The 56,988-nt window shown below is 69.9% G+C and carries 52 protein-coding genes and 1 pseudogene (1 of these 53 only partly in view); 29 read left to right on the top strand and 24 right to left on the bottom strand.

Annotated features, from left to right (window positions below; translation table 11 throughout):
* Both AB0I53_RS25770 and AB0I53_RS25765 read right to left on the bottom strand, forming a co-directional pair.
* Positions 1–1,059, bottom strand: the 5' portion of a protein-coding gene (locus AB0I53_RS25770) for an MFS transporter (protein ID WP_358607874.1). 306 nt of this gene lie to the left of the window's left edge; the window shows 1,059 of its 1,365 coding nt (coding positions 1–1,059); the start codon lies at positions 1,057–1,059; its stop codon lies off the left edge, out of view.
* Positions 1,060–1,271: 212 nt separating this feature from the next.
* Positions 1,272–2,060: a DeoR/GlpR family DNA-binding transcription regulator gene (locus AB0I53_RS25765; protein WP_358607871.1), complete on the bottom strand. Its 789-nt coding sequence runs from the start codon at positions 2,058–2,060 to the stop codon at positions 1,272–1,274.
* 133 nt (positions 2,061–2,193) lie between these two features.
* Between AB0I53_RS25765 and AB0I53_RS25760 the strand changes: the two genes are divergently transcribed.
* From AB0I53_RS25760 to AB0I53_RS25735, 6 genes are read left to right on the top strand one after another with little or no spacing between them, the layout of a single operon-like run.
* Positions 2,194–2,892 (top strand): HAD family phosphatase, encoded by a 699-nt coding sequence (locus tag AB0I53_RS25760; protein WP_358607868.1) that lies wholly within the window; start codon positions 2,194–2,196, stop codon positions 2,890–2,892.
* Positions 2,893–2,940: 48 nt separating this feature from the next.
* Entirely contained in the window at positions 2,941–3,999 is a 1,059-nt protein-coding gene (locus AB0I53_RS25755; protein ID WP_358607865.1) for a 2-hydroxyacid dehydrogenase, read from the top strand.
* Entirely contained in the window at positions 3,996–5,459 is a 1,464-nt protein-coding gene (locus AB0I53_RS25750; RefSeq protein WP_358607862.1) for an FGGY-family carbohydrate kinase, read from the top strand. Before AB0I53_RS25755 ends, AB0I53_RS25750 begins: the two co-directional genes overlap by 4 nt.
* Positions 5,460–5,489: 30 nt before the next feature.
* Positions 5,490–7,253 carry a dihydroxyacetone kinase family protein gene (locus AB0I53_RS25745; RefSeq protein WP_358607859.1) on the top strand — a complete coding sequence of 588 codons (1,764 nt, stop codon included), beginning with the start codon at positions 5,490–5,492 and terminating at the stop codon, positions 7,251–7,253.
* The gene (locus tag AB0I53_RS25740; RefSeq protein ID WP_358607856.1) at positions 7,250–7,741 is read left to right on the top strand and encodes a ribose-5-phosphate isomerase; all 492 of its coding nucleotides are present in this window, start codon (positions 7,250–7,252) and stop codon (positions 7,739–7,741) included. The genes AB0I53_RS25745 and AB0I53_RS25740 overlap by 4 nt, the downstream gene beginning before the upstream one ends.
* Before the next feature lie 12 nt (positions 7,742–7,753).
* Positions 7,754–8,395, top strand: coding sequence for a class II aldolase/adducin family protein (locus AB0I53_RS25735; RefSeq protein WP_358607853.1), 642 nt, complete (start codon positions 7,754–7,756; stop codon positions 8,393–8,395).
* Positions 8,396–8,444: 49 nt separating this feature from the next.
* Here the strand turns inward: AB0I53_RS25735 and AB0I53_RS25730 are convergent, their stop codons facing one another.
* The 5 genes from AB0I53_RS25730 to AB0I53_RS25710 all read right to left on the bottom strand — a co-directional run bounded on the left by AB0I53_RS25730 (position 8,445) and on the right by AB0I53_RS25710 (position 14,560).
* Entirely contained in the window at positions 8,445–9,368 is a 924-nt protein-coding gene (locus tag AB0I53_RS25730) for an RNA polymerase sigma-70 factor (protein WP_358607850.1), read from the bottom strand.
* A 29-nt stretch (positions 9,369–9,397) separates the two neighbouring features.
* Positions 9,398–9,871, bottom strand: a complete 474-nt coding sequence (locus AB0I53_RS25725) for a carboxymuconolactone decarboxylase family protein (RefSeq protein WP_358607847.1) — start codon at positions 9,869–9,871, stop codon at positions 9,398–9,400.
* Between the two features lie 117 nt (positions 9,872–9,988).
* The gene (locus tag AB0I53_RS25720; RefSeq protein WP_358607844.1) at positions 9,989–11,335 is read right to left on the bottom strand and encodes a DUF222 domain-containing protein; all 1,347 of its coding nucleotides are present in this window, start codon (positions 11,333–11,335) and stop codon (positions 9,989–9,991) included.
* Between the two features lie 871 nt (positions 11,336–12,206).
* Entirely contained in the window at positions 12,207–13,406 is a 1,200-nt protein-coding gene (locus tag AB0I53_RS25715) for a M14 family zinc carboxypeptidase (RefSeq protein ID WP_358607841.1), read from the bottom strand.
* A gap of 296 nt (positions 13,407–13,702) precedes the next feature.
* Positions 13,703–14,560 carry a MurR/RpiR family transcriptional regulator gene (locus tag AB0I53_RS25710; protein ID WP_358607838.1) on the bottom strand — a complete coding sequence of 286 codons (858 nt, stop codon included), beginning with the start codon at positions 14,558–14,560 and terminating at the stop codon, positions 13,703–13,705.
* Positions 14,561–14,674: 114 nt separating this feature from the next.
* Here AB0I53_RS25710 and AB0I53_RS25705 point away from each other — a divergent pair, with 114 nt between their 5' ends.
* The 3 genes from AB0I53_RS25705 to AB0I53_RS25695 all read left to right on the top strand — a co-directional run bounded on the left by AB0I53_RS25705 (position 14,675) and on the right by AB0I53_RS25695 (position 18,603).
* The gene (locus AB0I53_RS25705; RefSeq protein ID WP_358607835.1) at positions 14,675–16,096 is read left to right on the top strand and encodes an MFS transporter; all 1,422 of its coding nucleotides are present in this window, start codon (positions 14,675–14,677) and stop codon (positions 16,094–16,096) included.
* Positions 16,093–17,265, top strand: a complete 1,173-nt coding sequence (locus AB0I53_RS25700) for an amidohydrolase family protein (RefSeq protein WP_358607832.1) — start codon at positions 16,093–16,095, stop codon at positions 17,263–17,265. Before AB0I53_RS25705 ends, AB0I53_RS25700 begins: the two co-directional genes overlap by 4 nt.
* Positions 17,266–17,334: 69 nt before the next feature.
* The gene (locus tag AB0I53_RS25695) at positions 17,335–18,603 is read left to right on the top strand and encodes a GNAT family N-acetyltransferase (RefSeq protein ID WP_358607829.1); all 1,269 of its coding nucleotides are present in this window, start codon (positions 17,335–17,337) and stop codon (positions 18,601–18,603) included.
* A 22-nt stretch (positions 18,604–18,625) separates the two neighbouring features.
* Here the strand turns inward: AB0I53_RS25695 and AB0I53_RS25690 are convergent, their stop codons facing one another.
* From AB0I53_RS25690 to AB0I53_RS25670, 5 genes are all read right to left on the bottom strand, one after another.
* Positions 18,626–18,829: a hypothetical protein gene (locus AB0I53_RS25690; protein WP_358607826.1), complete on the bottom strand. Its 204-nt coding sequence runs from the start codon at positions 18,827–18,829 to the stop codon at positions 18,626–18,628.
* 86 nt (positions 18,830–18,915) lie between these two features.
* Positions 18,916–19,494, bottom strand: coding sequence for an isopentenyl-diphosphate Delta-isomerase (gene idi, locus AB0I53_RS25685; protein ID WP_358607824.1), 579 nt, complete (start codon positions 19,492–19,494; stop codon positions 18,916–18,918).
* A gap of 103 nt (positions 19,495–19,597) precedes the next feature.
* Positions 19,598–20,584, bottom strand: a complete 987-nt coding sequence (locus AB0I53_RS25680) for a zinc-binding dehydrogenase (protein ID WP_358607821.1) — start codon at positions 20,582–20,584, stop codon at positions 19,598–19,600.
* 95 nt (positions 20,585–20,679) lie between these two features.
* Positions 20,680–21,432: an IclR family transcriptional regulator gene (locus AB0I53_RS25675; RefSeq protein WP_358607818.1), complete on the bottom strand. Its 753-nt coding sequence runs from the start codon at positions 21,430–21,432 to the stop codon at positions 20,680–20,682.
* Between the two features lie 314 nt (positions 21,433–21,746).
* Positions 21,747–22,754, bottom strand: a complete 1,008-nt coding sequence (locus AB0I53_RS25670) for a DUF4073 domain-containing protein (RefSeq protein WP_358607815.1) — start codon at positions 22,752–22,754, stop codon at positions 21,747–21,749.
* 244 nt (positions 22,755–22,998) lie between these two features.
* Here AB0I53_RS25670 and AB0I53_RS25665 point away from each other — a divergent pair, with 244 nt between their 5' ends.
* Positions 22,999–23,967: a M28 family metallopeptidase gene (locus AB0I53_RS25665; protein WP_358607813.1), complete on the top strand. Its 969-nt coding sequence runs from the start codon at positions 22,999–23,001 to the stop codon at positions 23,965–23,967.
* 56 nt (positions 23,968–24,023) lie between these two features.
* Here the strand turns inward: AB0I53_RS25665 and eutH are convergent, their stop codons facing one another.
* The 5 genes from eutH to AB0I53_RS25640 all read right to left on the bottom strand — a co-directional run bounded on the left by eutH (position 24,024) and on the right by AB0I53_RS25640 (position 30,259).
* The gene (gene eutH / locus AB0I53_RS25660; protein WP_358607811.1) at positions 24,024–25,229 is read right to left on the bottom strand and encodes an ethanolamine utilization protein EutH; all 1,206 of its coding nucleotides are present in this window, start codon (positions 25,227–25,229) and stop codon (positions 24,024–24,026) included.
* 18 nt (positions 25,230–25,247) lie between these two features.
* Entirely contained in the window at positions 25,248–26,513 is a 1,266-nt protein-coding gene (locus tag AB0I53_RS25655; protein WP_358607809.1) for a D-arabinono-1,4-lactone oxidase, read from the bottom strand.
* A gap of 166 nt (positions 26,514–26,679) precedes the next feature.
* Positions 26,680–27,969 carry a M20/M25/M40 family metallo-hydrolase gene (locus tag AB0I53_RS25650; RefSeq protein WP_358607806.1) on the bottom strand — a complete coding sequence of 430 codons (1,290 nt, stop codon included), beginning with the start codon at positions 27,967–27,969 and terminating at the stop codon, positions 26,680–26,682.
* Complete coding sequence (locus tag AB0I53_RS25645) at positions 27,966–29,306, bottom strand: cytosine permease (RefSeq protein WP_358607803.1); 1,341 nt, start codon at positions 29,304–29,306, stop codon at positions 27,966–27,968. Before AB0I53_RS25645 ends, AB0I53_RS25650 begins: the two co-directional genes overlap by 4 nt.
* The gene (locus AB0I53_RS25640) at positions 29,306–30,259 is read right to left on the bottom strand and encodes a DUF1177 domain-containing protein (RefSeq protein WP_358607800.1); all 954 of its coding nucleotides are present in this window, start codon (positions 30,257–30,259) and stop codon (positions 29,306–29,308) included. The genes AB0I53_RS25645 and AB0I53_RS25640 overlap by 1 nt, the downstream gene beginning before the upstream one ends.
* Before the next feature lie 281 nt (positions 30,260–30,540).
* Here AB0I53_RS25640 and AB0I53_RS25635 point away from each other — a divergent pair, with 281 nt between their 5' ends.
* From AB0I53_RS25635 to AB0I53_RS25585, 11 genes are all read left to right on the top strand, one after another.
* On the top strand, positions 30,541–31,134 hold the full coding sequence (locus AB0I53_RS25635; protein ID WP_358607797.1) for an XRE family transcriptional regulator: 594 nt from the start codon (positions 30,541–30,543) through the stop codon (positions 31,132–31,134).
* A 68-nt stretch (positions 31,135–31,202) separates the two neighbouring features.
* A complete protein-coding gene (locus AB0I53_RS25630) occupies positions 31,203–32,381 on the top strand; it encodes an FAD-dependent oxidoreductase (RefSeq protein ID WP_358607794.1) in 1,179 nt (392 codons plus the stop codon).
* Positions 32,382–32,392: 11 nt separating this feature from the next.
* Positions 32,393–32,707 carry a (2Fe-2S)-binding protein gene (locus AB0I53_RS25625; RefSeq protein ID WP_358607953.1) on the top strand — a complete coding sequence of 105 codons (315 nt, stop codon included), beginning with the start codon at positions 32,393–32,395 and terminating at the stop codon, positions 32,705–32,707.
* Positions 32,704–34,110, top strand: a complete 1,407-nt coding sequence (locus AB0I53_RS25620) for an FAD/NAD(P)-binding oxidoreductase (RefSeq protein ID WP_358607791.1) — start codon at positions 32,704–32,706, stop codon at positions 34,108–34,110. Before AB0I53_RS25625 ends, AB0I53_RS25620 begins: the two co-directional genes overlap by 4 nt.
* Complete coding sequence (locus AB0I53_RS25615) at positions 34,107–35,027, top strand: dihydrodipicolinate synthase family protein (protein WP_358607788.1); 921 nt, start codon at positions 34,107–34,109, stop codon at positions 35,025–35,027. Before AB0I53_RS25620 ends, AB0I53_RS25615 begins: the two co-directional genes overlap by 4 nt.
* Positions 35,027–36,028 (top strand): proline racemase family protein, encoded by a 1,002-nt coding sequence (locus AB0I53_RS25610; protein ID WP_358607785.1) that lies wholly within the window; start codon positions 35,027–35,029, stop codon positions 36,026–36,028. Before AB0I53_RS25615 ends, AB0I53_RS25610 begins: the two co-directional genes overlap by 1 nt.
* A gap of 79 nt (positions 36,029–36,107) precedes the next feature.
* Entirely contained in the window at positions 36,108–37,529 is a 1,422-nt protein-coding gene (locus tag AB0I53_RS25605; RefSeq protein ID WP_358607782.1) for an amino acid permease, read from the top strand.
* Between the two features lie 20 nt (positions 37,530–37,549).
* Positions 37,550–38,083, top strand: coding sequence for a GNAT family N-acetyltransferase (locus AB0I53_RS25600; protein ID WP_358607779.1), 534 nt, complete (start codon positions 37,550–37,552; stop codon positions 38,081–38,083).
* A gap of 22 nt (positions 38,084–38,105) precedes the next feature.
* Entirely contained in the window at positions 38,106–38,876 is a 771-nt protein-coding gene (locus AB0I53_RS25595; protein ID WP_358607777.1) for a hypothetical protein, read from the top strand.
* 973 nt (positions 38,877–39,849) lie between these two features.
* Entirely contained in the window at positions 39,850–40,743 is an 894-nt protein-coding gene (locus tag AB0I53_RS25590; RefSeq protein ID WP_358607774.1) for a helix-turn-helix transcriptional regulator, read from the top strand.
* On the top strand, positions 40,740–40,916 hold the full coding sequence (locus AB0I53_RS25585) for a DUF397 domain-containing protein (RefSeq protein WP_358607771.1): 177 nt from the start codon (positions 40,740–40,742) through the stop codon (positions 40,914–40,916). Before AB0I53_RS25590 ends, AB0I53_RS25585 begins: the two co-directional genes overlap by 4 nt.
* A gap of 49 nt (positions 40,917–40,965) precedes the next feature.
* On the opposite strand, the gene AB0I53_RS25580 is transcribed toward AB0I53_RS25585, so the two are convergent.
* Complete coding sequence (locus tag AB0I53_RS25580) at positions 40,966–41,802, bottom strand: helix-turn-helix transcriptional regulator (protein WP_358607768.1); 837 nt, start codon at positions 41,800–41,802, stop codon at positions 40,966–40,968.
* Between the two features lie 94 nt (positions 41,803–41,896).
* On the opposite strand from AB0I53_RS25580, the gene AB0I53_RS25575 reads away from it, so the two are divergent.
* Together AB0I53_RS25575 and AB0I53_RS25570 are read left to right on the top strand one after the other, a co-directional pair.
* Positions 41,897–43,324, top strand: coding sequence for an MFS transporter (locus tag AB0I53_RS25575; protein WP_358607765.1), 1,428 nt, complete (start codon positions 41,897–41,899; stop codon positions 43,322–43,324).
* 267 nt (positions 43,325–43,591) lie between these two features.
* Entirely contained in the window at positions 43,592–44,389 is a 798-nt protein-coding gene (locus AB0I53_RS25570; protein ID WP_358607762.1) for an SGNH/GDSL hydrolase family protein, read from the top strand.
* 240 nt (positions 44,390–44,629) lie between these two features.
* Here AB0I53_RS25570 and AB0I53_RS25565 read toward each other — a convergent pair.
* Positions 44,630–45,274: pseudogene (locus tag AB0I53_RS25565) on the bottom strand (right-handed parallel beta-helix repeat-containing protein); the annotation flags it as partial.
* 71 nt (positions 45,275–45,345) lie between these two features.
* Positions 45,346–46,077, bottom strand: coding sequence for a Mut7-C RNAse domain-containing protein (locus tag AB0I53_RS25560; protein WP_358607760.1), 732 nt, complete (start codon positions 46,075–46,077; stop codon positions 45,346–45,348).
* Between the two features lie 188 nt (positions 46,078–46,265).
* On the opposite strand from AB0I53_RS25560, the gene AB0I53_RS25555 reads away from it, so the two are divergent.
* The 3 genes from AB0I53_RS25555 to AB0I53_RS25545 all read left to right on the top strand — a co-directional run bounded on the left by AB0I53_RS25555 (position 46,266) and on the right by AB0I53_RS25545 (position 49,218).
* Positions 46,266–47,588: an amidohydrolase family protein gene (locus AB0I53_RS25555; protein ID WP_358607757.1), complete on the top strand. Its 1,323-nt coding sequence runs from the start codon at positions 46,266–46,268 to the stop codon at positions 47,586–47,588.
* A gap of 81 nt (positions 47,589–47,669) precedes the next feature.
* Positions 47,670–48,029: a VOC family protein gene (locus AB0I53_RS25550; RefSeq protein WP_358607754.1), complete on the top strand. Its 360-nt coding sequence runs from the start codon at positions 47,670–47,672 to the stop codon at positions 48,027–48,029.
* A gap of 196 nt (positions 48,030–48,225) precedes the next feature.
* A complete protein-coding gene (locus tag AB0I53_RS25545; protein ID WP_358607751.1) occupies positions 48,226–49,218 on the top strand; it encodes a hypothetical protein in 993 nt (330 codons plus the stop codon).
* A gap of 142 nt (positions 49,219–49,360) precedes the next feature.
* On the opposite strand, the gene AB0I53_RS25540 is transcribed toward AB0I53_RS25545, so the two are convergent.
* From AB0I53_RS25540 to hpaD, 4 genes are all read right to left on the bottom strand, one after another.
* Positions 49,361–50,503 (bottom strand): cation:proton antiporter, encoded by a 1,143-nt coding sequence (locus AB0I53_RS25540; protein ID WP_358607748.1) that lies wholly within the window; start codon positions 50,501–50,503, stop codon positions 49,361–49,363.
* 6 nt (positions 50,504–50,509) lie between these two features.
* The gene (locus AB0I53_RS25535) at positions 50,510–50,989 is read right to left on the bottom strand and encodes a cation:proton antiporter regulatory subunit (RefSeq protein ID WP_358607745.1); all 480 of its coding nucleotides are present in this window, start codon (positions 50,987–50,989) and stop codon (positions 50,510–50,512) included.
* Positions 50,990–51,028: 39 nt separating this feature from the next.
* The gene (locus AB0I53_RS25530; RefSeq protein ID WP_358607742.1) at positions 51,029–52,324 is read right to left on the bottom strand and encodes an MFS transporter; all 1,296 of its coding nucleotides are present in this window, start codon (positions 52,322–52,324) and stop codon (positions 51,029–51,031) included.
* Between the two features lie 339 nt (positions 52,325–52,663).
* Positions 52,664–53,689 carry a 3,4-dihydroxyphenylacetate 2,3-dioxygenase gene (hpaD, locus tag AB0I53_RS25525; protein WP_358607739.1) on the bottom strand — a complete coding sequence of 342 codons (1,026 nt, stop codon included), beginning with the start codon at positions 53,687–53,689 and terminating at the stop codon, positions 52,664–52,666.
* Positions 53,690–53,887: 198 nt separating this feature from the next.
* On the opposite strand from hpaD, the gene AB0I53_RS25520 reads away from it, so the two are divergent.
* From AB0I53_RS25520 to dapA, 3 genes are all read left to right on the top strand, one after another.
* Positions 53,888–55,300, top strand: coding sequence for a fumarylacetoacetate hydrolase family protein (locus tag AB0I53_RS25520; RefSeq protein ID WP_358607736.1), 1,413 nt, complete (start codon positions 53,888–53,890; stop codon positions 55,298–55,300).
* Positions 55,297–55,983, top strand: coding sequence for a GntR family transcriptional regulator (locus tag AB0I53_RS25515; protein WP_358607733.1), 687 nt, complete (start codon positions 55,297–55,299; stop codon positions 55,981–55,983). The genes AB0I53_RS25520 and AB0I53_RS25515 overlap by 4 nt, the downstream gene beginning before the upstream one ends.
* On the top strand, positions 55,983–56,988 hold a 1,006-nt coding region (dapA, locus tag AB0I53_RS25510), incomplete at its 3' end, for a 4-hydroxy-tetrahydrodipicolinate synthase (protein WP_358607730.1). The genes AB0I53_RS25515 and dapA, both read left to right, overlap by 1 nt.

The following is a 56,988-nucleotide window of genomic DNA, read 5'->3' as shown; positions in this document are numbered from 1 at the left end:
GTAGACGACGCCGAAGGTGGCGGTCACCGCGAAGCTCTGGGTGGACACCGCGGTGAAGTACCACAGCGGAGTCGCGATGGCGCAGCCCACGCAGCCGAACCAGGTGATCGTGCGGCGCCAGCCGAAGCGGTCGCCGAACACGCCGAAGAACAGGTTCGCGGCGATGTTCGCGCCGTAGCTGATCGACGCGAGCGTGGCCAGCTGCGGGGCGGTGAGGAAGCCGCCGCCCGGCGTGGCCGGGCCGAGCACGAACGGGAACATCGCGAAGAAGCCGTACTGCGGCGCGGTGTTGACGATGCGGATCAGGCCGCCGGCCAGGGTGCGGCGGTCGCGCCAGAGGATGTCCACGCCCTCGCCCAGCCGCTTGAGGCTGCGCGGGTTGGCGACCGTCTCGTCGGCGATCGGCTTGAGGCCGTGCTCCTCGCGGACGGCGAAGCTACCGATGAGCACACCGACGAGCACCACCACCAGCGACAGCACCAGCGTGCCGTGCTGGCTCAGGCCGAACACGCCGATGGAGACCGCGGCCAACGCCGCGCCCAGGGTCGGCAGACCACCGGTGAAGGCGAACCAGAACCACCCGGCGACCGATCCGCGCATCTTGGTGGGGCTGGCGATCTGCGCCCACACCAGGAACGCGAACGCGAACAGCGGGTAGGCGAAGCCGCGGATGCCGTAGGTGGCCACGATGAACGCCGCGTTGTGCGACGGCAGCGCCACGAACAGGAACAGCGCCTCGAACACCACCCACCAGGCGCCACCGAGCCACATCACCCGGCGCGGGCCCCAGATCGAGGAGAGCGTCCCGGAGAACCACGCGGCGATCATGGCCGCGACGCCGTAGAGGGTGACCGTGGCGAACGCCGCGGTCGCGCCGGGCAGTCCGCCGCCCTCGGGTTGCTGCAGGTAGTCCGAGAGGAAGGTGGTCTCCACGCCGTCGCCGATCATGAAGATCAGCACGGCGATGAAGCCCCAGAACAGCTGCCTGGGGATACCGATGCGGTCGAGTCTGCTGGCCGGCCGCAACGGCTCGGCGTCCGCAGAGGTCTGTTGGGACATCACTGTCTCCAAGGAATCGGAACTTCCCGGTGGTGCGCGGCTAGGACGCGCCCCCGGTCGACGGGTGCTGGCTATCATGCACCTTGTTCAGTTTAACGCGCAAGACGTTAATTTAAACGATATTTGCGGTCGCGCTGCGTAGCGGTGCGGGTAGCGGAACCTCAGACGTCGCCTCGCGAGGACAGCCCCGAATGGCTGTACCGCTGGTCTGCTCACTCCACCGGCGACAGGCGGACGTCGGTCTGCTCGCGCATCTCCTCGACGAGCGCGGTGTCCAGCTCGCCCGCCAGCAGCACGTGGTCGAAGGCGTGCACCGGCGCGAACTGGTGCAGCGCCGAGCGGGCCACCTTGCTGGCGTCCATCATCAGCACCTTGGTCGTCGCGCTGGCCAGCATCGCCCGCTTGACCAGCACGATCTCCTGCTCCTGGTGGTAGGTCAGCCGCGCGTTCATCGCCGAGGTGGACAGGAACACGATGTCCACCGAGAAGGTGCTGATCATCTCCTGGCAGGGCAGGCCCAGGTAGGAGTCGTGGGTGCGGGAATACTCGCCGCCCAGGCCGATCAGCCGGATGTCTGGCACGTCGCGCAGCGCCTCCTGCACCTGCCGGTAGTTGCTGACCACGGTCAGCGGGCCGACCTCGGGCAGCAGCCTGGCCAGCGCGAGTGCGGTGGTCGAGTCGTCCAGCATCACCGACATGCCGGGCGTGATGAACTGCAGCGCGTCCTTGGCCAGCGCTTCCTTCTCGGTCGTGTGGGTGTGCAGCCGGAAGTCCGAGCTGCTCTCGAACACCGTGGACGGCTGGGCGGACACGCCGCCGTGGTACTTGCGCAGCAGGCCCCGGGTGACCAGGTCGTCGAGGTCGCGGTGCACCGTCATCAGGCTGACGCCGGTGAGCTCGGACAGTTCCGCGGCGCTGGCGAATCCCTGCGCGACCACATGGTCGATGATCTTCTGCTGCCGCAGGAGTCGGGCGGACTGCTTCTTCGGTGCGGACGACATGCGGCCATCTTGCCCCGTGGTGCGCGGCAGGTGTCGCCGGACGCCGCCGAACTCGCAGAAGTATCACTATGCGGGTGACAGTTAACGTCAATCATGTTAATTTGGCCGTGTCAGTGTTTGGCGGGAGGTAAAGATGACCCAGTCCGAAGAGCCGAACGGCACCCACCGCGCGGTCGTGTTCGACATGGACGGCGTCCTGGTCGAGAGCGAACACCTGTGGGAGCGGATGTGGGCCAAGTTCGCCGCCGCTCGCGGCAAGACCTGGACGGTGGAGCAGACCCGGCAGGTGCAGGGCATGAGCGCCCCCGAGTGGTCGGCGTTCCTGGCCGACTTCAGCGCGGCCAGCGAGTCCGCAGCGGAGACCGAGCGCGTCGTCGTCGACGACATGATCGCCGCGCTCGACGGCGGTGAGATCGAGCTGCTGCCCGGCGCCGAGAAGATGGTCACCGAGGTCGCCGCGCGCGCCCCGATCGCGCTCGCCTCGTCCGCGCCGCGCCGGCTCATCGACGCGGTCCTGGACCGCCACGGGCTGATCAAGCACTTCACGGCGACGGTCTCCAGCGCCGAGGTGCCCAAGGGCAAGCCCAGCCCCGACGTGTACCTCTCCGCCGCGGAGAAGCTCGGCCAGGAGTCGCAGCACTGCCTGGCGGTCGAGGACTCCAGCAACGGGTTGCGCGCCGCGGCCGCAGCGGGGATGACTGTGGTGGCCATTCCCAACTCCGACTACCCGCCCGCAGAAGACGCCCTGGCCAAGGCCACCTACATCGCCACCGACCTGGACGACGTCCGGTCGCGCCTGGTGAGCGGGCTGCCCGAACCGGTCGGCAGCTGACGACCGTGGCAGCCCAGCCCACCGAAAGCAAGAGACAAAGGAGTCCTCATGACCAGCGTTCTGGCCGCAGGTGACCACTTCGTCGCTCCCGAGGTGTTCGTCGACGCCCTGCGCAACAGCGCCGGCGCGCACGACCTGCAGTTCAGCACCCTGAAGCTGCCGTGGCCGATCGAGCCGTTCGGCCCGGTGGGCAACGTCCACGAGGCCAGCGGCACCGAGCAGCAGCTGCTGGACGCGCTGGGCGGCGTCGAGATCGTCGCCACCCAGATGGCGCCGTTCACCGCGGACGTGCTGGCCAACAGCCCGCAGCTGAAGTTCGTCGGCGTCTGCCGCGGCGGCCCGGTGAACGTGGACCTGCAGGCCGCCACCGACAACGGCGTGATCGTCAGCTACGCGCCCGGCCGCAACGCCGCCGCAGCCGCCGAGTTCGCTGTCGGCCTGACCCTCGCCGCGCTGCGCCGCATCCCCGGCTCGGACGCCGAGCTCAAGGCGGGTAACTGGCGCGGCGACTACTACGCCTACGAGAACGCCGGAATCGAGCTGGAAGGCTCGACCGTCGGCCTGGTCGGCTACGGCGCGATCGGCAAGATCGTGGCCCGGGTGCTGAAGGCCTTCGGCGCGCACGTGCTGGTGTCCGACCCGTTCGTCAAGGCCGAGGACGCCGCCAGCGACGGCGTCGAGCTCGTCGAGCTGGAGGCGCTGCTGCGGCGCAGCTCCGTGGTCAGCCTGCACGCGCGGCTCACCCCGGAGACCAAGAACCTGCTCAACGCCGACAACCTCAAGCTGCTGCCGGAAGGCGCGGTGCTGATCAACTCCGCGCGCGGCGGGCTGCTCGACTACGCGCCGCTGCCGGAGCTGCTGAAGTCCGGCCACCTCGGCGCCCTGGCGGTGGACGTCTACGACATCGAACCGCCGCCGCGTGACTGGCCGCTGTTCGACGCGCCGAACGTCATCACCACGCCGCACCTGGCCGGTGCGACCCGGCAGACCGCGCACCGCGCCGCCCAGATCGTCGCCGGCGAGATCGCCCGGTTCCTCAACGGCGAGCGGCCGCGCTTCGTCGCCAACCCGGACGTGCTGGCCAAGTTCGAAGGCCTGCGGCCATGATCGTCGGGGTCGATGTCGGCACGTCGGTGACCAAGGCGTCGCTGATCAACCGCGACGGCACGGCGCTGGTCACGCACAGCAAGCGCAGCACGCTGCAGCGGCAGTCCGGTGGCCGGGTCGAGCAGGACCTCGAAGAGGTCATCGGCTCGGTCATCCAGGTGGTGCGCGAGGTCGCGGCCGCGGCAGAGCAGGTCGGCGAGCCGATCGAGGCGCTGGCCATCACCGGGCAGGGCGACGGGCTGTGGCTGCGCGACCACCAGGGGCAGCAGGTCGGCCCGGCCATCTCGTGGCTGGACGCACGCGCCGCGAACGTGCTGGACCGCTGGGAGAAGTCCGGCGTGCAGCGGAAGGTCTACGGGCTGACCGGGTCGGGGATGTTCCCCGGCTCGGCCGGGCCGCTGCTGGCGCACCTGGCCGAACACGCCCCGGAGCGGCTGGAGCGCGCCGCGGTCGCCGGGTACTGCGTGGACGCGATCGTGCAGCGCTTCACCGGCGAGATCACGGTGGACGCCTCCGACGCGTCGCTGCCGTTCCTGGACGTGCCGACCCGCAGCTATTCGCAGGAAGCGCTGCAGGCCTGCGGCATCGACGAGTACCGGCGGCTGCTGGCCGAACCGGCCCCGCCGAACAAGCTGTTCGCGCTGGACGGCAAGAGCGCCAAGGAACTGGGGCTGCCCGCCGGGCTGCCGGTGTCGGCAGGCCCGTTCGACCTGCCCGCCTGCGCGTTCGGCTCCGGCGTCAGCAACGTCGGCGACGGCAGCCTGGTCATCGGCACGACCCTGGGCTGCCAGGTGCTGCGCGACGAGGTCGCCATCGACCCGGACGGCGAGGTCGCGGGCATGTGGCTGGCGACGCCGCTGCCGGGCCGGTACCTGCGGGTGATGCCCGCGATGGTCGGCACCGCCAACCTGGACTGGGTGCTGAGCATGGTCGGCGCCGGCGTGGACCAGCTGGAAACGTTGCTGGGCAACAGCAAACCCGGTGCCGGCGGGGTGTCGGCGCTGTCGTTCCTGTCCAGCTCCGGCGAACGCGCCCCGTTCGTCGAACCGCACGCCCGCGGCCAGTTCACTGGGCTGTCGCTGGAAACCACGCAGTCCGACCTGGTGCGCGCGATGTGCGAGGCGGTGGCCTACGCGGCGCGGCACAACCTGGAGACCGCGGGCCTGACCGGCGAGGTCTCGGCGTGCGGTGGCGGCGCGCGATCGGCGGCGTGGAGCCAGATCTTCGCCGACGTGCTGGGCCGGCCGCTGCACGTGCCCTACGAGGAAGGCGTCGGCGCGCGTGGCGCGGCGATGACCGCGTGGGACTCGCTGGGCGAGCCGGTGGACCGGGCCAAGTGGGCCGCGGCGCGGCGCACCGTGGTGCCGCACCCGAGCGCCGTGGCGTTCTACGAGCGCGGCTACCGCGAATACCTGGAATCGATCGACCGCGCCCGCCCGCTGTGGGGCGCGACCTCCTGACCTGCAAGACATGGCGCTGAGGAGCAGCAGATGACGCGCTTGTACGACGACCCAGCGTCGTTCACCGAGGACATGGTGACCGGTTTCGTGGCGGCGCACCCCGAATACGTCCGGCAGGTGCCGGGCGGCGTGGTGCGGGCGAAACGCGCGCGGCAGGGCAAGGTCGCCGTGGTCACCGGCGGCGGCTCCGGGCACTACCCGGCGTTCTGCGGCGTGGTCGGGCCGGGCTTCGCCGACGGCTCGGTCATCGGCAACATCTTCACCTCGCCGTCGGCCGACGACGCCTACTCGGTGGGCCGAGCGGTCGACCGCGGTGCCGGGGTGGTGTTCTCGTTCGGCAACTACGCCGGCGACAACATGAACTTCGGGCTGGCGGTGGAACGCCTGGAACGCGACGGGATCCGCGCGCACAACGTGGTGGTGACCGACGACGTGGCCAGCGCCCCGGCGGCGGAGCAGACCAAGCGCCGCGGCGTGGTCGGCGACTTCGTGGTGTTCAAGGTCGCCTCGGCGGCCGCGGAGGAGGGCTACTCCTTCGACGAGGTGGTGCGGGTCGCCGAGCACGCGAACGCGCGCACCCGCAGTCTCGGCGTGGCCTTCGACGGCTGCACGCTGCCCGGCCAGGACCAGCCGCTGTTCGAGGTGCCCGAGGGCCGGATGGGGCTCGGGCTCGGCATCCACGGCGAGCCCGGCGTCTCCGAGCGCGACCTGCCTTCGGCGTCGGAGCTGGCGAAGATCCTCGTCGACGGCCTGCTCGCGGAGGCCCCGGAGACCGGTGCGGCGAAGCCGCGGGTGACGGCGATCCTCAACGGGCTCGGCGCCACCAAGTACGAGGAACTGTTCGTGGTCTGGGGCACCGTTTCCCGGCTGCTGGCCGAGGCGGGCGTGGAGGTCGTCGCGCCCGAGGTGGGCGAGCTGGTGACCAGCCTGGACATGGCCGGTTGCTCGCTGACGCTGACCTGGCTGGACCCGGAACTGGAGCGGCTGTGGCAGGCCCCGGCGGACACTCCCGCCTACCGCAAGGGAAACGTCGTGCTCGCCGAGGCAGATGAGTCCGATGTGGACGAAGAGCTGCCGGCGGCGCCGGAGAAGGTGGCGGTGGTGGCCCCGCCGGAGGGCCAGGCGACGGCGGCGGTCGTGGTGAAGGCCCTGCACGAGGTGGCGGACCTGCTGCACGGCAAGGAAGAAGAACTCGGCCGGCTCGACGCGATCGCAGGCGACGGCGACCACGGCCGCGGCATGACGCGCGGCAGCGCGGCAGCGGTGGCGGCCGCCGACGAGGCCGTGGCGCAGGGCGTCGGCCCGGCCGCGGTGCTGGTCGCTGCGGGCGACGCGTGGGCGGCGAAGGCCGGAGGAACCTCTGGCGTGTTGTGGGGCGCGGGGCTGCGGTCGTTCGGCGACCTGCTGCCGGACCACCGCGCGGCGATGGCCAACGACCTGACCGCGGGAGCCTCGGCGGCACTCGCGGCGGTGCAGCGCCTCGGCCGGGCGGAGCTCGGCGACAAGACGCTGGTCGACGCGCTGGTGCCGTTCGTGGAAGCGCTGCGCGCAGCCGTCGAGGCGGGTGCGACCGGCACCGAGGCTTGGCAGCAGGCCGCGGAGGTCGCGACGAAGGCCGCCGAGAGCACCGCGGAGCTTCGGCCCCGCACCGGGCGCGCGAGGCCGTTGGCCGAGCGCAGCGTCGGAACCCCGGACCCGGGCGCGACGTCGCTGGCGCTTGCGCTCACCCGGATCGGGACGGTACTGGCCGGCAGTGATGGGCTCGCCGGGAACGGGAAGGATGGCGAGAAGTGACTGAGCAGGCGCCGCTGCGCATCGTGGTCGGCTCCGACGACGCGGGGCTGCAGTACAAGGAAGCGCTGAAGAAGGACCTGGAGAACGATCCCCGGGTGGCAGGCGTGGTGGACGTGGGCGTCGGCTCGGACGAGCACACCGCCTACCCGCACGTGGCCGTCAACGCGGCCCGCCTGGTCGCCGAAGGCGAAGCGGACCGCGCGCTGCTGGTGTGCGGCACCGGACTCGGCGTGGCGATCAGCGCGAACAAGGTGCCGGGCATCCGGGCCGTCACCGCGCACGACAGCTACTCGGTGGAGCGGTCGGTGCTCAGCAACAACGCCCAGGTGCTGTGCTTCGGCCAGCGCGTGGTCGGGTTGGAGCTGGCCCGGAAGCTGGCGTCGGAGTGGCTGGAGTACCGGTTCGACGAGTCCTCGGCGTCGGCGGAGAAGGTCGCCGCGATCAAGGGCTACGAGTCGGCGTCGGAATCCTCCGGCGCCACCTGCTGAACGAGGGATGAAGTGAGCAGTTCACGATTGGCCGAGCAACGGCGCGAGGTCATCGAGATCGCCCGGCGGATGATGTCGGACCGACTGGTGGTCGGCACGTCCGGCAACGTGTCGGTCCGCAGCGGTGATCTGGTGGCGGTGACACCGTCCGGCGTCGACTACGACAAGCTGACGGTGGCCGACATCCCGCTGGTGGACCTCACGGGCAAGGTGGTGGAGGGCGATCTCAAGCCGACTTCGGAACTACCGATGCACCTCACCGCCTACCAGCGGCACGACGCCGGGGCAGTGGTGCACACGCATTCGCTGAACGCGACGGCGTTGTCGTTGCTGCGCAACGATGTTCCGGCGGTGCACTACCAGCTCGCGGACTTCGGCGGTGCCGTGCAGGTGGCGGAGTACGCCACCTTCGGCAGCGACCGGCTGGCCGAGACGATGTCCAAGGCCCTGGAAGGACGCACCGGCTGCATCCTCCGGAACCACGGAACGGTCACCATCGGAGCGAGCCTGTCGCAGGCCTACAACAGGGCGCGGCAGCTGGAGTGGCTGTGCGAACTCTGGCTGACCGCAAGCCGAGTCGGCGAGCCGAGCCTGCTCAGCGACGCGGAACTCGCGCGCTGCGCGGAACTGTTCGCAGGCTACGGCCAGAAGTAGCACCGAGCTCGATGTCGCGGGCCGTACTTGTGTGCGGCCCGCGACGTCGTCAGCTCCGCTGCCGACGGGCCTGCTTCACCTCGCGGTCGACGGCCCAGGCGTCGCCGACCGGCCCGATGTGGCCGAGCTTGTCGGGATTGATCACCATGCGGATCGTCTGGATCTGCCCACCAAGCGCATCGAGCGCCATGGTGTGCAGGATCTTGCCGTCCCGGTCGCGGAAGATGGCGCCGGGGTGGCCGTTGACCTCGTGCGGCTCGAACGTCACGTCGATCCGGATCAGCCACGGGAAGACCGCGCCCAGCATCCGGGCCACGTTCTCGGCGCCGATGACGGCCTTGGCCAGCTGCGGGGCCTTGCCGCCGCCGTCGCCGACCAGCTGCACATCGGCGGCCAGCAGATTCTGCAGCCCGCCCACATCGCCATCCTTCAGCGCGTCGAAGAACCGCGTCGCCAGCTCCTGCCGCTCCTGCCGGTCCGCTGCGAATCGCGGCCGCCCGGCCTCCATGTGCCGCCGCGCCCGCACCAGCAGCTGCCGGCACGCCGCCTCCGACCGCCCCACCGCGGCGGCGATCTCGTCGAACCCGAAGGCGAACACCTCCCGCAGCACGAACACCGCCCGTTCCAGCGGGCTGAGCCGCTCCAACAACAGCAGCGCCGCCATCGACACCGAGTCGGCCAACTCCACCGCCCGGCCCGGATCCTGATACGGATCGCTCAGCAGTGGCTCGGGAAGCCACGGGCCGACGTACTCCTCCCGCCGCACCCGCGCGGATCGCAGCACATCGATCGAGATCCGTGTGACCGCGGCAGAGAGAAAGGCCTTGGTCGATGCGGGCAGGGTCGCCGAGCCGTCAAAGCGCAGCCACGTCTCCTGCACCGCATCCTCGGCCTCACCCACACTGCCCAGAATCCGATAGGCAATCGAGAACAGCAGCGGCCGCAGCTCCTCGAACTCCTCGACCTTGCTCACGTCGACTCTCCTTCCTTTGACGCCTTCGTTCAGTGGAATTGCCCGGGCTCGTAGTTGCCGGCCGGCTGCTGGGTGATGATGTTCAGCCGGTTCACCATGTTCATGAAGGAGATCATGATCGTCAGGGTGGTGAGCTGCTCCTCGTCGTAGTGCTTGGCGGCGTGCGCCCACACCTCGTCGCTGACCCCACCGGCCGCATCCGCGACCCGGGTCCCTTCTTCCGCCAGCTCCAACGCGGCACGCTCGGCGTCGGTGAAGACCGTGGCCTCCCGCCACGCCGCGACCAGGTTCAGCCGAACCGAGGTTTCGCCGGCAGCGGCGGCATCCTTGGTGTGCATGTCGATGCAGACGGCGCAGCCGTTGATCTGACTCACGCGCAGCGCCACCAGCTCCTGCGTCGCGGCCGGCAGCGACGCGTCCTTGAGCGCCTTGCCCGCCGACATGAAGTACTTGAGTGCCTTTCCAGCGATCGGGCTGGCGAAGTAGTTCAGTCGCGCGTCCATGGTGTGCTCCTCGTGGTTGTCAGTGGCTACACCTCCCGAGACGGGATAGCTCGACTCCCTGTGACATGGACGAATGTGACCTGCGTCTCCCTGTCGTCCCTGCTTCGCATTCGGGCGTCACGATTCGCCCGCCGGGTCCCGTGGTGTGGGGATGAGGTCCCGGAGGTGTTCGCGGTGCCGGGTGGGTAGTGCTGTGCCGCCTGGTCTGGGTGTTCGTCTGGGGTCCACTGTGGGCGGTGGGATGAACTCGGGTCGCCCGTCGCGCATGGTGATGTTCCATCGTTGGTTGTGGAGTGTGCGGTGGTGGTGTCCGCAGAGCATGACCATGTTGTTCAGGTTGGTTGCGCCGCCGTCGGCCCAGTGTTGGATGTGGTGTGCTTCGGGTGTTCCCGGCGGCCGATCACATCCGGGGAACGCACACATCCCGTCTCTGCGTAGTAGTGCGGCGCGGATGTGGGTGGGTGCGGTTCGCTTGGCTCGGCCCACATCCAGGGGCAGGCTGTCGCCGTCGAGGACGATCGGCAGGATTTCGGCGTCACACGCGATCCGCCGCGCGTTCTGGGCGGTGATGGCGCGTTCGGTGTTCAACGTGCCGGGCATGCCGTGCTCGTTGACGAACCCGAGACCTCGTTTGAGGTCGTCGAAGTCGATCGCGATGGTCATCTGCGGCCGCTGCCCACCGGCGCGCGGCATCCCGTCATGATCCAGCGCCAGATCCAGCAACGCGGCGAATCCGTCGGCATTCCGCTGCCCGACGGTGCGGGGATCTTTCTCGCCGTCGATTTCGGGGCGGGGTGCGGCGAGGGGCTCGATCAACGCGGCGAACTTCGCGCCGGTTTCGCGGTCGAGGCGGGCTTTGATGACGGTCATCCCATCTCGCGCGGTCGCGTAGTGGAGTTCTCGTGCCTCGTGCTGGGTTTCCTCGTCGTCGTAGGCGCCGTCTTGGTCGAGGAGGTAGCGGATGCGTTCGGCGAGTTTCTCCAGCTCCTTCGGCGACATCGTGCGCGCGTAACCCGCGAGAGTCGCTTCGGCCTCGCTGACTTGGTGGCAGCGGGCGTATTCGGGCAACCGGCGGATTCCGTTGACGATGACGCGGGCGTGTTCCAGCCCGATCGCACCTTCGGCTAGAGCGGCGGCGGTGTCGGGCAGGTCGGCGGGCATCGCCTCGCCGTACATGGTGTGCCGGTCTTCGACGTTGTGGGCGACGGTAACCCGAGCTTTGGCGTCACTGGGATCGATGTTGAGCAGTCCCTGCAGCCACACCTGTACGGACCGGAATCCCTCCTCGTGCAGGCCCCGGTGGTGGGCTTCGGCGATGTACTGCAGCTGCTCCCACATCAGCACCCGCATCTCTTGTTCCAAGCTTTGGATGCGGGCGGTGAGTTCGGTATCGGAGCATGACACCACCAACTGTGAGGGCATCGCCTCCGCGGTCGAGTCCTGGGCATTCACCAACGGTGTCATGCCACAATTATCCCTGACTCGAACACGCGTTCGCACGTTTTTTAAGGTCGCTTGATCAGGTGAAACACCCACCACCGGCCACGAAAACCCTGCCACGGCAACGCAGACGCCAGCATGCCGAACCCGCGACGACCCCATCGTTGGCCGCGATCGGCCGCTGCGCCGTGGCTCGTGCGTACTTTGATCCGCTATAGCGATCCAAAGTACGCACGACCCACCCCCGAACCTGACGCGATCACCGCTGGTCGAAGCGCCCCCGATGAATGGCCGCCCCACAACGACTCCGGCAACCCGCCAAAGAAAGCCGACCACGAACCAAACTCTGCGACGGATCAACTCGAAACCGAACCGCCACCGGCCCCAGCCGAGCCGGAAACCGCCGCCCCGCAAGGCAAGACGCCGATGTGCCAGATCACACCGGGCCATCCCCGCGATAGAAAGCCGAACCGGGGCTGCGGGCCGGATGTCAAGCCGTTTACCCCCGAAGGGGCGGCCGCAAGGCCGGGCTTGACCTCCGGCACGCAGCCCCCACTCTCCACCCATCGCGGGGATGGCCCACCCGAAACGGAACCTCTAAAGGTCCCAACCCCGAGCAAAACCCAAACCAAACAACGAAACCCCAACCACGAAAGGCAACAAACCCCCAATAGCCTGAGCCCTGCTGAAGACCTGAGCCCTGCTGAAGACCTGAGCCCTGCTGAAGACCTGAGCCCTGCTGAAGACCTGAGTCCTGCTGAAGACCTGAGTCCTGCTGAAGGCCCGAGTCCTGCTGAAGGCCCGAGCCCTGCTGAAACCCCCAACCCCGCTGAAACCCCCAAACCCCAAACCCCGGGCTCCACCTGAAGCCCGGGGCTCAAGACTGATCAACGGGTCAGTCGGAGCTGGTGTCCCAACCATAATCCGGCAACCCGAAGAACTCCCCGCCGTCAAGCCGGTCAACGTCCCCGGAAGCCATGGAGCCGATCAACGACTCAACCCCGGTGCGAACGGACTGGATCAACATCCCATGCTGCTTCTGCCCAAGATCGTCCTGCTGCCCACGAACTTCGAACAGCACGGTCGCAGACCCGTTCAGGGCGAAGGCCGACCGGCCCTGCCCGGCGTATTCCCGAGAGTCGGGATGGAAGTACCGACCCACGCCGGCCAGAGGTGACTGGGAGCCGTAGGAGCTCTGGATCCCGCGAGCCACGGCGAGCGCGTAACGCCGAGACTTGTCCTGGTCGAGAAGCGGATACTCGGCCTGGTAAGCAGCTCCGTCGTTGACGCCCAGAGGCGGGTAGTCCAGCGAAACGGAGATGAGCTTCCCGTCCTGAGGCCCACCGGTGGTCCGCTCACACGGCCCCATGTGGTGCAAGTCGACCACGGCATCGACGGCGCCGAACTCGTTGCGCAGAGCGACGTAGGTGTCCCGGATGGCCCGTGATTCCGGCGAGAGGAAGAAGCCGGCACCGGCCTGCTCGCCGGGCAGGTCGCCGGGCTGCGGCACGTAGTCGAGGCGAGGGTTGAAGTCCCGGTTCAGGTCGAAGCCGGGCAGGTCTATCCCGTCGCCGTTGAGGCCGTGGTACCAGGCGCGCGGCGCGCCCGCGAGCTGCGGGTAGTCGGCGACGACCTGGTCCCAGGGCACGACGTTCATGCGCCGGTTGAGCTCGCCGCCGTCCGGGTTGACCATCGGCAGCGCGACCAGCGTGACGGCGGACAGCAGCTGCTGGGTCGCCGCGTCGTTGCTCGTCCCGAGGTCGCGCAGGATGCCGATCAGCGCCTCGGTTCCGGTCCGCTCGTTGCCGTGGATGGCGCTCTGCACCATCAGGACTCGCTTGCCGGTGCCTACCCGCGCCGCCCACAGTTCACGGCCTTGTTTGCTGGTGCCGATCTGCTGCACCGCAACGCGTCCCTTGGAGCTGCTCTCGATGCTGCGCAGCGTGCGGCCGAGTTCGGCGTGGTCGGTCCAGCCGTTCCACTGCGGGTCGTCGGACGTCTTGCAAGAGCCCTGCCCAGGGCCTTCTGGCGGTGCGGAGTTCGCGGGTGCGGCGATGCCGATGACGGCCATGGAGGTGGCTGCGGCGAGAGCCATCGAGGCTCGCCAACGCGGAATTCGAAACACAGTTGCACATCTCCGTTCGCGAGTTGCAACCTGTTCCGACGGCCCGGAGGGACACCGGTGCCCGGGCACGTCGTTCGAGGAGGGGAGCCGGTTGCGGTGGGGAGTTCGCCGCGTCCGGTGTGGACATCGGGTGGTGCGCGTCAGGCGGTTCGGCCGATGTCCGTGATCACAGCTCGGCACTCTATGAATCCGTCACCCGCGAGTCAATTGCGGAGAACGAACATTTCGCGGCGTTAGCAGGCGATCAACACTTGTTCTTGTGCTCACTACCTTGACTCCTCGGAGAACAGCCGCAGTCCGCGCCAGACGGAGTCCACTCGCTGGGCGGCTTCGCGGCTGCCCTCGGGGTCTCCGGCGGCCAGTTCCGCCACCAGCCCGTACGCGACGCTGGTCGCCGCGGTCATGGACTGGAGGTTCGCGACGCCTTCGGTCGGGACGACGAGCACGTGGTCGGCGGCGTTCGCGGCGGGGGCCTGGACGGTGTCGGTGATGACGCACGTCGTGGCCCCGGCGGTTCGCGCCAGTTGGATCGCGTCGACGGTTTCCCGGTAGTGCTGCCAGAAGCTCCACGCAACCAGGCAGTCCTGGCGGTTGAGCGAGGCGAGGGCGTTGGCGAGGTGGGGCCCGCCGCGATCCTCGTGGGCGACGGGCAGGCCGCGGCTGGCCGCCAGCATCGCGAACGCGGACGCGGCGACGCCGTGGGTGCCGGAGGCGACGACGAGCGTTCGCCGCGCTCCCCGGATGGCCGCGACGACGGCGCGGGCGGCGGTGAAGTCGAAGGAGTGCTCCAGGGATCGGAGGTTCTCGGCGTCGCGGGCGAATGCCGAGGCCAGCATGCTCCCGTCGCCGGGCGAGGCCGGCTGCTCGTAGCGGTGCGCGAGGTAGACGCCGCGCAGATCCGCCTGGAGTTGTGGCCATCCGGGGTAGCCGAGCGCTTGCGCGAAGCGGACCACCGTTGCGCCGTTGACTTCGGCGCGGTCCGCGACTTCGGCCGCGGTGGCGTAGGAGCAGTACGTCGGCTGCGTGGTGAGCACGTCGCGGACTCGCGCCGCCTTGGGGCCCAGGCGCGTTTCCGAGATCAGCTCGTCGAGCCACTGCGCGACGTTGGCACCTTCACCGGTCATGTGCCTCATTCTGCCCTGATGCACAAGATCATGCATTGAGGGTTGTTTGCACATATGCATGCAGTTATGGTTCCAACGCATCGAGGTCCAGTGGGGACCTCCGGAGGAGGTGCCATGCCGACCGGCTCCCCGGCAACAGGTCCTGCGCTGCTGGCTCGTCTCGAACGACTTCCCGTCGCCCGTCCGCACTTCCGTCTGATGCTCATGGGCGGCCTGGGCATCGCCTTCGACGGCATGGACGGCTCGCTGGTGTCCTACGTTCTCCCGGCGGTCACTCCGCTGTGGGGGCTCGCGCCGTGGCAGACCGGGCTGCTCGGCAGTTCGCTGCTGATCGGGATCATGATCGGCGCGCTGTCGGCCGGGCTGGCCGGCGACGCGATCGGCCGACGGCGGATCATGATGTACGCGCTGGCCGTGTACTGCGTCGCCACCGTCGCGGCGGCCTTCGCGCCGAACTGGGGTTTCTTCTTCGTCGCCAGGCTGATCGCGGGTATCGGGGTGGGTGCCGAGGCCGCGATCATCCCGGCGTTCATGTCGGAGTTCGTGCCCGGCCGGATCCGCGGCCTGTTCGTCGGCTCGATCGCCGGGTTCTTCTCGCTCGGCTACATCGCGGCGGCGCTGCTGGGCACCTTCTTCGTCCCGGCGTTCCCGGACGGCTGGCGGGTGGCGCAGCTGGTCACCGCCGCGCCGCTGCTGATGCTGCTGTGGTGGCGCCGCGCGTTGCCCGAATCGCCGCGCTGGCTCATCGATCAGGGCCGCCTGGGCGAGGCCGAAACCGTTGTCGCGCAACTGGAAACGCGGGTCGAGCGGGCCACCGGCAAGCCGCTGCCGCCGGTCGAGGAGCAGGCCGCGCCGGAGCCGGTGCAGGCCTCGGCGCCCGGTGGTGCGGGGCAGCGCATCGCCGGGTTGTGGCGGGGCGGGATGGCGCGGCGCACCGCCGTGCTGTGGCTGCTGTGGATCAGCCTCACCTTCGCCTACTACGGGTTCTTCACCTGGATCCCGTCGCTGCTGGTGCAGCAGGGCATGACGATGTCGAAGAGCTTCACCTACGCGCTGCTGATCACCATCGCCCAGGTGCCGGGCTACTACTCGGCGGCGTACCTGAGCGAGCGGCTGGACCGCAAGCGCACCATCGCCGGCTACCTCATCGGCGGTGCGATCGCCGCCTTCCTGCTGTCGCAGGGCAGCGCCGACGCCCAGGTGCTGATCTTCGGCGCGCTGCTGTCGTTCTTCATGAACGGCACCTACGCGGCGCTGTACGCCTACACCCCGGAGGTGTACCCGACGAGCATGCGGGCGACCGGCACCGGCACGGCGTCGGCGTTCGGCCGCATCGGCGGCATCGTCGCGCCGATCATCATCGGCGTGCTCTACGCGTCGATCGGGTTCGGCGGCGTCTTCACGATGGTGACCGGCGCGCTCGTGGCGGGCGCGCTGGGCGTGCTGGTGTTCGGCGTCAGCACCAGCGGCCGCACGTTGGAGGAATTGACCGGGGCCGCCGCGCGCGGCCGACAGGAGAAGGAGATTCAGGCGTGACCTCGCGAATCGTGTTCCGCAACGCGACGGTGCTGGAGCCCCGCGCCGGCGAGTTGCTGCCGGACCGGTCGGTGGTGGTCGCCGACGGCCGGATCGTCGAGGTCACCGACGAGCCGGTGCGCGCGGCGGAGGCGATCGACGTGCGCGGACGGGTGCTGATGCCCGGTCTGATCGATTCGCACGTCCACGCCACCCAGGCGAGCGCGGACTTCGCCGAGCTGAAGTCGTGGTCGCCGTACTACGCCGCAGCGCGGGTCGGCCAGGTGCTGGATCAGATGCTGATGCGCGGCTTCACCACGGTCCGCGACATGGGCGGCGCCGATCACGGCGTGGCCCGCGCCGTGGCGGAGGGCCTGTTCCGCGGGCCGCGCGTGCTGTTCGGTGGCCCGATCATCGCGCCCACCGGCGGGCACGGCCTGACCCGGATCTGCGACGGCGAGATCGAGCTGCGGCGGGCGATCCGCGAGCAGATGGCGCTCGGCGCGCACCACATCAAGCTGACCGTCAGCGGCGGCGTGGTGTCCTCGATGCGGATCGACGCCCTCGGATATTCCGAACCGGAGATCCTGGCGGCGGTCGACGAGGCGAACCTGGCGCACCGCTACGTGGCGGGGCACGCCTACACGGCCGAGGCGGTGAACCGCGCGCTGCGCTGTGGCGTGCGCACCATCGAGCACGGCAACCTGATGGACGAGTCGAGCGTCGAGCTTTTCCAGCAGCACCAAGCGTTCTACGTGCCGACGCTGGCCACCTACCACGCGCTGACGCGGGACGACGCGCCGCGCGCGTTGCCGGAGGAGAACAGGCGGAAGCTGCACGACGTGATCGACGCGGGGCTGCACGCCCTGGAGCTGGCCGACCGGGCCGGGCTGAAGATCGGTTACGGCACGGATCTGCACGGCGAGCTGCACGACTACCAGCTCTCCGAGTTCGGCCTGCGCGCCCAGGTGCAGCGGCCTGCGGAGATCGTCCGCGCGGCCACGGTCACCGGTGCCGAGATCGCCGGGATGGTCGGCCAGATCGGCGAGATCGTGCCGGGAGCCTTCGCCGACCTGCTGGTCGTCGACGGCAACCCGCTGGAGGACATCGGCGTGCTCACCGATCCCGAGCGCCGCCTGCCGTTGATCATGCGCGACGGCGTGCTGGTGAAAAACGGCCTCGCGATGTGACATCCGTCCGTTAACCGTGCCGTCATGCCAGGTCAAGCGCCTGCAATACGGCGCGGGAAGCATGGTGGCATGACTTCCCGACAGCATCGCCACGCACGCGGGGACTGGACCCGCGAACTCATCGAGCTGGCCGCGTTGTTCCTGGCGGCGGGGGCGGCGAACCTGTTCGCGACCGGGGCGCAGGACCGCGGGGCGCTGGTGCTGCTGTCCGTCGGCGCCGTCCTGCTGGTGATGGCCACCGGGCGGTGGTGGTGGCGTCGGCAGCAGGTGCCCGCGGCGCCCGAAGTGCGGGTTCCGGAGGTCGTGAGCGTGCAGCAGACGCTGTGGCGGCTGCGCGCGTCGGTGACCGACACGCCGGGCCGGCTGGCGCACCTGGCCGGTGGGCTGGCCGCGCTTGGCGCGGACATCCGGACCATGCAGGTCCACCCCGTCGCCGGCGGAGTGGTCGACGAGGTGCTGCTGCACGTGCCGTCGCGGGTGAGCGGCCGGGAACTGGTCGCCGCGGTCGAGGCCGCCGGAGGCCGGGACGTGACCGCGGTGCGGGCGGACGTGCGCGAGCTCGACGACGTGCCGACCCGGGCCACGAACCTGGCGATCGACCTGGTCAACGGCCGCACCGAGCTGGTCCGGGCGCTGCGCGCGCTGCTCGGGCAGGTGGCGGTCCGGTGGCAGGAGGAGGCCGGTTCGTCCAGCGGCGGCGCGATGTGCCTGGCGGATCCGGGTGGCGGGGTGCTGGTGCTGGAGCGGCCCGGCGGCGCGTTCACGCCGGCGGAGTTCGCGCGGGCGCGGGCGATGGTCGAGCTGGCCGACAGCTGCCGGGCGCGGGTGCGGCCGTTCTCGGATGTCGCGCGCGCCGCGAGCGGGGCGGAGCTGACGATCCGGCCGGCGGACCGCGCGGACGTGGAACTGGTTTCCGCGTTCCACGAGCGTTGTTCCAGCGCGGCCCGCTACCGGCGCTACTTCAGCCCCGGCCCGGGACTGGGGGAGCGCGGCCTGCTGCGCCTGCTGACCCCGGCGCTGGGCCGGTCGCTGCTGGCGCTGGCGCCGGACGGCGAGGTGATCGGCATGGGAAACCTGATGTACGACGGCGATTCCGGCGAGCTGGCGCTGCTGGTCCGGGACGACTGGCAGCGGCAGGGCGTCGGCACGGCCCTGGCGCGGAAGCTGGTCGAGCAGGCCGAGGAACTCGGGATCGGCACGCTCACCGCGCAGACCCACGTCGACAACACCGCGATCGCGCGGACGCTGCGCGGCGCAGGCCTGAAGCTGATCGGTGCGCCGGAACCGGGCGAGTGGAGCTGGTCGCGGGAGCTGCGGCCGGCGGCGTCTGCCACCTGACCGCGGCTCCCGCGTCCAAGGGTCAGCCGAGCTTCTCGGCGATCAGCGGCACGACGGTGTCGAGGGTGTGCGGGATGCTGAGCACGGTGTTGTGCGCCAGCGCGATGCCGGTTTCCTCGAACGGGACCGTGATGACGTGGCCGCGTTTGGTCACTTCCAGCGTCTGGAACAGCGGATCAGACGCCAGCCGCTGCTCGCCGCCGCCCTGGTCGATGACCACCAGCACGGTTGAACATGGACCTACCCCATCTCCGGCCAAGTTAGCCTTGGCTAAACTTAACCGGAGATGGGGAAATGTCCGCAATGTGGGGGTCAGCTCACGTGGGCGGCGGGCGGCAGACCCGCTGGCGAACCCTTGGGCCACTGGGCCGGTTCCGGGCCCAGCTCGGTCAGCTGGCGGACCTGCAGCGAGCACCACGGCGACACCTCGGACTCGCCGGCGAGCACCGCGGAGCTGAACTCCTTCCAGTTCACCCAACGGGTTTCGGCGACCTCGTCCGGGTTCGGCTCCGGCGTGCTGCCGGTGAAGGCGACGAACACCGGGCACTTCTCGTTCTCCACCACGCCGTTGGGCATCGTGGCGCGGTACTGGAAGCCTGGCAGCACCAGCTCCAGGCCGTGCACGGTGAGCCCGAGTTCTTCGCCGAGCCGCCGGGTGATCGCGGCCTTCATGTCCTCCGCGGGCGCGGGATGGCCGCAGCAGGTGTTGGTCCACACGCTCGGGAAGGTGCGCTTGTGGTGCGCCCGCTGCGTCAGCAGGAACTCGCCCCTGTCGTTGAACACGTAGCAGGAGAAGGCCAGGTGCAGTGGTGTGTCGCGATGGTGGACGGTCGCCTTGTCCTCGACTCCGATCGCGTGACCGGATTCGTCGAGCAGAACCACCTGTTCCACGGTCCTACCTCCTGGAGCATGTTGATCTGGTGAACAGCGCCCCAGCGCCGGAGCCTACGACAAACCGGACGGTATCCGCTATACGATCTTGATCACTACCGCCTCACGGGTGCGGACGCAGCACCACCTTGCCGTAGGTTTCGCGGTTCTCCAGCGCGGCGTGCGCCTTCGCCGCGTCGGCCAGCGCGAACGGCGTGCCCACCAGCGGCCGCAGGCTGCCGTCGGCGAGCGCGGCCAGCGCCTCGTTCTCCAGCGTCCGCATGCCGCCGGGCAGCTTCAACAGGTTCGGGCCGAGGGCGACGTTCGCGGCCACCGCGCGAGCGATCAGGTCGTCGGAGGTGAACCGGTGCTCGCCGAATTCCCTGCCGTACATCGTGATCCGGCCGCCGGCGCCGAGCAGGTCGAAGGCCGCCCGGCCGTACTCGCCACCTGCGCCGTCGAGCACCAGGCTCACCTCGCGCCCGTCGAGCGCGTGGCGCACCGTCTCCGGCCAGCCCGGGGCGGTGTAGTCGACGGCGATGTCGGCGCCGAGTTCCCGCACCTTGGCGACCTTCGCCGGCCCGCCGGCCGTGCCCACCACGGTCGCCCCGACGTTGCGGGCGTGCTGCACCGCCAGCGCGCCGATGCCGCCGGCGGCCGAGGTGACCAGCACGACGTCGTGGGCGGTCGGCTGCGCGATGCGCAGGATGGACATCGTGGTCCGCCCGGTGCCGATCATCGCGACCGCGGCGTCGAAGTCCACGCCGTCGGGCAGCACCTGCAGCGCCTCGACGTCGCGGACCGCCAGCTCGGCGTAGCCGCCGCTGGCCATGCCGAGGTGGGCGACGACGCGCCGCCCCAGCCACTCCGCGTCGACGCCCGCGCCGAGCTCGTCGACCACCCCGGCGACCTCGCGGCCGGGCGTCATCGGCAGCTCGGGCCGCGGGAACGGCCCGCCCTGCATGCCCTGCCGGATCGCGGTGTCGATGACGTGCACGCCGGCGGCGGCGACCGCGATGCGCACCTGCCCGGGGCCGGGGCTCGGGTCGGGCACCTCTTCGTAGCGGAGGACACCCGCCGGGCCGAACTCGTACTGCCGAATCGCGTGCATTCCCAGCTCCTTGCGCCGTTTCCCGTTGCAGACGCAACGCTAGGAGTTCGACCAAGATGGAGGTCAATGCCTCGGTTCGGGATTTGTGATCACGGTCAGCGGAGCCGGTAGGTGATCTCCTGGACCGCCGCGCGCATCGCGACGGCCATCTCGTCGAGCCGGTCAGCCACCCGCGTCGTCGGCCCGGCGATCGACACCGCGGCCGTGCCGGCGTCGGCCCGGTGCGACAGCACCGGCCCGGCCACCGCGGAAACGTCCGGCACCGTCTCGCCCCGGTTGTAGGCGACGCCGGCGGCGGCGATGTCCGCGAGCTCGCTCTCGACCCGGGCCCGCTCGTCGGGGTCGGGGAAGTGTTCGCGCAGATACGCCTCGCGGGAGGCGCGGTCCAGGTTCGCGAGCATGCACTTGCCGATGCTCGTCGGGTAGAGCGGGCGCCGCTTGCGCAGCGGGGCCGAATAGCGGATGAGCTGCGTGGACTCGATGGCCTCCAGGTACACCACCGAGTCGCCCACGAGCGTGCCGAGCATGACGGTCTCGTCGAACTCCGCGCGCAGCTTCTGCATCGTCGGCCGGGCCGCGTCCACCAGTGGCGTGCCCGGGGTCGGCAGCAGCGCGCCGACCGCCGGGCCCAGCAGGTAGGCGCCGCCCTGCTCCTGCAGGTATCCGGTCGCCACCAGGCCTTTCACCAGGCCGTGCACCGAGGTCTTCGGCGCGTCCAGCGCCCCGGCGAGCACGCTCAGCCGCACTCCGTGCGGGTCGGCGGCTACGGTCTCCAGGATGGTGGTGACCCGGCTGACGGTGCGGTGCTCCTTGGCCGGGCCGCGCGCCCGGCCGCCTGACTCGCCCACGGCGCCCCCTCGGCTCGGCCTGCGCCTGAAGGATAGCCAGCCCGGCGGCCGGATCGAAGACGCACCGCTGGTTACGAGCCGCCGACTAAGGGGCTGTTTCAGGATGCGGCGTCAGCCGCATGCGGTGAGGGACTCAGCTTGCACCGCCGCGGGTTCTCAGACAGTGCCCACCCCGCCGGGGTTCTTGGCGAGGACAGCCCCGATGCCGCGTATTGGACATACGTAAGTCGGGGCTCCCACAGTCCAGGCGGCGGCCGTAACTCCCGCAGGGGGGCCGCTACCCGCACCGCCACGCAAACCCATTCAAACCATCTCTACGACCCGTTGTGCAGCGGGACGGTGATCTGCTTCAGCCAGGTGCCGGTGGTGAAGTCGCGCGCCTTGATGACCACGTTGCGCGCGTCGACCTCGACCTGCAGGCCCTGGTTGAACGCGCCGCCCAGGGACACCTCGCCGCCCTTGCCGTCGTCCTCCCAGCCGACCTGGATCGCGCCGGTGTTGACCACGTTGAACCCCTCCAGGTTGCCGGTGCCCGGCACCACCCGGCGCACCACCCAGTCCGACAGTTCCAGGTTCCAGTGCGTGTGCCCGGAGAACAGGAACAGGTCGGGGTGGCGGCCGAGGATCGCCAGCAACCGGTCGGGCTGCAGGTAGTCGTTGCGGTAGAGCTTGTTGTGCGTGCCGGAGACGGTGTTCGGCAGCGGGTGGTGGGTCAGCACCATGACCGGCTTGCGCCACCGCGCCCAGTGGTCGAGCCGCTGCTCCAGCCAGGTGAACTGCTGGTCGCTGATCCACACCTCGTCCCACAGCTTCGGGTCGTGGTAGTGCGAGTAGCGCTCGGTTCCCAGGCTCAGCACCGGGATTCCGCCGAAGGAGTGCTCGGCGAAGATGGTGTTGCGGCCGGCGAAGTTGAAGAAGCTGCGGAACAGCGAGTCCTCGGTGGTGCCGTTGGGCCAGGTCTCCTGCGCGAGCGTGTCGGGGTCGCGCCACTTCGGCACGTAGAACTCGTGGTTGCCGATCGCCCAGGCCACCTCCCTCGGATGCGCGTGCTTGTCCAATGTGGACCGAACTGCCGCGTATTCGAAGTCGTAGCCGCGCGGCGTGATGTCGCCCGCGACGCCGAGCCCCGCGCTGCCCGGGTTGATGCGGGCCAGGTCGTCCAGCGCCGTGCCGAAATCGCCGAGGTCGCCCTGGATGTCGCTGATGATGTTGAAGCGCACCTTGTCGTTCGCCTGAGGCGGCGCCGCGTGCGCGGTGGAGCTGAGGGCGGTGGTGGCGGCGAGCGCGCCACCCGCCCCGACGATGAACGATCGGCGATCCATGAGCGCTGATTTCCTCCTGTGCTGGCCGGTCGGCCCCGTGAAATTAGGCCGATCGGCCGCATCCGTGGTGGATTCCTCGTGTCGGCCGAGTGGACTCGTGCGGAACACTTCGCCGGAAAGTCGGGTAAAGCCGGGAAAAACGCGTTCCGGATAAACGCGGCGAGTTCACGTCAAACCGCCCGGCGCGCACCGTCGCGTCGTTACGTTCCGCTGCAGCGAAGATCGAGCGACGGAAGGGCGCAGCATGCCGAAACGACCACTCCTGGCGACCGCGGCGGCACTGGCCGCAGCGTCCGCTCTGGTGTTGCCGGCCACGGCCGCCAGCGCACCGCAGACCGGCGTCGCCGCGGTCCAGGACCACCTGCAGGAGCTGCAGAAGATCGCCGAAGCCAACGGTGGCAACCGGGCGTCGGGCCAGCCTGGCTACAAGGCCTCGCTGGACTACGTCAAGGCTCAGCTGGATGCCGCCGGATTCGCTACCACGATCCAGGAATTCGACTCCATCGGCGGCACGACGTACAACCTGCTCGCCGAAACCCCGGGCGGCGACGCGAACCGCGTGGTGATGTTCGGCGCCCATCTGGACAGCGTCAGCAGGGGCGCGGGGATCAACGACAACGGCACCGGCTCGGCGGCGATCCTGCAGGCCGCCCTGGACTACGCGGGCAGCGGCGCGACGCCGAAGAACAAGCTGCGCTTCGCGTTCTGGGGCGCCGAGGAGCAGGGCCTGGTCGGCTCGTCGCACTACGTGCAGAACCTGCCCGAAGCGGAGCGCGGCAAGATCGTCGCGTACCTGAACTTCGACATGGTCGGCTCGCCGAACGCGGGCTACTTCACCTACGACGGCGACGACTCCGACGGCGAAGGCGCCGGCCCGGGCCCGGAGGGCTCGGCGGAGATCGAGAAGCTCCTCAACGACGCCCTCGCGGCGGCCGGGGTGGCCACCGAGGGCACGGACTTCGACGGCCGCTCCGACTACGGCCCGTTCATCGAGGTCGGCATCCCGGCCGGCGGCACCTTCACCGGAGCCGAGGACACGAAGACGCCGGAGCAGGCGGAGAAGTGGGGCGGCCAGGCGGGCCAGGCCTACGACTCCTGCTACCACCAGTCCTGCGACACGATCACCAACGTCGACCAGCAGGCCCTGGACCGCAACTTCCAGGCGATCGCGACGGCGGTCAAGACCTACGCCGAGCAGTTCCCCCAGTCGTAACCGGCGATCCCCCGAAGCGAGGGCACCTCCGACTCCGGTCGGAGGTGCCCTTCGCTTCACCCCGCCACCGACTCGGATTCCGCGGTCCGGATCGCCGGCAGGGCGATCAGGTGGGCCAGCAGGATCGCCAGGACTCCGCCCGCCAGCTTGCCCGCCAGGAGGGGCAGGATCAGGTTGGGCTGGAAGTTCGCCGTGAACGCCAGGTGGTCGCCGACCAGGAAGGCCGCGCACACCGCGTAGGCGATGCACAGCACCTTGTCCTTGGGCGGCATGTGCCCGATCAGGCGGAACAGCGCCAGCACGTTCGCCGACGCCGCGAGCAGGCCCGCCGTTCCTTCCGGGCTCATCCCGATCCGGCGGCCCAACGCGCCCAGCGGGCGGGCCAAACCCTTGCGCAGCACGTAAACCATCGGGAACGCGCCGGCCAGCATGATCCCGATGTTGCCCGCCACCTCCAACGCCCGGTACTGGTCGTCGGCGTCAGCGATGATCGGGTCGAAGCCCCAGGCGCCCAGCACCGCCGAGAACAGGCCGGTGAAGTGTTCGATGATCGACAGCGCCAGCACGATCTTGAGCGCCGCGTCCAGGAAGCGGCCGAACCAGATGAACAGCCGGATCATCGTCGCCGGCCAGAACCGCAGGGCCAGCGCCAGCACGACCACGAACACTGCCAGCGGCAGCAGGTTCAGCAGCATCGACGTCGTGTCCAAACCGGACAGTGCGGCGTCCGACGGCGCGTCGGCGGAGACCTCGCCGCGCACCGTCGTGCCGGTGGCCAGCAGGATCGAGGTGCTGATCAGGACGCCGACCGGCACCGTGAGGATGCCCGACATCACGCCCAGCGCCAGGAAGCGGTGATCGCGGCGGTCCAGGACCGCCAGTCCCACCGGGATGGTGAAGATGATCGTCGCCCCGGCCAGGTAGCCGACGATGGTCGCCATGATCCAGCCGCCGGTGGAGTTCGCGGTGGCCTGGGCGAGCTGGTATCCGCCCATGTCCACCGCGATGAGGCTCGTCGCCGCGATCGCCGGATCCGCGCCGATCGCGCCGAACACCGGTCCCGCCGCCGACTCGACGAACGCGGACAGGTAGGGGATCGCGGCCATGATCCCCGCCACCGGGATGAAGATCTGCCCGATGGCGTGCAGGCCCTCCTTGAACTCCCGGCCCATCCCGCCGTCGGCGTCGCGGATCGCCGCCACCGCGCCGATCGCGACGAAGGCCATCATCAGGTAGATGATCGAATTGCCCACGAGCTCCATCTCGGACCTCCTCGCGGGTCAGCCCAGCAGGGGGCGCAGGTGGTCGTTGAGGAAGGTGCCGTTCGGGTCGAACTCGCGACGCACGTCGAGGAAGGTGTCGAACTCGTCGAACAGCTCGGCCATCCGGTCGCGGGTCATGAAGTGCAACTTGCCCCAGTGCGGCCGGGCCCGGAACTCGCGCAGCCGCTCGTCGACCGCGCGCAGGAACGGCCAGTAGTCGGTGCCGGGGGCGCCGGAGACGGAGATGACGGTCGTCGCGAGCCGGTGGTTCGGCGAGAGGTACGCCTCGTCGGCGGCGGTCCACCGGACCTCGATGGGATAGCGCTGGTCGGGATGTCCGGTGCGCATCAGCTCCCGGATCGCCGAGACGGCTTCGAGCCCGTGCTCGGCCGGGACCATGTACTCCATCTCGTGGAACGGCGTGTCGAAACCGCCCGGGTAGATCCGGTAGGCGCGGTCCACCCGGTGGCCTTCGGTGGTGACGATCCCGGCGGGCTCGTCGATCTCGGCCTCGTCGTAGAGCTTGACGTAGCAGTGGTCGGCCATCGGCTGGTCCGGCGGCGCGGGCAGCTGGTAGAGGTCGGCGGATTCGTCGGCGGGGCACCAGAAGAACGAGAAGTGGCGATGCCCGGCGATCAGTTCGTCCCACGATTCGACGATCTGCTGCCACGGCCGGTAGCTGATCTCCTCGGTCAGGTGGTAGGCGGGCGAGACGGCCAGCTCGACCTCCAGCATCACGCCGAGCGAGCCGATGGCCACCTGCGCGGCGTGCAGCCGCCGCGCGTCGCCCTCGTCGATCTCGACGACCTCGCCGTGGCCGTCGACCAGCCGGACTCGCCGCAGCGCGGCGGAGAAGCTCGGCAGGTCGATGCCGGAGCCGTGCGTGCCGGTGGCGATCGCCCCGGCGATGACCTGCTTGTCGATGTCGCCCTGGTTGGTCAGCGACAGCCCTGCGTCCCACAGCGGCGCGCCGAAGTCGCCGACGGTGGTCCCGGCCAGCGCCGTGGCCCGCAGCCGTTGCGGATCGGTCGCGGTCACCCCGGTCACCCCGGTCAGCCGCGTCAGGTCGAGCAGCATGCCGCCGGTGGGCACCACCGGGGTGAAGGAGTGCCCGGAGCCGGCGACCCGGACGTTCAGGCCCCGGTCGATCGCGTGCCGGACGGCGGCGAGGACTTCGGTTTCGTCGCGGGGCCGGGCGAAAACCGCCGCGGTGCAGGTCTGATTGCCGCCCCAGTTGGTCCAGATCCGGTCGGTGTCGCTGCCGGGCAGCGCGTGCGAGCTCATGCAGTGCCTCCTGCCTTGTTGACCATCACGTGCTTGGTGCGCGAACGGCGAAGCGGGAAGACGGCGGCGCGAGCTGGATGCCGCTGAACCAATGCAGATTACGGCGGGTGGATCGTGAGTGGCAACGGCACGTTCGGGCGACCGTTGCCACTCACGACAACGCGTTTCAGCAGGTTTGCAGGAGGCGTTGCATCACTCGGGTGGAGAAGCGCAGCGACTCCAGCGGGATTCGTTCGTCCACCCCGTGGAACATCCGCGAGTACGGCAGTTCCGGCGGCACCCGGAGGGCCTTGAAGCCGAAGCCGTTGATGCCGATCGTGGCGAACGCCTTGTTGTCGGTGCCACCCGCGTTGCAGTACGGCGTCGGGTGGCCGTTCGGGTCCTCCGCCCGGATTGCCGCGCACATCGCGTCGACCAGGGTGCCGGCGAACTCCGTCTGCATCGCCACGTCGTGGTGGATGAACTCGCGGCGCACCGACGGCAGCAGCAGGGAGTCGATGGTGTCCAGCAACTCCTGCTCGTGGCCCGGCAGGAACCGCCCGTCCACCGCGGCCGTGGCCTTGCCCGGGATGACGTTGGTCTGGTAGCCGCCCTCGATCATCGTGGGATTCGCCGAGTTGCGCAGGATCACGTTCACCAGGTCGGCCGCCGGGCCCATCTTCGCCAGGCTTCCATCCACATCGGACGGATCGAAGTCGGTGCCGAGGAGTTCGGCGGCCCGCTCCAGCAGCACCCGGACGGGCTCGATCAGCCGCACCGGGAACCGGTGCCTGCCGATGCGGGCCAGCGACTCCGCCAGGTCGGTGACGGCGTTCTCGTCGTTCGGCGAGGAGCCGTGCCCGGCCCTGCCGGTGGCGATCAGCCGCAGCCACGCCTGGCCGCGCTGCGCGTTCTCGATCGGGTACAGCCGCTGGCCGTTGCCCAGGTCGAACGACACGCCGCCGCCTTCGGTGATCGCCTCGGTGACGCCGTCGAACAGCTCCGGCCGGTTGCGCACCAGCCAGTGCGAGCCGAACTTGCCGCCGTCCTCCTCGTCGGCGAGGAAGCCGAACACGATGTCGCGCGGCGGTTTCCGGCCGGTGCGGCCGAATTCCCGGGCGACCGCGAGGATCACCGCGTCGAAGTCCTTCATGTCGATCGCGCCGCGGCCCCACAGGCAACCGTCGTGGATCTCGCCGCCGAACGGGTCGAAGGTCCACTCGCCGGCGTCCGCCGGAACCACGTCGAGGTGGCCGTGCATCAGCAGCGCGCCCCGCGACGGGTCCTCGCCTTCGATGCGGGCGATCACGCTGGCCCGCCCCGGCGCGCTTTCGACCAATGTGGACTCGATGCCGACCTCGGCGAGCTTCGCCGCGACGTACTCGGCCGCCGCGCGCTCGTTGCTGGTCGGGTTGGAGGTGTCGATGCGGATCAGGTCCCGGCAGAGGTCGACGACCTCGTCCTCGGCCACGCTCATGACTTGCGTCCTTCCAGCGTCGAAGTCCCCACCGGGCGCACCAGTCCGGCGAAGGACAGCACCGTGTAGAGCAGGAATCCGGTCAGCAGCGAGTTGAGCGCCGGGATGCCCGCGTCGACGAAGAAGCCGACGCTGAAGCCGGCCGCCCACACCACCAGCGTCGCCGGCACCCAGGTGGCCACCTTGTCAGGCAGCGTGCCGGTCGGGCGGGTGCGGTCGAGCTCGCCGCGCATCCGGCGCGCCACCCAGTACTCGGCGACGATGATGCCGCCGATCGGCGGGATCGCCACGCCGAGGATCTTCAGGAACTCGGTGAAGTGGTCCAGGAAACCCATCGCGGACAGCACGGTGCCGAGCACGCCGATCACGAGCGTCACCGTCGCGCGGTGCAGGCGCTTGCCGAAGACCGTGTCCGCGAAGTTCACCACGCCCAGCGAGGAGGCGTAGAGGTTCCAGTCGTTGATCTTCGCGGTGGACAGGATCACGATGACCAGCCCGACGAACCCGGACGTGGACAGCACGATCGAGGTCACGTCCTTGCTGCCGACCAGCTGCCCGAGCAGCACGCCCGTCATGCCGACGATGTACTCGCTGAGGATCATCGAGCACGAGCTCTGCAGCAGGACGTGCCAGCCCTTGCGGTTGTAGCGGGTCATGTCGGGTGCGACGACCGCGCCGGACATGAACCCGCCCGCCACGATGGTCGCCGCCGCCGGGATGGACAGCGCCGCCGCGGTCGGCTCGCGGGCGATCAGGTCGCCGATGGAGTGCTGCGAGAGCGTGGTGATCACGCTCCAGGCCACCAGTGCGAAGAACAGCGGCACGGCGATCTTGGCCAGCCACATCATGTACTTGAAGCCGTAGATCACCAGCGCGGTCAGCACCGCGCCGGAGATCGCGCACCACAGCCAGATCGGGCCGCCGACCAGCGACTGCATGCTCTTTCCGAAGATGCCGTTCTGCACGCCGAACCAGCCGACCATGCTGATCGCGATGACCAGGCTGACCAGCGCCGAGCCGTTGCGGCCGAACCCGGCGAAGCGGGTGAGCATGGTCATCGCCAGGCCCTCGCGCTGGCCGGCCAGGCCGACCAGGAAGATCACGATCTCCAGCAGCACCGCGCCGAGGGTGAACGCCCAGAAGGCGTCCCAGAACCCCATCGCGATGCCCAGCGAGGCACCCAGCACGAACTGGGAGAGCGAGCCGGACTGCCCGAGCCACTGCAGCAGCATCGAACCGAACCCGTAGCGCGCGTCCTGCGGGACGCGGCGCAGCGAGTAGTCGTCGTTGCCGATCTGCTTGCCCGGCGCGGTCTCGGCGGACTGCGCCGCGCCCATCATTCCTCCTCGGCGGGCAGGTCGCCCATGGTCTGCAGGTGGGCGAGGGAGCCGTAGCGGGCGATGAGGGTGTCGAACTCGGCCTGGTCGTGGAAGGCCAACTGGCCCGCGCCGAACTCCTTGGCGACCTCGACGGCGTAGCGCGCGGCCGACGCGATGTCGGTCTCGTGGCTGGCGCCGGTGGCGCAGCCGGGCACGGCGGTGGCGGCCACGATCGCCAGGCCCACCACCGGCGCGCCGGTCGCGGTGGCCGGCTGCAGGATCGAGTTGATGTGGTAAACGCCGTTGCCGTAGGGCGTGATGTCCTGGGTGGTCACCGGGTAGGTCACCAGCGGTTCGCCGGTGACGGTCTCCAGCAGGGTGCCCAGCCGGTCCGACACCCGCAGCACCCAGCCCTGCTTGACCGTCGGCGACAGCGCGAGGCCCTTGTGGTTGATGACCCGGTTGCCCTTGGTGGTGTCGATGGACAGCACCGCGTCCATGTCGTCGCTGACCTCGTGGGCGTTCATGGTGGCGATCCCGACCGGGGAGTCCATGAACGGCACCGGCTCGTGCGGCCGGGTCGGCGCGTCCGCGCACACGTGGGTGCTGATCAGGACGTCGCCCGGCAGCACGTCGCCGCGGGCGCGCATCGACAGCAGCTTCGCCGCGGCCGCGATGGCCGCGGCGGCGCCGTCGCCGTCGGAGACGAACCCGGTCACCTCCGGGCGGGCACCGATGCCGCCGAGCCGCCCCACGACGCCCAGCGTCGGGGCGTCGCCGCCGGCCGCCTTGCCCCGCGTGCCGGGGATGCGGACCTGCACGAAGTCGGTCGTGCCCTGGTGGCCTTCAACGGTGGTGCTGGTGGCCGGCCCGGACCCGCCGGCCACCTCGTCGAGGTAGGCGACCACGCGGGCGCCGGTGACCGACGGATCGTCGAGGAGATCCACCACATCCAGGACGTGTTTGAGCATCTGAGCCCCTTGGAATCGGCACCGCGAACCGGGTGCGGGCCGCGAGCGCCCGGGCAGGACGGGGGAGCTGCCCGGTCTCGCGGCCTGGTAGTTGGCAGGGCGTTCGCCGGAGTTGTTCTCGGGGCATCTCCGGCGAACGCCGTGTCGATTACGGTGCGCTTGCGCCCGACCGACGAGCAAGGAAATCCCGCTATTCGCAAAACCGGGCGTCGCGCGGCCGGTTGGCGGTCGGTGACCGGTGGTTAAGCTGCGGGCACGTTCCGGGTCTTGGGAGGTGCTTGATGGCGCAGATGGAGGCCGTCCGGGTGCTGGCGGCCAATCTGCGGGCGCTGCGGGCCGAGCAGGCGCTGTCGCTGTCCGAGGTGGCCCGGCGGTCCGGGATCGCCAAGGGCACGCTGTCGCAGCTGGAGTCCGGCGTCGGCAACCCCACCATCCAGACGGTGTTCAGTTTGTCGAACGCTTTGCAGGTGCCGGTATCGACCCTGCTGACCGAGCGCACCGAGCCCGACGTGGTGCTGGTGCGTTCCGCGGGCCTGGAGGTGCTCAGCAGCAACGCCGTCGACCTGCGGATGCTGCGCCGGCTCGACCTGACGTCGGCGGTGGTGGAGGTCTACGACCAGCGCGTGCGGCCCGGCGAGGTGCAGCGCTCCGACGGGCATCCCGGCCGGGAACACGTTGTGGTCACGGAAGGAAAGCTGCGCGTCGGGCCTGCCGACGCGCCCTACGAGCTGGGGCCGGGGGACTACGTGTGCTTCCCGGCGCAGCTGCCGCACACCTACGAGACGGTCGGCGGCCCGGTGACCTCGGTGCTGCTGCTGGAGTACCCCAGCGAGGCCGACAGCCCGATGCTCCGCCACCACCCGGGCCTCGGCTAGGGGTTGACCTGGGTCACATCGGGGTTTAGCGTCTGTCGCGTTCATTTTAGTGAACGTTGGTGGTGGCTATGGGGCAGTTTCCCGACATCGTGGTGGTCGGCGCCGGGATCGTCGGCGCGGCCTGCGCCGAGGCGCTGAGCGCGGCCGGATACGTCGTCGACGTGCTGGATCGCGGTGCGCTCGCGACGGGCACGACGGCTGCAGGCGAGGGCAACGTGCTGGTCTCGGACAAGCCGCCGGGCGCGGAGCTCCGGCTGGCCCAGGCGAGCCGGAGGCGTTGGCCGGAGTTGGCGCGGAGCCTGCGCGAGGAGCTCGGCGCCGACTTCGAGTGGGAGCCCAAGGGCGGCGTAGTCGCGGCGACCACTGTGGACGGAGCGGATGCGCTGACGGCGTTCGCCGCGGAGCAGCGCGACGCGGGCGTGGATGCGCGGGTTCTGCCGTCCGGCGCGGTGTTCGAGCTCGAACCGCACCTCACGCGGCGAACGACGCTGGCGGTGCACTATCCCGAAGACGCCCAGGTGCAGCCAGTCCTCGCGGCATCGGCGCTGCTCGCGGCCGTGCGCCGGCGCGGCGGAACGCTCCGCTCGGGAACCGCCGCTACCGGCGTGGTGCGCGGCCGCGATGGCCGGGTGACGGGTGTGCGCATGGGCAGCAGCGTTTTGCCTTGTGGGGCAGTGGTGAACGCGTGTGGCCCGTGGTCCGGTGATTTTGCGAGGCTGGCGGGCGCGCCGATCACGGTGCTGCCTCGCCGGGGCATGGTCCTGGTGACCGCGCCGGTGCCGCCGGGCACCGTGCGGCACAAGGTCTACGACGCCGATTACGTCGGCGCGGTGGAGAGCTGCGACGCCGAGCTGCAGACTTCGACGGTGGTGGAAAGCACCCGGGCCGGGACCGTGCTGATCGGGTCCAGCCGGGAGCGCATCGGCTTCGACGACACCGTCCGGATGCACGTGCTGCGCGAGATCGCGGGCAAGGCGGCCGCGTTGTTCCCGGTGCTGGGGCGGGTGCCGGTGATGCGCGCCTACGGCGGCTTCCGGCCGTATGCGCCGGACCACCTGCCGGTGATCGGCGCCGATCCCCGGGTTCCGGGGCTGTGGCACGCGACCGGGCACGAAGGCGCCGGTGTCGGGCTCTCCGCCGCGACCGGCCAGCTGCTCGCGGAGTTGTTCGGCGGCCGCCCGCCGCACGTCGATCCGGAGCCGTTCCGCGTGGACCGCCCCGGGCTGATCGAGGAGGTGAGCGCGTGACGGGCCCGTTCCTGGCACCGGACCGGCAGGATCCGGTCGAGCCGCGGTACTCCGCGGAATTCGCCGTCGAGGTGGACGGGGCACACGTCGCCGCGCGCGCCGGGCAGACGGTCGCCGCCGTGCTGATGTCGATCGGCCGCACATCCTGGCGCAGCACCCGGCAGAACGGGCGGCCGCGCGGGCTGTTCTGCGGCATCGGCGCGTGCTTCGACTGCCTGCTGGTTGTGAACGACGTGCCGGACGTGCGGGCGTGTCAGCGCGTTGTCGGGCCCGGCGACGTCATCCGCGCCCAGCACGGGGCCGAACTGCCGGGAGGCGAGGCATGAGCGTCGTGGTCGTCGGCGGCGGGCCCGCGGGAATGAACGCCGCCGTGCAAGCCGCGCGGGCCGGTGCCGAGGTGGTGCTGGTCGACTCCGCCGAGCGGCTCGGCGGGCAGTTCCACCGCCAGCTCCCGGAGCAGTTCGCGGCGCAGCGACCGGAACGCGTCCAGCACGACTGGCGGTCGTTCCGGGCGATCCGGGACGAGGTCCTGGCGAATCCGAGGATCCGCTACCTGCCGGGCAGCACGGTGTGGTCGCTGGAACCGGACCGGTGGATCAACATCCAAAGTGGACCCGCCGATGCGCCGGACCGGCAGCTTACGGCGCTGCGCGCCGATGCGCTGGTGCTGGCCACCGGGGCGCACGACCGGGTTCTCCCGTTCCCCGGCTGGGACCTGCCCGGGGTGTTCAGCGCCGGGGCCGCGCAGGCGATGGCGAAGGGCCAGCGGATCGCGGTCGGGCACCGGGTGCTGGTCGCCGGGACGGGGCCGTTCCTGCTGCCGGTCGCAGAGTCGCTGCTCGACGTGGGCGCCGAGGTCGTCGGCGTGCTGGAGGCCGGAAACCCGGCCGCGTGGCTGCGACAGCCGGCGGCCGCCGGGCAGCTCGGAAAGCTCCGGGAGCTCGCGGGCTACGCGGCTCGCTTCGCCGGGCGCGTGCCGTACCGGACTCGCACCGCCGTCATCGCGGCGCACGGCGACGACCGGGTGCGGGAGGTCGTGACGTCCAAAGTGGATGCCGACTGGCGGCCGATTCCCGGTACCCAGCGCCGGATCGAGGTCGATGCCCTGTGCGTCGGGCACGGCTTCGTGCCGCAGCTGGAGCTGGCGCTGGCCGCGCGCTGCCGCGTCGTCGACGGATTCGTCGAGGTCGATGCGGCGCAGCGGACGTCCGCGCCGGGAGTGTTCGCGGCCGGTGAAGCGACCGGCATCGGCGGTGCCGAGCTCGCCGCAGCCGAAGGCGTCGTCGCCGGGCTCGCCGCAGCCGTGCACGTCGGTGCCGCCAGCTGGAACCAGGTGCGAACCCAAGCACGCCAAGCACTCATGAAAGTCCGCAGTGGACGGAGATTCGCCCGGGCGCTCGCCCAGACCCATCCGATCGGATCAGGCTGGTTCGAGTGGCTGGAGCCCGACACGCTCGTGTGCCGGTGCGAAGAAGTCCCGTACCGCGAACTGGAAGAGGCCGTGCAGCAGCGCGCCGCGCACAGCGCCCGCTCGCTGAAGCTGCTCTGCCGGGTCGGCCTCGGCCCATGCCAGGGCCGGATCTGCGGGCAGAACGCGACCGATCTCGCCGCGCGGCTGCTCGGCGAACCGCTCCCGGACCCGGAAACCCCTGCTCGGCGGCCGATCGCAGCGCCGATCCGGCTCGCCGACCTGGCCAGCATCCCAACCCGTGACGAGGAGGAGAAGTGACTTCCAGCAACGATCTCGGTGGTGTCGTCGTCGCGACCGCCTTGCCCTACGCCGAAGACGCGTCGGCCCCGGCCGGCCTGCGAGTGGACTACGACCGCTACGCCGAGCACTGCCGCTGGGTGGTCGACAACGGCTGCCACGGCGTCGGTCCCAACGGTTCCCTCGGCGAGTACTCGTCGCTGACACACGACGAGCGCCGCAAGGTCGCCCAGACCGCGATCGCGACCGTCGGCGACCGGGCGACGGTCATCGTCGGCGTGCACGCGCCGAGTGCGCACGAGGCCCGGCACTGGGCGGAGCTCGCCGCCGAGGACGGCGCGGACGGGCTGCTGTGCCTGCCGCCGACGATCTACCGCGCCAACAGGGGCGAGCTCCTGCACCACTTCGAGCAGGTCGCGGCCGTGGGCCTGCCCGTGATGGTCTACAACAACCCGATCGACACCAAGGTCGACCTCACTCCCGACGTGGTTCGCGAGATCGCCGAGATCGACAACATCGCGGCGATCAAGGAGTTCTCCGGCGACGTCCGGCGGGTGCTGGAGATCCGCGAGCAGGCGCCCGGGCTGAACGTGGTGTCCGGCGCCGACGACGTGGTGCTGGAATCGCTGCTGATGGGCGCGGGCGGCTGGTTCGCCGGATTCCCGAACGTCTTCCCGGCCGAATCGGTGCGGCTCTACGAGCTGGCCCGCGCGGGCAAGGTCGAGGAGGCGCGGGCGCTGTACGAGCCGCTGGTGGCGGCGTTCAGGTGGGACTCGCGCACCGAGTTCGTGCAGGCCATCAAGCGCGGCATGGAGATCGTCGGCCGCTTCGGCGGGCCCTGCCGCCCGCCGCGCGGCCCGCTGCCCGAGGCGATGCTGGCGCAGGTCGACGCCGACATGGATCGCGCCGTGAAGTACTTGCAGAGCAAGGAGAAATGATGCGGTCGCGCCGTTACTTCAGCGCCGTCGACTCGCACACCGAAGGCATGCCGACGCGGGTGATCACCGGCGGCGTCGGCGTCGTGCCGGGCGAGACGATGGCCGACAAGCGCCGGTACTTCGTCGACAACCTCGACCACATCCGGCAGCTGCTGGTGAACGAGCCGCGCGGGCACTCGGCGATGAGCGGCGCGATCCTGCAGCCGCCGACGCGCGGCGACGCCGACTGGGGCGTCATCTACATCGAGGTCTCCGGCTGCCTGCCGATGTGCGGGCACGGCACCATCGGCGTCGCCACCGTGCTGGTGGAGACCGGGATGGTCGAGGTGGTCGAGCCGGTCACCACGGTCCGGCTCGACACCCCGGCCGGGCTGGTGGTGGCCGAGGTGGCGGTGCGCGACGGCCAGGCGGAGTCGGTGACCATCCGCAACGTGCCGTCGTTCGCCGTGGAGCTGGACGCCGCGGTGCGGGTGCTGGGGATCGGCGAAGTGCGCTACGACATGTCCTTCGGCGGCAACTTCTACGCGATCACGTCGCTGGCAGATCTCGGAATTCCCTTCGACAAGGCCGAAAAGGGCCGGATGCTGGACGCCGGGCTGGCGATCATGGCGGCCATCAACGAGCAGCGCCGCCCGCAGCACCCGCTCGACGCGAACATCACGGGCTGCAAGCACGTCTACCTCGAAGCGCCCGGCAGCGACGCCGCGCACTCCCGGCACGCGATGGCGATCCACCCCGGCTGGTTCGACAGATCTCCCTGCGGCACCGGCACTTCCGCGCGCATGGCGCAGCTGCACGCGCGCGGGCAGCTCGGGCTGAATGCGGATTTCGTCAACGAATCCCTGATCGGCACCCGGTTCATCGGGAGGCTCGTGGACACCGCGCAGGTCGGCGACCGCCCGGCGGTGGTGCCGACGATCACCGGCCGGGCCTGGATCACCGGCATGGCCCAGTACCTGCTGGACCCGACCGACCCGTTCCCGACCGGCTTCACCTTGTAACCCCGCGCGATGCACCACCGGCGCACCGACGAGGTGCGCCGGGCGGTGCCGCGCGCCCTCGTTCGGCGGAGGTGGCCCCATGATCGATGCGAACGGCCGCGGCGTGCTGCGGCGCAAACCGGTGGACGACATCGACGATCCGCCGCAGGAAGCCGGCCTGAAACGGGTGATGGGCACCTGGCAGCTGACCGCGCTGAGTCTTGGCGGCCTGGTCGGTGCCGGAGTGTTCTCGCTCAGCGGGGTGGTCGCGAACGAGCTCGCCGGACCCGGCGTGCTGCTTTCGTTCCTGATCGCGGTGCTCGCCAGTGCCGCCGCGGCGCTGTGCTACGCCGAATTCACCAGCATGATCCCGAAAGCGGGCTCGGCCTACACCTACGCCTACGCGGTGCTCGGCGAGCTGGCCGGCTGGCTGATCGGCTGGGACCTGCTGCTGGAGTACACCGCGATCGTCGCGGTGGTCGCCATCGGTGTCTCCGGCTACCTGTCCTACCTGGTGGGTCAGCTCGGGCTGGACCTGCCCGCCTGGATGCTGGGCGCGCCCGGCACCGGCGACGGCCACGTGGTCGACCTGTTCGCGATGCTGCTGTGCCTGCTGCTGGCGTGGCTGCTCAACCGCGGCGCGAAGTCCTCGGCGCGGGTCGAGACCGCGCTGGTGGTGATGAAGATCGTGCTGGTCCTCGTCGTCGTGGTGGCGGGCGCATTCCACATCAACGCGGGCAACTACACGCCGTTCCTGCCCTACGGGCTCGGCGGCGCGGTCACCGGCGCGGCCACGGCCTTCTTCGCCGTCTACGGCTACGACGCGATGAGCGCGGCGGCGGAGGAATCGGCCGACGCCCGGCGGGCGATGCCGCGCGCGATCATCTACTCGCTGGGCATCGCGACGGTCATCTACGTGCTGGTGTGCGTGGTGCTGCTGGGAATGCAGCACTACAGCGAGATCGACATCCGCAGCCCGTTCTCCGGCGCGTTGGCGTCGGTCGGCCTGCCCGGCCTAGCACTGATCGTCGCGGTCGGCGCGGTGTTCGGCATCGTGACGTCGATGTTCGCCAACATGCTGGCGGTGACGCGGGTGTGGTTCGCGATGAGCCGCGACGGGCTGTTGCCCGCCTGGTTCGCCAAGACCCACGCGGTGCGCAAGGTGCCGCACCGGGTCACCTGGGTGGTCGGCGTGGTGTCGGCGCTGATCGCGGGACTGTTGCCGATCCGGGAGGCGGCGGAGCTGACCAACATCGGCATCCTGGTGGCGTTCATCGTCGTCGCGGTGTCGGTGGTGGTGCTGCGCCGCCAACGTCCCGACCTGGAGCGGGGATTCCGCTGCCCGTGGGTGCCGGTGGTGCCGGGGATCGGCGTGGTCTTCTCGATTTGGCTGATCAGCCAGCTCGACTGGGTCACCTGGGCGCGCTTCGTCGGCTGGATGATCGTCGGCCTGCTGCTCTACGCGTTCTACGGCTACCGGCGGTCGGCGTTGGCGGACAAATCGGTCGCGGGAACGCGCTGATCGCTGCCAGGATGGGCGGTATGACCGAAGTGCGGACCGCGCATACCGCCGATCTCGACGAAGCGACGATCAAGGCCGCCCGGGCGCTGCTCTGGGACGTGTTCGAAGACGACATGACCGAGCACGACTGGGAGCACTGCCTGGGCGGCATCCACGCCCTGGTGTGGGAAGGCGACGAGCTGATCGGCCACGCATCGGTGATCCAGCGGCGCCTCCTGCACGACGGCCGCGCTCTGCGCACGGGCTACGTGGAAGGTGTTGCGGTGCGGGCGGATCGACGCCGCCGGGGCATCGCGGCGGCGATGATGGCGGAGCTGGAGGGCGTGATCCGCCGCGCCTACGACCTCGGGGCGCTGGGAGCCAGCGACGAAGGAGCGGCGCTGTACGAGGCGCGCGGCTGGCAGACCTGGCAGGGGCCGACTTTCGCCTTGGCCCCAACGGGAATCCAGCGCACGGCGGACGAGGACGGGTTCATCTACGTGTTCCCGGCGGACGTCTCGCTGGACCTGACCGGCGAACTCACCTGCGACTGGCGCGACGGCGACGCCTGGTAACGCCCGTGTGATCATCTCCAGGGTGACGACCTACTACTGGAATCCCGCCAGGCTCGACGCGCCCGAACTGGAGACCGCCCGCCAGGAGTTGGAGACGTCCGCCGGTGCGATGGGCTGGGACGAGGCGTTCCTCGCGCTGCTGCGAAGCGGGCAGACGATCCCGGTGAGCATCGCCCTGGACACCTACTCGAACGAAGAGGCCACGGCCAGGTGGGGCTTCGGCAACCCCTTGGAGCGGCACGCGGAAGAGGTGCTGGACCGCGCCCGGGATGTGCTGCGGCAGCCGCCGATGCCTGCGGTCGACAGCGGTGCGGTGAAAGATGGTGCCGATCATTCGAGCGCGCTCGGCGCGATGATGAACCTGGCCCGGCCAGAGGATGCGGACCTCATCGCCGCGGTGCTGCGAGATCCCGCGAGCAGCGAGGTGCATCTCACCGGCTGCACTGCGGCGGGACGTGCCCTCTGGACCGAGGAGCCGAGCCCCGTCCTGATCGAGGTCCTCAGCGGAATAGCTCTGGACGCGTCGCGCCCGACCGACGAACGCAACCACGCGCTTCGCACGCTCGGCAGTGCCGAAACTCCTCTGGTGGCCGAAATCGCGGCGCGAATCGCTCAGACCGAGGACGCCAAGCTACGGAGCACGGCGATCGTGGTTCTGGCCCGTGCACACCTCGACACCCACCGCGAACTCGTGGAGCGGTTCTTCGGGACGTGCCCGCCCACGGACCCGAACTACCCCGACATCCGCGACTACCTGGAGGAGTGGGCGGAGGACCACCCGGAGCAGACGTGATCCGCTGGTGTGGAGTGAACGGCCTGTTTGCCTCGATAGGTGAGGTGAACGGTCCGTTCACTGCAGTCGTCCGGCGTCGGCGGGCATCGGCCGGTGTGGAGTGAACGGCCCGTTCGCCCCGATAGGCGAGGTGAACAGGCCGTTCGCCTCACCACCTCGAAGCCACCAGTCGACCTACCACGACCCCGCGCCACCACTCCAAAACAGCCTCTACAGCAACCCAGAACACTCACGACCGGGGGCCCGGTAGCCGGGCGGGGTCGGGGGCAGGCCCGGCTACCGGGAGGATCGGCGCGATGGTCGGGGAGGGGACGCGCCGATCCGGTCAGGGGTCAGGCGACTCTCGGCGAGTCGCCTTCAGGCGGGGGACCGCGGAGGCGGTGGCGGCAGGTGTATTCGGCCTCGATGTCGTCGATGAGTTGCCAAACGCCGTAGGCGTCCTCGCCCGCATCGCCGTGCTGCGGATTCGACGCCGGAACGAGCGCATCGCGAAGATGATGACGTTGAACGCGGTGAGCGTGCCCAGCTGCAACCAGAACATGATGCCTCCCGGCCTATCACCGTCCGATGTGGTCAGATCACCGTTCTCGCTTGACGCACTGCTGCTTCCGCAAATGCCTCGCCGCCGCGCCGGATCGGGCTGGATTCGACGCCTTCTTGCGCGCTTCCGCGATCCGCACGCAAACCGAGCATCGCGGCCGGGTCGTGGTCGGATGCCCGACGGCGGCCCACATCACCTCCGCACCGCACTCGCCGGCCCCGCCGGGCCGAAGCACGAAGTGCGTGTCCAACGCCCGCAATCCAGGCGACGGCAACCACCGAGGCCAAACCTCCAACACCAACGGAACCACCTCCACGTTGCTCTTCGGCTACATTGGGACGTGATCGCTTCGCAACCGGTCACGAACCACTCAGGTCAATTAATTCCTGGTCACGGGCTGAGACCGCAAACCCGTTACCCTCAACCTTTTGGGTGGTGTCCGAAATGGCTCAAGAACGCCGTAAGCTGTGGAACGTGGGCGACACCGCTGGTACACCGCGAACTCGAGCGCTAGCCGCCGCATTGCGGAGTGCGCTCGACGACTCCGATCTGACGGCGAGGCAGGCCGGACGCCTGCTCGACAAGTCCCACAGCACCATCTCGCAATGGCAGACCGGCAAGAGAGTGCCGACCACCGATGATGTGTCCGCGTTTCTTGCTGTGCTCGGTGTGACCGGCAAACGGCGACGGCAGATCCTCGACCTGGCCCGCAATGCACGTGAGTCGAACTGGCTCGCCGGTGGTGTCTCGGAGCAGCTCGCAGGCATCGTCGAATGCGAACGAACGGCCATCGAGATCGTCGACTGGTGCCCGCTGGTCGTGTCCGGACTCCTTCAAACCTACGAATATGCGAAGGCGATCATCGGCGATGACGACGCCTTGGCGCCGCACGTGGTCGAGACGCGCGTGAAACTCCGGCTCGGCCGCCAGGACCAACTGGCTCAACGCGACGATCGATCAGTTGATCACGCGGTGTTGATCGGCGAGCCCGCACTTCGTCAATGCATCGGGGGAAAGGCCGTCCTCATCGAGCAGCTTCGCCGGTTGGTGACGCTCAACGGGAAGAACGGGACGACGATCCAGGTCGTGCCCACCGGTGGCGGATGGCATCCCGGCTTGATGGGGCCGTTCGTCATCTACGGCTTCGAGGAGTCGCCGGCGATCATCGCGATCGAGAACCACCGGTCGTCGGTGTTCCTCTACGAAGACGACGACGTGGTGACCTACCGGCGCGCATCGGCAGCGATTCGCCGCGCCGCGATCAGTCCCGAAGATTCATCAGCGTTCATCCTCGATGTGGTCCGAGAGTTGGAGGCAAGCGGATGATCAAGCAAACACATTGGCGCAAGAGCAGCTACAGCGGCCAAGAAACGCACTGCGTGGAGTTATCCAGCCCGCCCGGTCTGATCCGGGATTCGAAGGATCCGGAGGGGCCGCGTTTGAGCGTCGACGTCGCCGGTTTCCTTCGCGCTGTCAAGGCTGGGCGTTTCGAGCGGTGAGCGGATGGGTCTCGTGAGTGCGAAACAGGGCTAGAGCCCGGTTTCGCACTCACGACCCCGCTAGGGGCTCCTCGACGAGCTGTGGCAGCTTTTCCGCCGTGGACCCGTCGGCCGGCATGCAGGCGAAGAGCTTGGTGCCGGTGGCGTCCATCGTGGACAGTTTTGCGTAGTCGAAGGTCAGCCTGCCGACCCTCGGGTGGTCGAAGACCCTTCGGTTGGAGCTGAACTCCGCGATGTCCTGATCCGCCCACCACCGGTCGAATTCCGGGCTGTTCCGCCGCAATTCCGCGATCAGCGCCTCGATGCGCGGCTCGCCGAGGCGGGGCGCGACGTCCGCGCGGTACTGCGCGAGCAGGTTGCGGGCCTGGCCCGTCCAGTCGGCCAGCAGGGCGCGGATGCGCGGTTCGGTGAACACCAGGCGGATCAGGTTGCGGTCGGCCATCATCACCGGTTCGCCGATCAGCGCCGCCTCAGCGCGGTTCCAGGCCACCAGGTCCCAGTTCGCGTCCAGCAGATACGCCGGGTTGGGGTCGAGGGCGTCCACCATGCGCTGCAACGCGGCGGGAACGCCCGCGTCGTCGTCCGTGATCTCATCCGGCGGCGCGGCGTCGGCCAGCGCGAACAGGTGCCGCCGCTCGGCCGGGGACAGCCGCAGTTCGCGCGCCAGGCTCTCCAGCACCTGTCGGCTGACCGAGATGTCCCTGGCCTGTTCAAGCCAGGTGTACCAGGTGATGCTCACGCCGGAGAGCTGGGCGATCTCCTCGCGGCGCAGGCCAGGTGTCCTGCGTCGCGGCCCGGCCGGTAGGCCGACCTCGGCCGGGGTGAGCCGATCCCGGCGGGAGCGGAGGAAATCCGCGAGGGCGCGACGGCGCTGCTGGGGCAACATCGATCTTCGTTCCGTGCCGAGATGTCCTGGTAGTGGCGATACCAGCATAATCACCCGCTACCCGGCCGCAGCCGCGGCTGGCGAGGCTGGCGGCATGACACAGACAGATCCCTCCGGCGTCACCCACTCGTCACCGCCGGGCGAGGGTTCGCCGTGGCGAGCGCTGTCGATCCTGCTGGTCGGCGTGTTCATGGCCGTCCTGGACACCTTCATCGTGCTCGTCGCAGCCCCGGCGATCCGGGCCGACCTCGGCGCGACCGGCGCGGAGCTGCAACTGGTCTTCGCCGGATACCAGCTCACCTACGCCGTCGCCCTGATCACCTGTGCGCGGCTCGGCGACCTCCTTGGCCGCAAGCCGATGTTCCTGGGCGGCCTGCTCCTCTTCACGCTGTCCTCCGCGGCCTGCGCCGCCGCGCCGGACGCCGGCCTGCTGATCGCCGCCCGGTTCGTCCAAGGACTCGCCGCGGCGGCGATGTTCCCGCAGGTGCTCGCGATGATTCACGTCGTGGTGCCCGAGGCGCAGCGGCCCAAGGCGTTCAGCGTGCTCGGGGCGGTCATCGGCATGTCGGGAATCGTCGGCCAGCTGCTCGGCGGCGTCCTGGTGGGCGCGAACCTCTTCGGCAGCTCGTGGCGGCCGATCTTCTGGGTCAACGTGCCCATCGGCCTGATCACCCTCGCACTCGCCTTGGCATTCGTCCCGCGGTCGCAGCCCGCCGAGGCCCGCCGCCTCGACCTGCTGGGCGCCGCCGTGCTGACCGTCGCGCTGTGCCTGCTGGTGGTGCCGCTGATCGTCGGCCGCGAGGCAGGTTGGCCGTTGTGGACCTGGCTCAGCCTGCTCGGCAGCGCGCTCGCGTTCGCCGCCTTCGGGTTCGTCGAACGGCAGGTCGCGCAGGGCGGTGGCGCACCGCTGATCCGGCTGCGGATGTTCCGGCAGCGCCCGTTCGCCGTCGGCATGACGCTCGTGCTGCTCACCTACGCCGGCATCAACTCCTTTTTCCTCGTGCTGTCGCTCACCGCGCAGGACGGCCTGGGCATGAACGCGCTGGAAGCAGGCCTGATCTACCTGCCGTTCGCCGCCGCGTTCTTCGCCGCCAGCTTCCTCGGCGGCCGCCTGTCCGCGAAGGGCAAGAACGTGCTGCTGACCGGGGCGGTTCTCGGCGGCTGCGGATATGCCTGCACGATCGCCGTGGTCGTGCTTCTCGGCGACAGCCTGACCGGCTGGTGGCTGGCACCGCCGCTGATCCTCGTCGGCGTGGGCAACGGCCTGTTCGTTCCGCCGCTGCTCAACGCCGTGCTCTCGCGGGTTCCGCACGCGGAAGCCGGGATGGCCTCGGGTGTGCTCTCCACCGGGCAGCAGGTCGGCGGTGCGCTCGGCGTCGCCGTCCTCGGGGCCGTCTACTACGGAGTCCTCGGCGCACCGGCCGATTCCTACGGGTACGCCTTCGTCTTCGCCGTCGCGGTCAACCTGGCCCTGGCCATCGCCATCTCCTTGCTGCTGCCCAGCCTGTCGAAGCGGGCCTGATCAACGGAGCATGCGGTGAAGGCGAGGTGGGGCGCCTTCACCGCGGGTATTTGCACTGTTCAGACGAACGATGCCGACACTGATCGGTGCAATGAACGCTGGTCCACTGTGGTGGCCGGTGGAGCCGAGAACCACCCGTACGGCGGCTGTTGCAGGCGGGTGTGCCGTGCCGTTCCGGCCGTTACTGGCGGGTACTCGCCAAGTTGGCCGATATGCAGCGGAATTCTCCTTGAATGGTGGCGATTTCGAACTCCGATCGGAGGAAGAATGCGTCACTTACGGCACATCGTCGGCGCTGCTGTCGCCGTGGCAACGGTGAGCACCGTGCTGGCCGCCCCGGCCTTCGCCGCGCCCGCCGCCGAGAACTACGCAGCGCTCGGCGACTCCTACGCATCCGGGGTCGGCACCCGCGAATACACCGAGGACAGCGGGGACTGCCTGCGCAGCCCCAAGGCCTACGCGCAGCTGTGGGCGGACTCGCACGACGTCTCGAACTTCGCGTTCGAGGCCTGCTCGGGCGCGGTCACCGATGACGTCAACGCCAATCAGCTCGACCAGCTCAACGCCGACACCACGCTGGTCACCATCTCCATCGGCGGCAACGACATCGGCTTCACCAGCGTCATCCAGGACTGCCTGCTCGGCGACGACAACGGCTGCGACTCGGCGGTCAGCAAGGGCGAGGAGCGGGCCCGAAACGAACTGCCCGCCAAGCTCGACACCACCTACGCGAACATCAGCGAGGCCGCCCCGAACGCCAAGGTCGTGGTGCTCGGTTACCCGCGTCTCACCGAGCAAGGTGACTGCGGCATCCCGTTCTTCTCCGACGCCAAGCGGCAGCGGATCAACGACGGTGCCGACGTGCTGACCGGGGTGATCGCGGAGCGCGCGGAGGCGGCCGGATTCACCTTCGCCGACGCCCGCGACGCGTTCGCCGGGCACGGCGTGTGCAGCTCCGACGAGTGGATCAACGGCCCGAGCAACCCGCTGGTGGAGTCCTTCCACCCGGACGTCGACGGCCACGCCAAGGCATACCTGCCGGTCCTCAACGCCGTCACCGGCTGACGGCCGGCTCCTGAGTGGGTGGCGATTTCGCGCGAAATCGCCACCCATTTTCGCGCTATCTCCGGAAATGGCGTGCCGGCACGCGGATCTGCCCCTGCCACAGGTATTCCCGCAGGATGCCGGGCGCCGCGGTGTTCTCCACCAGGTGGGAATGCAGAACGCCACCGGCCGCTCTCCCCAGACGATGCCGATGCCGTCCAAGTCGTGCACCCAGCATTCGAAGATCGAGACCTGGTAGGAGCGGACCTCGATTCCCGTGCCCGAGCCGTGCGCGATCTCGCACTGCTCGATGGACACGTTGCCGGCGCTGTCGAGGTGGATTCCCCGGCCGCCTGCGTGCGTGACGGTGCACAGGCGCACCTGCGCAGCCGCGCCCCTGCGCACGGTGATCGCATCCTCGGCGACGTTCCGGATCGAGCAGTTCTCCACTTCGACCGAGGGCCGCTCCCGCCTGTGCTCATCGCCGGTGATCAGGAGCCCGTTCCGCGAGTCGGAGATGTCGGTGCCGCGGATGGTCGCCTCGGCGCTGTTGGCGACGACCACCCCCGTGCCGGTCTCGGCCGATGCCGCGCAATCGAGGATTCGCGCTTCACCGCCGGAGATTTCGATGGCCGGCTTCCCGGCCGAGCGCACCACCAGCCCTTCGAGCTCCACCGTGGAATCTTCGGCCGATATCCCGGCGTCCTTGCGTTGGGGATCGGCGATCGTGACGGTGCCGGGTTCGATCGCGGCGAGGGTGACGTGCCGCCGCCGGACGGCGATCGACTCCTGGTAGTCGCCGGGAGCGATGGAGATGACCGCATCGCGGCCGACGGCCTCCAGGGCTTCGCGGATCGTCGTGAACGCGCCTCGTTCTTCGGGCGCTACCTGGAGTTTCCGGCGCATGAATCCTCGCTGCTCGAGACGGGGCAGACCTGCACAAGCTAGCGCGAGAGGTACGCCCGCGAAACGCAATTTCATGCTCCGGGGCCGATCCCGGGATGAGAGAGGCGTGCTGCCCGGATGATCGCGTTGATCCGCCGGGCGTGCGCACCTCGCCAGTACACCTGACCGCAGTCCCCGCAGCGCGCGTATTCGTCGTAGTGGCGGCGGGTTCCCGACTTGATCTCCGCCAGAACGTCCTGTTTGGACACTGCGATCAGCGGGCCGTTGCACGACGTGCAGCGGGTCCACGGCGCGAGCGGCGGCGCGAACCGGTCGATGACGTCCGCCAGTTGCCGCGCCGGATCGGCGCCCCGCACGTAGCCGCCCGCCCACAGCGCCCGGCGGCGCAGGATGCCCCGGTCCTGGGTCAGCAGCACCCGCCGTTCCCGTTCGGCCTGCGCGATCAGTTCGTCGTCGGTGGAATCGTTGCGGTAGGCGGTGTCCACGCCGAGCAGCCGCAGCCGCCGCGCCAGCTTGCCCAGGTGTACGTCCAGCACGAACCGCGCCGCGACCGGCTGCGGACGCTCGACCGGGCCGATCTCGATGGTCGCGCCGGGCCGCGGCTGGTGCCCCGGCGTCGCGCGAACGCCGTCGACCAGCAGCGGGCCGACCTCGGTGAGCGGCACCCCCACGGATTCGGCGAGGTGCCCGAGCGTGGCGGTGCCGTCGTAGCGCAGCTCGAACTGCTCGACCCGGCGCCGCGGAGCGGCGAAGAACCACAGATCCGGATCGATGCGCACCAGCACGGTCGCCTCCGGCGTCACCGCCCCATTGTGAGCCCTCGTGAGCGCTGAGTCCGGTTCTTACCGGAGTCACCACTCACGAGGAACCCCCGAACGGCGGCGTGTCAGGGGCGGTTCGGCTGGCTACGGTGATCATCCCGGCCGGTGTCGAGGGAGCCTCCGCGAAAGCTCCCGAGGGTGCTTGGCGCCCGTCGACGGTTGGGGTCGAATTGGCAGGCTCAGCTCTGAACAACCAGGTTTCCCGGCGCGCCGTGATGGTCGGTGCCTTGGTGGCCACCGGTGCCGCCGCGTGCACCGGCGGGTCGGCGACGGGCTCGCCAGGTGGGCGCTTGTTGTTGCGCGGCACAACTCTGCCGGACGGCCGCCGGGGCGATGTGCTGCTGGACCAAGGCAAGATCGCCGCGATCGGCGGGGACGCCGGCGGAGCGGACGAACTCGACCTCGCCGGTTACCTGCTGCTGCCGTCCGGGGCGGAGACCCACGCACACCTGGACAAGGCTTTCCTGGGGCGGCGGGTGCCGAACCCGACCGGTGATCTGGCGGGGGCGATCAAGGTGATGTCGGCGCTCGCGTCGACGATGACCGACGAGGACGTGCGGGCGCGGGCGAGCCGGGGCATCGAATTAGCCGTCCGGCACGGCTACACCGCGATCCGCACGCACGTGGACGTCAACGCGAACAACGGCACGCGCCCGCTGAAGGTGCTGCTGGACCTGCGGCAGCAGTACGCCGACATTGTCGATCTCCAGGTGGTGGCGTTCGTCGGCCCGGTCTCCGGCGCGGCCGGCGCCCGGGCTCGCGCGTTGCTGGACGAGGGCCTGCAGCTGGGCGCCGACGTGGTGGGCGGCCTGCCCTACGCCGACCCCGAACCGGCCCAGGCGGTGCGCGAATACCTCGCCGCCGCAAAGGAATACGGCAGGCTGGTCGATCTGCACACCGACGAGACCACCGATGCGAGCGTGCTCTCGCTGCGGGAGCTGATCGCCGAGACCACCCGCGCCGGCATGGGCGGCAAGGTCGCCGCCTCGCACTGCGTGAGCCTCGGCCAGCAGGACCCGGAGACCGCGGACCTGGTCGCGAAGGACGCGGCGGCGGCAGGCGTCGCGGTGATAACGCTGCCGCAGACCAACCTGTACCTGCAGGGGCGCGAGGACGGTGTCCGGGTGCCGCGCGGGCTGACGGCCATCGACGCGCTGCGCCGCGCGGGCGCCGTGCTGGCCGGCGGGGGTGACAACTGGCGGGATCCGTTCAACGCCGTGGGCCGAGCGGATCCGTTCGAGATCGCCTCGCTGCTGGTCGCCGCGGGCCACTCCGACACCGCGGCGGCCTACGCGGCGGTGTCCGACCAGGCCAGGACGGTGCTGAACCTGCCGCCGGTGGGCCTGCGCCCGGGCGACCCGGCGGAGCTCCTCGCGATCCGGGCGGCGGATCTGGACGAGGCGGTGGCGGGCGCGACCGAGGATCGTGCGGTCTTCCACCGCGGCCGCCTCGTCGCCCGAACCCAGGTGGCCACGGCGCTGCACCGCGCGTGAGCGGCCACCGATGAGTTCTCGGCCCGCGGGAGGTCTGCCCTTGCGGAAGACCGTGCACACTCGACGAGGAAGGCGCCTGCCGTGGCGATTCAGCCGATCATCAACACACCTGACCTGGACCGGCTGCTGAACTTCTACACGACGCTGTTCGGAGCGGTGGAGAAGTTCCGCATCCCGGACGGCGAGCCGACGTTCTTCATCGGCCTGCAGATCGACGACGCCGAACTCGGCCTGGTCATCGGTCGAGAGGTGGAGGCGGGCACGACGGGGAGGGTGCTGCTGAGCTTCGACGTCGAGAACGTCGACGCGCTCCTGGACCAGGTGGAAGCGCTCGGAGGCCGAGTCCAAGGCCCGCCGAACGACATGCCATGGGGCCAGCGAGTAGCGCACATCTTCGACCCCGACGGCAACGCAGTGAACCTCACGCAAACGCTCTCGTGAGTGTTCACTCCGGTTCTTACCGGGGTGAACCTCACGACTCCGTACCGGCCGCGGGTGCCGCTCGTGAGTGTTGAGTCCGGTTCTTACCGGAGCGATCACTCACGAGTGGCACGCGAGTAATCCACAGGACGCCAGGCTGTCCACAGATTCTCCACGACCCCTGTTCGGTGCGGAGTTCTGCCTGGATTCTCAACGCATGGCGAGGAATCCAAAGTGGTCTCCCGATGCGAACCTCTCGGCGGAGGATCAGGATCGATGGGCCAAGACGGCCGCTTCCCAGCACGACGTCATCGGAGCCGGTCAGCTTCGTGACTTCGGGCTGTCCAGACATGTCGTCCAGGCGCAGATCGAAGCCCAGCGGTGGTGCCGAGTCCTACCCGGTGTCTACTCGTTGTTCACCGGACCACTGCCGAGATCGTCCCTGATCTCCGCCGCATTGCTGTACGGCGGGGCATGGGCGGTTCTCAGCCACCGAACCGCCGCTGAGGAGTGGGGCATGTTACCGGTGTCCGCGGACTCGCCGGTGCACATCACGGTGCCGTACAAGCAGTCGAGCACCTCACAGCCGCCACTCGTCCGCGTGCACCGGTCGCGGGCGTTCAACTACATCGTCGCGCCGTCGGATCCACCTCGAACGAACCGCGAGGACACCATCATGGATCTCGCGGCCGCCGAGTCGTCCGAGGAAGCCGCGCGAAATCTTTTCATCGACCTCGTCGGTTCGAATCGGATCGACCTGCGGAGGGTGCACGACCAACTCGAAAAGCGACCGCCGGTCCGCTACCGGAAGGCGATGAAGCACGCCCTGGAGCTCCTCACCGGAGGAGCGCTTTCGGCGTTGGAAGCGGAGTACGTCCTCAAGGTCGAGCAAGCGCACGGGCTGCCGAGCGGGCAACGGCAGGTCCCATTCGTCGTTGACGGGGTGAGGCTCTGGGAGGACGTCGTCTACGACGACTGCGGGGTCCGGCTGACGGTGCGACTGGATGGCCGCCAGTTCCACTCGACGAGTCGGATCGCATTCCGGGACAGGCGGCGCGACAACGCAGCGGAACTGGCCAACCGCTCCCGGCTGGTGTACGGCTGGCACGAGGTTCACGGCGACCCGTGTGGAGTCGCGGCGGAGGTCCGGCGAGTCCTGGAGCGGGAAGGCTGGAACGGCGACGGCAACGGTTGCCAAGGCTGCGAGTGACCAAGGCTCGTGAGTGTTCACTCCGGTTCTTACCGGAGTGAACGCTCACGACTCCGTACCGGCCGCGGGTGCCGCTCGTGAGTGTTGAGTCCGGTTCTTACCGGAGTGAACGCTCACGAGTCAGTGGGCCTGGGCGGGGTGGTCAGGCCTGGCGGAGGGGTGGGCTGAACCACCAGGTGATCAGCGGGCCGGCGATCGCCAGGACGAGGACGTAGCCCGTGGCCAGGGCGCCGAGGCTGTCGACCTGGACCGTCACCAGGCTGGCGATGATGATCGAGAACTCGCCGCGCACGATCAGCACGCTGCCCGCGCGCAGCCGGCCCTTCCGCCCCGCCCCCGCGCGGGCCGCCGCGAACCAGCCGGTGCCGATCTTGGTCAGCGCCGTCACCGCGGCCAGCGCGAGCGCCACCGGCAGCAGCGGCACCAGCGAGGCCGGGCTCACGGAGATGCCGATCGCCAGGAAGAACGCCGCGGCGAACAGGTCCCGCAGCGGCGCGACCAGCGCCCGCACCCGGTCGGCCAGCGGGCCGGTCAGCGCCAGCCCCACCAGGAACGCCCCGACCGCCGCCGAGGCGCCGGCCAGCTCCGCGATCGCGGCCACCACCAGCGACAACCCGACGATCCGCAACAGCAACTGTTCGGTGTCGCCGTCCTCGACCAGGTGCCCGACGCGGTGCCCCCAGCGCCGCGACACGCCCAGCGCCAGCAGCAGCACGCCCACCGCCACCGACACGCTCGCCAGGCCGTGCAGCGCCGTGCCGCCGGTGGCCAGCACCGCCAGGATCGGCAGGTACACCGCCATCGCGAAGTCTTCCAGCAGCAGGATCGACAGCACCGCGGGCGTCTCCCGGTTGCCCAGCCGGTGCAGGTCGTCCAGCAGCCGGGACACGATCGTCGACGACGACACCCAGGTGATCCCGGCGAGCGCCACGATCCCGGTGGCGTCCAGCCCGAGCAGCCAGCCGGCCAGCGCGCCCGGCGCGGCGTTGACCACCATGTCCAGCAGCCCGGACGGGACGTGCTGGCGCAGCGTCACGGTGAACTCCTCGATGGAGAACTCCAGGCCGAGCGTGAGCAGCAGGAGCACCACGCCGATCGTCGCGCCGATCTCCACGAAGTCGCGGGCGGCGGGCAGCGGCGCGATGCCGCCCTCGCCCACCGCCAGCCCCACCAGCAGGTACAGCGGGATCGGGGACACCCCGAAGCGCCGGGTGACCGTGCCGACCGCGCCGAGCACGATCAGGACGATCCCCAGTTCCAGCAGGAGCGCGATCGAGGTGTGCACGGCAGCTCACCCCGCCAGGATGCGTTCCACCCCGGTGATGCCCTGCTGCGTGCCGATCACCACGAGGATGTCCCCGGCCTGCAGGCCCTGGCTGGGCGAGGGGGAGGCGATGACGTCCTCGCCGCGCACGATCGCCACGATCGACGCGCCGGTGCGGGTGCGGGCGCGCGTCTCGCCGAGGACGCGCCCGTCGAACGGCGATCCGGCGGTCACCTCGACCTGACCGGCGTTGAGCCCCGGCACCTCGCGCGTCAGGTCGGCGAATCGCTCGGCGATCCGCGGGGCGCCGAGGATCTCGGTGACCGCGTCGGCCTCCTCCTCGCTGAGCCGGAACAGCAGGCGGACCTCGTCGGGATCGTCGCCGGGGTAGGTGACGAACTCGAAGTCGCCGCGCCGCCGAGCCACCACGCCGATGCGCTGGCCGTCGGTGGTGGTGAACTCGTACCGCAGCCCGACCCCGGGGAGCAGAACTTCGGTGACGTCCATGCGCCAATCATCGCGCCGCCTCGCCGCACCCGCCGGTTGTCAGACGGCGGCCGGGTCGCGGTGCGGGACGGGCTTGCCGAGGTGGCGCGGGATGGCCGCGATCGCCGCCAGGCTGATCAGGTTGACCACCACCACGTAGCCGGAAATCGCGGCCGTGGTGCCGAAGTGGCCGAACAGGGCCGTGCAGATGATCGGCGCGAAGCCGCCGCCGAGCACCGCGCCGAGCGAGTAAGACAGCGAGGCGCCGGAGTAGCGCCACTCCGGCCGGAACAGCTCGGTGAACAGCGCCGCCTGCGGCGCGTAGGTCGCTGACACGCCGACCACGTACAGGACCTGGGCCAGCAGGACCATCAGCGCCGTTCGCGTGTCGATCAGCCAGAACAGCGGGAACGCCCACAGCAGGTTCAACGCGCTGCCGAGCAGGTAGACGTTGCGCCGGCCGATGCGATCGGAGAGGCCGCCGAACAGCGGCGTCAGCGCGAGCCAGGCCACTGAGCCGAGCAGCAGGTTCACCAGCGCCGCCTGCTGGCCCAGCCCGGCCTCGTCGACGCTGTAGCTGACCAGGTACACCATGAAGATGTAGCCGAGGGTGTTGTTGCCGACGAAGGTGCCGGTGGCCACCAGCAGCGCCGCCGGCTGGTGCCGGAGCACCTGCGCCACCGGCACCTTCGCCCGCCGGTTCCGGTCGCGGACCTCGGCGAACACCGGGCTTTCCACCACCCGCAGCCGGATGTACAGGCCGAGCAGCACCAGCACGATGCTGAGCAGGAACGGGATCCGCCAGCCCCAGGCGGTGAACTGCTCGGCGGAGGTGGCGCCGCGCACCGCCAGGAAGACCAATGTGGACAGCACCATGCCCAGCGGCGTGCCGATCTGGGCGTAGGAGCCGAACAGCCCGCGCCGGTTCCGCGGCGCGTGCTCGACGGCCATCAGCGCGGCCCCGCCCCATTCGCCGCCGGCGCTGATGCCTTGGAGCACCCGGCAGAGCACCAGTGCCAGCGGCGCCCACGAGCCCCAGGCGTGGTAGTTCGGCAGCAGGCCGATGGCCATCGTCGAGCAGCCCATCACCAGCAGCGAGAACACCAGCATCGACTTGCGGCCGATGCGGTCGCCGAAGTGCCCCATCAGCACGCCGCCCAGCGGCCGGGCCACGAATCCGATCGCGAGCGTGGAGAACGCGGCCAGCTTCCCGGCGGTGGGGGAGAGGTCGGGGAAGAACTGCGGGGCGAAGATCAGCGCCGACGCGGTGCCGTAGAGGAAGTAGTCGTACCACTCGATGGTGGTGCCGACCATGCTGGCGAGCCGGGCGTGGCGCGCCTGTTCAGCGTTGCTCATGGATCCGCCTCTGCGTTGAGTGGAACCGTCTGCTGTGGACGTGACCCGTGTGTACTTTGTGCTGCTATAGAGGCTGTTTTGGATGTGGTGACGTGTGGATGTGGTAACGCGGGCGTTTTGTCTTTGAAGCGGCGCAGCCGCTTAGCCCACCTACGCAACCGGCACCGCCGCGGGTTCTCAGAGGTCTTCTCGCGAGGACAGCCCCGACGTGGTGAATTGGCATTCATGATGTCGGGGATCCCACAGCGAGAAGACCTCTGAGGTTCCGCCACCCGCACCGCTATGCAGGACGAGTTTGGAAACAGCCTCTATAGCGACAGAAAGTACACACGGGGCCGATCAGGACTGCTGGAGCTGCGCCTCGGTGACCACGCCGATCCCGTCGGCTCCGACGTGCACCGTCTCCTCCGATACCGGCGGGTGCACCAGCGGCTTCGGCTTGCCGTCCAGGCCGAAGGCGGTCGATCCCTCGCGGTACCAGGAGGCGACCACGTCGTGGCCCCAGAAGTCGCGGCGGCGCGGGTCCTGCACGCTCCAGCGGGAGGTCGGGTGGTCGGGGTCGCCGGTGTAGTAGTCGCTGGTGTAGAGCTCCAGCCGGTGGCCGTCGGGGTCGCGGAGGTAGAGGTAGAAGGCGTTGGACACGCCGTGGCGGCCCGGCCCGCGCTCGATGTGCCCGTGGTCGGCGGTGGCGCCGAGGATGTCGCAGGCCCGCAGGATGTGGTGCGACTCCGGGACGAAGAACGCGATGTGGTGCAGCCGCGGCCCGGCGCCGCCGGTGAAGGCGATGTCGTGCACCGTCGGCTTGCGGAACATCCACGCCGCGTAGAGCCGGTCGTCGTCCTCGATGGTCTCGGAGGTGCGGAAGCCGAGCTCGGCGTAGAAGTCGTGCGCGGCCTGCACGTCCGGGGTCAGCACGTTGAAGTGGTCGATGCGCGCGGGTTCCGCGCCGCGCCGCAGGTCGTAGCGCTGCACGTGCCGCGGGCCGTGCTCGGCGTGGTGGAAGAACTCGACCGGGAAGCCCAGCGGGTCCTCGACGCGCACCGCTTCGCCGATGCCGCGCGTGGTGCCTGCCGGCACCTCCTGGGTGGGCAGGCCCTTGGCGGCGAAGAACTCCTTGGCGCGCTGGACGTCCTCGGGCGTGCGCACCCGGTACGCCAGCCGCCGCAGGCCGGGCTCCGGGGCCTTGCGCAGCACGAGGCTGTGGTGCAGGAACTCCTCGTAGCCGCGCAGGTAGATGACCTCGTCGTCCTCTTCGATGGCTTCGAAACCGAGGGCGTCCACCCAGAACCAGCGAGCGCGCGGCAGATCGGTGACGGCCAGCTCGGCGTCCGCGGCGCGGACCACGTCGGGAGCGGGGACAGGCATTCGCACACCTACCAGAATCATATATGATTGGATGGCGTTGAAGATTACGCAGCGGGCTCACGGGCGTCAATAGTCCCTATTGCTGAACGAAAACTCGATCAGGTCATTCAGGTCGCCGCGTCGTTCTTGGTTGACATCGTATCTGATTTCGGTTCATCATCTGGTCGAACGGATCGTGCGCCCGACGGGAGGAATCCGGTGTCGCACCCCTTGGGCCTGTCGCCCAGCAAGATCATCGCGGTGCACCTGAACTACCGCAGCCGCGCGCGGGAACGCGGCCGGACGCCACGGGAGCCGTCGTACTTCCTCAAGCCGCCGTCGTCGCTGGCCGCCGACGGCCAGGTGGCGGTGCGCCCGCGCGGCGCGGAGGCGCTCGGCGTCGAGGGCGAGATCGCGGTCATCATCGGCAAGCGGGCGCGCAACGTCCCGCTGGAATCCGCGGCGGACCACATCGGCGGCATCGCGGCGACCAACGACATCGGCTGCTACGACCTGCGCTACGCCGACCGCGGCTCCAACGTGCGCAGCAAGGGCTCCGACGGCTACACCCCGGTCGGCCCGGCCATCATCGATCCCGCCACCGTGGACCTGCGCGATCTCGCGATCCGCCTGTGGGTCAACGACGAACTCGTCCAGGAGGACAACTCCGGCGGCCTGCTGTTCGGCTTCGACTACCTGATCGCGGACCTGTCCAGGTCGCTCACCTTGGAACCCGGCGACATCATCCTCACCGGCACTCCGGCCGCGCCGCCGGTCGTCCGGCCCGGCGACGTCGTCGAGGTCGAGGTCGGCGACGGCGGCAGGCTCCGGACGGTGATCGTCGAGAGCGACGAACCGATGAGCGGGCCGGGCGCGCTCCCGGCACTGTCCGAAAAGGACCGTAGAGACGCCTTCGGTGAACCCTCCGGGCTCGGGCTCTCCGACGAGACCGAGCGGAACCTGCGCGACGTCGCCACCGCGACGATCTCCGCGCAGCTGCGCAAGCGCGGCATCCACCACGCGTTCATCGAATCGGTCCGTCCGGCCAAGCCCGGCACCCGGCTGCTCGGCCGCGCCCACACGCTGCGCTACCTGCCGCTGCGGGAAGACCTGTTCGAGAAGCGCGGCGGCGGCTACAACGCGCAGAAGTCCGCGATCGACTCCATCAAGCCCGGCGAGGTGCTGGTCATCGACGCGCGCGGCGACGCCCACGCCGGCACCATCGGCGACATCCTCGCGCTGCGGGTGCAGCGCGCCGGCGGCACCGGGATCGTGACCGACGGCGCGGTGCGCGACAGCGGCTCGTTCGCCGACCTGGACATCCCGACTTTCGCCGCCCACCAGCACGCCGCTGTGCTCGGCAACCGGCACGTGCCGTGGGAGGACAACGTCGCGATCGCCTGCGGAGGAGCGCTGGTCGAACCCGGCGACGTCCTCGTCGGCGACGACGACGGCGTCGTCGTCATCCCACCCGCGCTGGCCGACGAGATCGCCGCCGACGCCGCCGAGCAGGAACGCCAGGAGCGGTTCATCTACCGGCAGGTCGACGCCGGCCACCGCGTCGAGGGCCTGTACCCGCTCAGCGGGGAATGGCGCGAGCGGTACCAGCAGTGGCGGGACGGTGCAGCGTGACGACGGCGCAGGACGGCGCGGGCGCGTCGAAGTCCGAGATCGCCTACCAGCACCTCCGGCAGCAGATCGTCGAGCGGACGCTGGCGCCGGGCGCGCGCCTGGTGCTGGAGCAGATCGCCCGCGAACTGGACATGAGCGTGGTCCCGGTGCGGGAGGCGATCCGCCGCCTGGAGGCCGAGGGCTACGTCAGCTACCAGCGCAACGTGGGCGCGCAGGTCACCTCAATCGACCCCGACCAGTACCTGAACAGCATGGAGGCGCTGGCGCTGCTGGAGGGCTTCGCCACCGCCTCGGGCGCGCGGCTGATCAGCGCGGCCGAGCTCGACCGGGCGCGGGCGATCAACCAGGAGCTCAAGCGCAAGGCCGAGCAGGGCGACGCCCGCGCCTACACCGAGCTCAACCGGGAGTTCCACCGCGCGCTGTGCGGGGCGAGTGCGAACGCGCACCTGCTCGTCCTGCTGGAGCGGGAGTGGTCGCGACTGGACCTGATCCGCCGGTCCAGCTTCGCGCTGGTGCCCGAGCGCTACGCCGAATCTTTCGCCGAGCACGAGGCGCTGCTGCAGCTCGTCGCCTGCGGCGCGGCCGAGTCCACTGTGGAGCAGTTCGCGCGGGAGCACACGCTGCGGACCGCCCGCGCGGCCGTGGCCTCGTTGCAGGCGACCGCCGACGAAGAGGAGGAATGATGAGGTTCCGCGCCGACCCGACGCAGGTCAGGGGCTCGATCGCGCCGGTGGTCACGCCGTTCACCGCGGACGGCGAACTCGACGAGGCGGGCCTGCGCAACCTGGTCCGCTGGCAGCTGGCCAACGGCTCGCACGGCATCTCCAGCGGCGGCTCCACCGGCGAGCCCAGCGCCCAGACGCTCGCGGAACGCAAGCGGTCGCTGGAGATCGTGGCGGCGGAGACGGCCGACCGGGTGCCGTTCCTGCCGGGCACCGGGTCGGCGAAGCTCGACGAGACGCTGGAGCTGACCGGCCACGCCCGCGACCTCGGCGCCGACATCGCCCTGGTGATCACGCCCTACTACGCCCGGCCCACCCAGGAGGCGCTGTTCACCTGGTACTCGACGGTCGCCGCGGAGTACCCGGACCTGCCGATCGTGGTCTACAACGTGCCCAGCCGCACCGCGGTCAGCGTCGACCCGGCCACCGTGGCCCGGCTGCGCCGGGCGCACGACAACATCGTCGGGATCAAGGAGACCACCAAGGATTTCGAGCACTTCTCGCACGTGCTCAAGGCGTGCGGCCGGGACTTCCTGATGTGGTCCGGCATCGAGCTGCTGTGCCTGCCGCTGCTGGCCATCGGCGGCGTCGGGTTCGTCAGCGCGGTGGCCAACCTGGCGCCGAAGGCGGTCGCGGACATGTACCAGGCCTATGTGGACGGTCGGGTGGACGAGGCGATCGACCTGCACTACCGGCTGCACCCGCTGGTGGAGCTGGTGTTCACCGAGACCAACCCGTCCGCGGTGAAGGCGGTGCTCGCGGAGCGGGGCCTGATCGCCAGCGACCACGTCCGGCCGCCGCTGATCCCCCTCACCGACGGGGGCCGCGCCAAGATCGAGTCCCTGCTGGCCGAGGGCGGCGACCTGATCCGCGGGCGACCAGCACACCGCGTTGATCGTGCCCGGCTTCCAGGCCGCCACCGCTTCTTCGCCGGCCGCCGCCCAGATCGGAAGGCCCACGCCGGTG

The organism is Saccharopolyspora sp. NPDC050389 (genome assembly GCF_040655595.1).
GTDB lineage: Bacteria > Actinomycetota > Actinomycetes > Mycobacteriales > Pseudonocardiaceae > Saccharopolyspora.
Note: the sequence above shows the minus strand (reverse complement) of the source record. Positions and strands in the feature narration are given on the sequence as shown.

Coding starts and splice junctions, on each gene's coding strand:
- AB0I53_RS25765 (WP_358607871.1), bottom strand. CDS start 2,060: ATGTCGTCCGCACCGAAGAAGCAGTCCGCCCGACTCCTGCGGCAGCAG.
- AB0I53_RS25760 (WP_358607868.1), top strand. CDS start 2,194: ATGACCCAGTCCGAAGAGCCGAACGGCACCCACCGCGCGGTCGTGTTC.
- AB0I53_RS25755 (WP_358607865.1), top strand. CDS start 2,941: ATGACCAGCGTTCTGGCCGCAGGTGACCACTTCGTCGCTCCCGAGGTG.
- AB0I53_RS25750 (WP_358607862.1), top strand. CDS start 3,996: ATGATCGTCGGGGTCGATGTCGGCACGTCGGTGACCAAGGCGTCGCTG.
- AB0I53_RS25745 (WP_358607859.1), top strand. CDS start 5,490: ATGACGCGCTTGTACGACGACCCAGCGTCGTTCACCGAGGACATGGTG.
- AB0I53_RS25725 (WP_358607847.1), bottom strand. CDS start 9,871: ATGGACGCGCGACTGAACTACTTCGCCAGCCCGATCGCTGGAAAGGCA.
- AB0I53_RS25720 (WP_358607844.1), bottom strand. CDS start 11,335: ATGACACCGTTGGTGAATGCCCAGGACTCGACCGCGGAGGCGATGCCC.
- AB0I53_RS25715 (WP_358607841.1), bottom strand. CDS start 13,406: ATGGCTCTCGCCGCAGCCACCTCCATGGCCGTCATCGGCATCGCCGCA.
- AB0I53_RS25710 (WP_358607838.1), bottom strand. CDS start 14,560: ATGACCGGTGAAGGTGCCAACGTCGCGCAGTGGCTCGACGAGCTGATC.
- AB0I53_RS25705 (WP_358607835.1), top strand. CDS start 14,675: ATGCCGACCGGCTCCCCGGCAACAGGTCCTGCGCTGCTGGCTCGTCTC.
- AB0I53_RS25695 (WP_358607829.1), top strand. CDS start 17,335: ATGACTTCCCGACAGCATCGCCACGCACGCGGGGACTGGACCCGCGAA.
- AB0I53_RS25680 (WP_358607821.1), bottom strand. CDS start 20,584: ATGCACGCGATTCGGCAGTACGAGTTCGGCCCGGCGGGTGTCCTCCGC.
- AB0I53_RS25670 (WP_358607815.1), bottom strand. CDS start 22,754: ATGGATCGCCGATCGTTCATCGTCGGGGCGGGTGGCGCGCTCGCCGCC.
- AB0I53_RS25665 (WP_358607813.1), top strand. CDS start 22,999: ATGCCGAAACGACCACTCCTGGCGACCGCGGCGGCACTGGCCGCAGCG.
- eutH (WP_358607811.1), bottom strand. CDS start 25,229: ATGGAGCTCGTGGGCAATTCGATCATCTACCTGATGATGGCCTTCGTC.
- AB0I53_RS25655 (WP_358607809.1), bottom strand. CDS start 26,513: ATGAGCTCGCACGCGCTGCCCGGCAGCGACACCGACCGGATCTGGACC.
- AB0I53_RS25650 (WP_358607806.1), bottom strand. CDS start 27,969: ATGAGCGTGGCCGAGGACGAGGTCGTCGACCTCTGCCGGGACCTGATC.
- AB0I53_RS25645 (WP_358607803.1), bottom strand. CDS start 29,306: ATGGGCGCGGCGCAGTCCGCCGAGACCGCGCCGGGCAAGCAGATCGGC.
- AB0I53_RS25640 (WP_358607800.1), bottom strand. CDS start 30,259: ATGCTCAAACACGTCCTGGATGTGGTGGATCTCCTCGACGATCCGTCG.
- AB0I53_RS25635 (WP_358607797.1), top strand. CDS start 30,541: ATGGCGCAGATGGAGGCCGTCCGGGTGCTGGCGGCCAATCTGCGGGCG.
- AB0I53_RS25630 (WP_358607794.1), top strand. CDS start 31,203: ATGGGGCAGTTTCCCGACATCGTGGTGGTCGGCGCCGGGATCGTCGGC.
- AB0I53_RS25620 (WP_358607791.1), top strand. CDS start 32,704: ATGAGCGTCGTGGTCGTCGGCGGCGGGCCCGCGGGAATGAACGCCGCC.
- AB0I53_RS25610 (WP_358607785.1), top strand. CDS start 35,027: ATGCGGTCGCGCCGTTACTTCAGCGCCGTCGACTCGCACACCGAAGGC.
- AB0I53_RS25605 (WP_358607782.1), top strand. CDS start 36,108: ATGATCGATGCGAACGGCCGCGGCGTGCTGCGGCGCAAACCGGTGGAC.
- AB0I53_RS25600 (WP_358607779.1), top strand. CDS start 37,550: ATGACCGAAGTGCGGACCGCGCATACCGCCGATCTCGACGAAGCGACG.
- AB0I53_RS25585 (WP_358607771.1), top strand. CDS start 40,740: ATGATCAAGCAAACACATTGGCGCAAGAGCAGCTACAGCGGCCAAGAA.
- AB0I53_RS25580 (WP_358607768.1), bottom strand. CDS start 41,802: ATGTTGCCCCAGCAGCGCCGTCGCGCCCTCGCGGATTTCCTCCGCTCC.
- AB0I53_RS25575 (WP_358607765.1), top strand. CDS start 41,897: ATGACACAGACAGATCCCTCCGGCGTCACCCACTCGTCACCGCCGGGC.
- AB0I53_RS25570 (WP_358607762.1), top strand. CDS start 43,592: ATGCGTCACTTACGGCACATCGTCGGCGCTGCTGTCGCCGTGGCAACG.
- AB0I53_RS25545 (WP_358607751.1), top strand. CDS start 48,226: ATGGCGAGGAATCCAAAGTGGTCTCCCGATGCGAACCTCTCGGCGGAG.
- AB0I53_RS25535 (WP_358607745.1), bottom strand. CDS start 50,989: ATGGACGTCACCGAAGTTCTGCTCCCCGGGGTCGGGCTGCGGTACGAG.
- AB0I53_RS25530 (WP_358607742.1), bottom strand. CDS start 52,324: ATGAGCAACGCTGAACAGGCGCGCCACGCCCGGCTCGCCAGCATGGTC.
- hpaD (WP_358607739.1), bottom strand. CDS start 53,689: ATGCCTGTCCCCGCTCCCGACGTGGTCCGCGCCGCGGACGCCGAGCTG.